Genomic DNA, 57,671 nt, shown 5'->3' with positions numbered 1-57,671 from the left:
TAGCATGCCCCGAATGACGGCCGCCGGGAAGTACAACGCAATGATGCCGGCCCGGCCCAGCCCCATGATAATTTGCATAACCCCGGCAACCGCCGTGGCGGCCAGCATGGCCGGAAACGACCCCAGGGTGGCGATGCCCGAGAGCACAATGGTGGTGAGGCCCGCCGCCGGACCGCTCACGCTCACGGCCGAGCCGCTCAGCCAGCTCACCAGCACCCCGCCCACGATGCCCGCCACCACGCCCGAAAGCAGCGGCGCACCCGATGCCAGGGAAATACCCAGGCACAAAGGCAGCGCAACCAGAAAAACAACAAGGCCCGCCGGCGCATCCTGCCCAATGGTTGCAAATACCGACTTACTCGGCGGCAAAGGCGATGGGAAAGCGGCCTTGATAGGAGCCCCCGTGCGCGAGGGTGATGAAGTAATCTCTGGCATATGGCTTAGTAGATAGTCTTGCGTACGAATGAAGTTCCAACAAGTCGGAATTGTTCAATTCAGCGTTCAAAAGTACGAGCGCCCTATTAATACCGAATTAAAGGTGAATTAAAAGGAAATTAAAACCCTGAGGTGGTTAAATAACTGGCTTTTTAGGCCATTCCAGCCGTACTTGGGCCCCGCGTCCTACTTCGCTTTCCACGCGCACCGTTCCTCCGTGCAGCGCCATTATCCGGGCAGTGAGGGGCAGGCCAATGCCGTGGCCGGGCACCATGCGTACCGAAGCAGCCCGGAAAAACGGCACGAACACGTGCTGCAAATCTTCCTGGCTCAGGCCCGGCCCCTCGTCTGAGACCAGCAGGGTGATGCGCGGCCCGACGAGAGCCAGCGTGGCCGTGACGGTCCCATTGTTGCAGGCCGAAAACTTGCAGGCATTGTCCAGCACGTTGAGCATCGCCGACAAGATAAGGGCTTCGTTGCCCCGCACGGCAAAGGCCGTCGCGTCGTCTACTTCGCCAAAATCCAAGTCGACGCGGCAGGTAGAATGGCGCCGCAGGATTTGCTCGTGGGCCTGCAGCAGCAGCTCATCCAGGCGCACCGGGGCCATGGGCACCTGCGAAGGGTCGTCGGAAGCCCGCGCTATTTGCAGCAGCCCGTTGGTGAGGTTGTTGAGCTGCCGGGCCGAGTCCAGGGTGCTTTGCAGCACGCGGCGGTACTCGGTGGGCGGGCGCTCGGCCTGCAGCAGAGACACTTCCAACTCGCCGATGAGGGCCGTGAGCGGCGTGCGCAGCTCGTGCGAGGCATCGCGCACGAAAGTGCGCTGGCCCACAAAGCTGGTTTCGAGGCGGTCGAGTAGGCGGTTGAAGCGCTGCGCCAGCCGACCGATTTCGTCGTTGGAGCCTTCGGCCTGGGTGAGGCGCTGGCTCAGGTCCGTGGCCGTAATGCCGTCTACCTCGTGCACCATGCGGCGGAGTGGGCTCAGCGCCTGTCCGGCAAAAATCCAATTCCCAATGGCCATCACCACCAGTGCAGCAAGCAAGCCAATGGCCAGCAGCTCCCGCAGCTGGGCTAGTTGCTGGCGGCTGTCTTCGTCTACCGAAGAGGCCACTACTACCAGCGGCCCCAGGCGGGCGTCTTGGTAGAGCAGGCCCACGGTTTCGTGGTAATTGGTTTCGGTCTCCAGCACGGCTTTGCCCGAACGGCGCACCTCTTCCAGCCACGCGAGCGGCACGGCCTTGGCCGAGCCCTGCCCTTCCCGGAACACCAGCCGATTGCGGGCATCGTACACGCGGCCTTCCTCGTCGGGCAGGGTGCGGTAGAGTTGCCGCAGGTAGCGCCGGTACGAGGCCTGCTGGTCGGCGGTGGCCCCGGTGTCCTGACCGTCGGCGTAGGCGTGGCCCACCACCAGCGTCCGCTTAAACAGCGTTTGGGTAAACAGGGAGCGGCGCGACTGCATTGTGGCCACGTAAATGGCCAGGGCGAACAACAGCAGCGTAACCGCAAGTATAAACCCGAACTGCAGGGCAAGGCGGAGGCGAATGGACATCGTGAAACTAGTCAGGCGGGAAGGAGCCAGTGCAACAGCCCTCTCCCCTCAATGGATAACATGCCCCGCCGCCACCGTCAGGCGCTCCGCAACTTGCGCCAGCTAGGCTTCGGTTTTCATCACGTAGCCCATGCCCACCAGCGTGTGAATGAGCTTGGGCTCGAAGCCTTTATCAATTTTCTTGCGCAAAAAATTGATGTATACATCTATAACATTGGAACCCGTATCGAAGCTCAAGTCCCAGACGTGCTCCAGCAAATCGGCCCGGGACGCCACGCGCCCCTGATTGCGCAATAGGTACTCGAGCAGCGAAAATTCCCGCGCCGTGAGCTGCACCAGCTGGCCCGCCCGCTCCACACGCTTGGCGGCGGGGTCCAGGGTCAGGTCGGCGAGGTGCAGAATGGCTTTGGGCGCGGGCGCTTCGGTGCGGCGCCGCACCAGGGCCCGCAGCCGGGCCAGCAGCTCCTCGAAGGCGAAAGGCTTGACGAGGTAGTCGTCGGCTCCGGCGTCGAGGCCGCGGATTTTGTCATCGGTTTCGCCCAGGGCCGTGAGCATCAGGATGGGCACGCCCGGGTCGTGGGCCCGCACCTGGCGGCACACTTCCAGGCCGCTCAGGCCGGGCAGCATTTGGTCCAGAATCAGGCAGTCGTACTGGGTAGATTGGGCGCGGCGCAGGCCCAGCAGGCCATCGGCGGCCAGGTCCACAGTGTAGTCCTGCTCGGTGAGGCCCTGGTGGAGAAACGCCGCAACGGAAGGTTCGTCTTCGACTAAAAGAATTTTCATGGCGCCGGAAGGTAATGCGAGCGGCTCGAAAAAGGCGCCGGCCCTCCCCAATAGACCGCGCTACGAGAGGGGCCAGCCAAGCGGCAGCAATGCGGGGAGCAACCCGCTGGTTTAGCGCGATGCAACGGCGGCGACTACGCTACCGGGCTGAACAACAGGCGCTGCGCTGGGCGGTGCATTATGGGCAGCACCTGCATTGCTGCCCAGCGGCGCGGTCTGCAATCGAACCCCTACCGCCAGCAAAATTGAAAGGAAAGCCGCCAGGTAGTAGCGGAAGTGCCGTTGAATAGCGGTATGCATAAGGCAGAAACCCTAAGAATAAGTAGCCCTGGAATGGCTGAGTATTTTCTGAATTCGAATTTATTCCCAAGCGCCCTGGGCAGAAACTTTTTTTAGCTCAACACTCCATTGTACACGCTGAATGCTAGCAGCTTCACGTTGAATTGCGGCGCTTACATTCAACGCAAATATGCATCCTCCCCAGTGGCTGCCATGCTCGCGCGCCTGACCAACGGCCCGATGGACTGGCAACTTCTCACCGACGAATGGAGTGCAAGGCAACGCCAAGCCGGTTTGGGCACGTATAGAAAAAGAGCTTACGAGCTCTGCGCGCCTCCACGGTTGTGCGCCACCACCGCGCTTCGGCACATTCACTCCTTCCTCCCGTACCCATGACCCACGTTACCCAAGCGCCGCTGGGAATGTCCCCTGCCACTCTGGTCCCCACGCAGCCCGTTACGCTGCACATCAACGGCCAGGACCGCACCCTGCACATTGCCCCCTGGACCACCCTGCTCGACGCCCTGCGCGAATACCTGGACCTGACCGGCACCAAAAAGGGCTGCGACCACGGCCAGTGCGGGGCCTGCACGGTACTAGTTGATGGCAAGCACATTAACAGCTGTCTGAGCCTGGCCGTGATGCAGGAAGGCAGCGAGATTCAAACCATCGAAGGCCTGGGCACCGAGGAAAGCCTGAGTCCGCTCCAGCAGGCGTTCATCGACCACGACGCCTTCCAGTGCGGCTACTGCACGCCGGGCCAGATTTGCTCGGCCCAGGGCCTTATCAATGAAGGCAAGGCCCGCACCGAAGCCGAAGTGCGCGAGCTGATGAGCGGCAACCTCTGCCGCTGCGGCGCTTACAGCAACATTCTGAGCGCCGTAATGGAAGTAATTGAAGGTCAGAAACCGGGGGCGGAGGGCAAGATTGTGATGCCGGAAAAAGAATGGTCGGCGGGCGCGGCGCACCAGCAGATGCCACCGGTAGCACCGCCCAAAAAATAACCTTCCCGCCCTTCTATTTTCCAGCCACTATGAACAGTTTCACTTTTACACAAGCTGCCGCCGTGGATGCGGCCGTGCGCGAAAAAGCCAGCCACGAAGGGGCCGCCTACATCGGCGGGGGCACCAACCTGGTCGATTTGATGAAGGAAAACGTGGCCCGCCCCACGCACCTCATCGGCCTCAAAAAGCTGGGCCTCGACACCATTGAGAATACGCCCGATGGCGGCCTGCGCCTCGGGGCCCTCGCCACCAATGCCGACACCGCCTATCATCCCGAAGTAATCAGCCGCTACCCGCTGCTGAACCAGGCCATTCTGGCCGGGGCCAGCCCGCAGCTGCGTAACATGGCCACCGACGGCGGCAACCTCATGCAGCGCACCCGCTGCTACTATTTCTACGACCTGGCCACGCCCTGCAACAAGCGCGAGCCGGGCACGGGCTGCTCGGCCATTGGCGGCTACAACCGCGTGTGCGGCATTCTGGGCACCAGCGACTCCTGCATCGCCACTCACCCGAGTGACATGTGCGTGGCCCTGGCCGCCCTCGACACCACCGTGCGCGTGAGCGGCCCCAACGGCGAGCGTACCATCAAATTCGAGGATTTCCACCGCCTGCCCGGCGACCACCCCGAGCGCGATAACACCCTGGAGCCGGGCGAGCTCATCACCGGCCTTGACCTGCCCGCCAAAGGCTTCGCCCAGCACTTCAGCTACCTGAAGCTGCGCGACCGCACCAGCTACGCCTTCGCGCTGGTGAGCGTGGCGGCGGCGCTGGAGCTGGACGGCAACACCATTAAGGATGCCCGCCTGGCGCTGGGCGGCGTGGCCCACAAGGCCTGGCGCGATAAGGCGGCCGAGGCCCTGCTCGTGGGGCAGCCCGCCACCGCCGACACCTTCCGCCGCGTGGCGGCCAAGGTGCTCGAAAACGCCAAAGGCTACGGGGAAAACACGTTCAAAATTGAGCTGGCTAAGCGTGCCATCGTGCGGGCTCTCAAGCAGGCCACCGAGATGAAAGCGACAGTTGATACCAACGCCTATTTCCAGCCGTCAGCTTTCAACTCATAGCCATTGGTTTTTTTGTTCATTACTCATCAAGCTAACAGCTAATAGCTAGCGGCCAACAGCTTTACCTATGAATACTGACTATATCGGCAAGCCCACCAGCCGCGTGGATGGCCCGGCCAAAGTGACCGGCACCGCCAAGTACGCCGCCGAATACAACGTGCCGAACATGCTGTACGGCTACGTGGTGAGCAGCCCCATCGCCAAGGGCAAAATCACGAAAATAGACGCCGCGCCGGTGCTGGCGCTGGCGGGCGTGCAGCAGGTTTTCTCGCACGAGAACGTGCCGCATTTCGCCATTTTCGACCGCAGCTACCAAGACGAAATCGCGCCCGGCGGCTCGCCGTTTCGCCCGCTGTACGATGCCGAAATCAAGTTCAGCCTGCAGCCGGTGGCGCTGGTGGTGGCCGACACCTTTGAGCTGGCTCGCTACGCCGCGTCCGTGCTGCACATCGAGTACGAGGAGGTCGCCCACGAAACCAAGTTGAGCCAGCATATCGACGATGCCTACGAGCCGGGCAAAGGCAAAATCGGCTTCCAGCCGCCGAAGTCGCGCGGCAACTTTGGCAAGGGCTGGAAGGAAGGCGTGGCCCACGTGGAGGCGCAGTTCTCGCACCACGCCCAGCACCACAACCCCATGGAAAACTTTGCCACCACCGTGGAGTGGCTGGGCGATAAGCACCTGAATATCTACGACAAGACGCAGGGCGCCTTCAACAGCCAGCTGCTCGTGACCAAGATTTTCGGGCTGAGCAAAGACCGGGCGCGGGTAATTTCGAAGTACACCGGCGGCGGCTTTGGCTCCGGCCTGCGGCCCCAGTACCAACTGTTGCTGGCCGTGATGGCCTCGCTGGAGCTGGAGCGCTCGGTGCGCGTATCGCTCACCCGCGAGCAGATGTTCAGCTTTGGCCACCGGCCCGAAACCCTGCAGCACGTAGCCCTGGCCACCGCCGCCGACGGCTCGCTCACCGGCATCAACCACTTTGCCGTGGCCGAGACCTCGCAGTTTGAGGATTTTACCGAAAACGTGGTGGGCTGGAGCGGCATGCTCTACGACTGCAAAAATGTGGCGCTGGGCTACCGCCTGGCCAAACTCGACGTGTACACGCCGCTCGACATGCGCGCACCCGGCGCAGCCTCGGGCTCCATCGCCCTGGAAATTGCGATGGACGAGATGGCCTATGCCGCCGGCCTCGACCCGCTCGAATTCCGCATGCGCAACTACTCCGACCACGACCAGGCCCAGGACCTCCCCTATTCCAGCAAGGCGCTGCGCAAGTGCTACCACGAAGGCGCCGCCAAATTTGGCTGGAAGCAGCGCACGGCCGCGCCCGGCTCCATGCGCGACGGCAACCTGCTGGTGGGCTGGGGCATGGGCGGCGGCGTGTGGGACGCCACCAAGCTGCCCGCCTCCGTACGCGCCAGCCTCGACGCCGACGGCCACCTCACGGTGAGCAGCGGCACCAACGAAATCGGCACCGGCACCTACACCATTATGACGCAGATTGCGGCCGAAAGCATGGGCCTACCCATTGAGGCCGTCACCTTCGTGCTGGGCGATACCGAGCTTCCCGAGTCGCCGCTGCAAGGCGGCTCCTGGACGGCCGCCTCGGTGGGCAACTCCGTGGTGGAAGCCTGCACCAAGCTGGGCGAGGCCCTGCTGAAACAAACCCAGAAAATGGACAGCCCGGCGTTCAAAGGCGTCAAAATCGACGATGTGCAGTTTGCCAACGGCCAGATGCGTCTGCGCTCCGACAGTACTCAAGCCATGGTGCTGCGCGATGTGGTGCAGGCCAGCGGCGAGCCCAGAATTGAAGCCGAAAACTCCACGCTACTCGCCAAGCTGGCGATGCTGAAGCCGCCAAAATACTCCATGCACGCCCACAACGCGGTGTTTGTGGAAGTGAAAGTGGACCCCGACCTGATGACCGTGCACGTTACCCGCGTGGTAAATGCCGTGGCCGCCGGACGCATCCTCAACCCCAAAACGGCCCGCAGTCAAGTGCTCGGCTCCGTGGTCTGGGGCCTCGGCATGGCCCTGATGGAAGAATCGGTGATGGACCACCGCTTCGGCCGCTACATGAACCACTCCCTGGCCGAATACCACGTCCCGGTGAACGCCGACATTCACGCCATCGACGTCGTTTTCGTGAACGAGGAAGACGATAAAGTGAACCCCCTCGGCATCAAGGGCCTGGGCGAAGTGGGCATGCTGGGCGTAGCCGCCGCCGTGGCCAACGCCATTTACCACGCCACCGGCAAGCGCGTGCGCGATATGCCCATTACTATCGATAAGCTGCTGTAGAAACTGCGGCGCTGGCAGGTGCTGGGGGTAGCTATTCTTCGCGTAAAAATACCCCGTAAAGAACTCGTTGCGGGGCGGTTGGTTTTAACGTCGCCGTTTGCTACCGTCCCAAAACCTCGCTTCCCGGCAAGCAGTTTACATAACCTCCCCCTGCCGCCCGGCGTGCTGCTAGACCTACTTGACATCCCGAATGACTGAACTCCAACGCCTGCTCCTTGCCTACGACCAGCACCGCGCCAGCGCCCGGCCCTGCGCCCTGGCCACGGTGGTGGAAGTGCTGGGCTCTGCGTATCGCCGGCCTGGCGCCCGTATGCTCGTCACCGACGATGGCCAGCTAACCGGGGCCATCAGCGGCGGCTGCCTGGAGGGCGATGCGCGGCAGCGTGCCCGGCAGGCCATTTTCCGGGGCGAGCCGGGCTTGGTTACCTATGACACCCGCGACGAGGACGACCCGCGCCACGGCTTGGGCCCCGGCTGCCAGGGCGTGGTTCGCATCCTACTGGAGCCGCTGGACTTTGCCGCGCCCGACAATGCGATGGAGCTGCTGCGCGGCTTCGCCGGATACCCGGAGCCGGCCGTGCTGGCCACCGTTTTCAGCACCGATGAGGGCACGGGACTGCGGGCAGGCGTGGGCCAGCGCGTGCTGCTCACGGCGGCGGGCACGGTGCGGGGCACCCCCGCCCTGGCCGCCCCACTGGCCGAAGCTGCCCGCGCAACATTAGCCGAAGGCACCACGCAGGTGCTGGACATAGACACCGACGCCGGCCCCGTGCGTGCTTTGGTCGAACTCCTCACTCCGCCCTTGCGCCTCATTGTGTACGGGGCGGGCAACGATGCCCAGCCGCTGGTGCACCTCGCTGCCTCGCTGGGCTGGCACATCACCGTGTTCGACGGCCGGCCCAACCTGGCCACCCGCTCCCGCTTCCCAGAAGCCGCCGAGGTGCGGGTGGTGCCGGTAGCCGCCATCGCGCAGGAAACGCCCGGTGATGCTTACGCCGTGCTGCTCAGCCACAATTACGCGTATGACTTGGCCGCTTTGGCCCTGCACATTCCCGGCCCCACACCCTACATTGGTCTGCTGGGCCCACGCAACAAGGCAGCCCGCCTGTTGGCCGAAGCCGAGCTGGATTTGTCGGAACAGGATGCCCGGAATCTGCTGCACAGCCGACTGCACAGCCCGATTGGGCTGGACTTGGGCAGCGAAACCCCGGAGGAAATTGCGCTGGCCATTGTGGCCGAAATTCAAGCCAAGCACCACCAGCGCAACAGCCGGCCACTGCGTGATCGAGCCGACGGTGTTCACGAGCCAATATCCGTGTTAAATTAACTGACCAGCAAGGCTAGCGCACGTCAAATTCCTGACTAAAGGATTGAGCAGGAAGAACTGTCTCGGGTCCCGTCGGCTTTAGAATAGTAAAAGCCGCAGCAAAGGAGCTTTTGTAGCGCCCGGGTTGCAGATAACTGTTGGCCGCATGGCTGCAAAAAATCGCTGAGTTGGAATAATTGGCCACTTCTACCCAAGAAATATTCAGCGTTATGGTACTTCGCGCCGGAATATTAAAACCTCCTCGGTAGTCGCAAAAGATATGATTGTATGGCTTACCAAGTAACACGTTAGAGGTTGAACTGGAGAGCTGGTACAATTCTAAGAACTGCTGCGCGTCGAATAAAGGGTTTTTAAGAAAAACAGCTTCGCTGGTAGTGTTTTTTACTTCAAAGCGAAAAATCACATTTTGCCCTTTTGCAAAACTTGTCATTACCTTGCCCTGCTCGTTCACTATATCAAACCGCCCTTCTATTGGGCCAATAGGCGTTACTTCTTTATCCTTGCAGGCGGACAAGAATAAAACAGATACAAAAGAGGTATATAGAGCAAAAGTTTTCATACAGGGTAGATGATTGTTTAGGGGGAAAGACACTTCGTTCTTGTTGGGAATACTTACTACTCCTCGCTATTGACAAACTTATTTCTACTGCGAGCTAATAAACCAAACTGTAGGATGTAGCAAAAGCGCCACGAGTAATCAGCGCAATTGATTATAGGCCTAAGTCCCCAGCATAAACCCGGGCTTTGCCTGGAAGCGTCTTGTGGCGCTCCTTGCCCAGGGCGGCGCTGGGCTCGGGCACCCAGTGGTGCCGGCCACCGGCGCGCTCGTCGTTGAACTCGGTGGGCGCGGTGCCGGCGGCCACCCGCTCTTTCCAGGTGATGTGCTCGGTGCCGGAGTCGGTGCGGTCCATAGTGATGCAGTCCTCTACGGGGCACACCAGCGAGCACAAATTGCAGCCCACGCAGTTTTCCTCGATGATTTCCGGGACGCGGGTGCCCGCATTCAACCGGATTGCTTGGTGGGCGCCGTCTTCGCAGGCGGTGTAGCAGAGCTGGCAGCCGATGCACTTCTCGGCGTGGATGTTAGCCATCACCTTATACTTCATGTTGAGCTGCTCCCAGGGCAGCACGTTGGGCAGGGCCTTGCCCACAAAGTCGTAGATGGTGCTGAAGCCTTTGTCCACCATGTACTGCTCCAGGCCCGAAGTCATTTCGCGAATGATGCCGAAACCAAAGTGCATGGCCGCCGTGCACACCTGCACACTGCTGGCCCCCAGCAGAATATGTTCCACCGCATCGCGCCAGTTCTCGATGCCGCCAATGCCCGAAATAGGCAGCTTGATGTCGGGGTGCTGGGCGCAGTTTTTCACCATGTTCAGGGCAATTGGCTTCACGGCCGGGCCGCAGTAGCCGCCGTTGCTGCCCTTGCCGTCTACGATGGGGTACGGGGCAAATTGGTCGATATCAACGCCCACAATGCTTTGGATGGTGTTGATGAGCGAAATGGCATCGGCCCCGCCGCGGCGGGCGGCCAGAGCGGGCTCGGTGATGTCAGAAATGTTGGGCGTGAGCTTCACGATGACCGGCTTGGTGGCCACTTCCATCACCCACTCCACTATCATCTGCAAAATTTTGGGCTCCTGCCCCACCGCCGAGCCCATGCCGCGCTCGCACATGCCGTGCGGGCAGCCAAAATTCAGCTCGAAGCCATCGGCGCCCGCGTCCTGGCTCTGCCGCACGATATCGTGCCACTCCTGCCGGCTCTGTACCATGAGCGAAGCGATGACGGCGTGGTTGGGAAAGCGCTTTTTCACTTCCTCAATCTCGCGCAGATTGTCGGCCAGCGGGCGGTCCGAAATCAGCTCAATGTTGTTGAAACCGACCAAGCGCTTGTCGCGGTAGTTCACACCGCCGTAGCGGCTCGACACGTTGACTACGGGCACGCCCAGCGTTTTCCACACCGCGCCGCCCCAGCCGGCGTCAAACGCCTTCATTATCTGGTAGCCGGAATTGGTGGGCGGGGCTGAAGCCAGCCAGAACGGGTTCGGCGATTTGATGCCGGCGAAATTGATTGAGAGGTCGGGCATAATATTCTCTGTCATCCTAAGCTTGCGAAGGACCTTACTGCGGCCGCAACAACTCAAACCGGAAGAAATAATTTACTGCAAAATGGGATGCTGTCTTTAGGTCTTTCGAAAACGGACGCCAGATGGGGATAGCAGTTCCGGGTGACGCTATTTACTCAGATAAGCGTGAATGCCGCGGGCCGTTAGTTTGGCTTCGGCCGCCGCGTTCACTACCTCAGCGCCGCCGTTCCAGGCATCGCCGGAGGCGAAGTACTTAGGGTTGGTGGTTTGGCCGGTGTGCGCATTGGCAACGATGCGGCCTTTACCGTCCACTTCTAGGCCGGGAATCAGGCGCAGGAATTCGGTTTGCTTGGCCTGGCCGGTGGCTTTTATCACCATGTCGCAGGGTTCCACAAATTCAGAACCGGCTATTTCCGACACCTTGCCATTAATCGTTTCGGTGCGAATGAACCGCACACCCGCCACGTAGTCATCGCCCACAATTTCCAGCGGCGCCACGTTGAACAAGCCACTTACGCCCACGCCTTTGGCCAGGTCGTACTCAAATTCATAAGCACCCATCTCTTCCTTACCGCGGCGATACGCCAAAGTCACCTGTTCCGCGCCCAGGCGCGCCGATTCTGAAGCCGCGTCCATAGCGGTATTGCCACCCCCCAGCACAATTACCTTGCGGCCCACTGCTATTTCGTGATGGTGCTGGCGCAATTCGGCAATGAACTCAACAGCGCCGGTACAATTGATTTTATTCTCGCCCGGCAAGCCCAGCGCATTCGTTTTGCCCAGGCCAATGCCCAGGAAAATAGCGTCGTATTTATTTTCCAATTTCATTAATTCTTCGCGAGAATTAATAGGCGAATTGAAATGGGTGTTGTAGCCAAATTGGGCTTGCAAATAGTCCATTTCAGCCAATGTTTCCTCGTTGGTGATTTTGTAGGGTGCCACTCCATAAACCGTGAGGCCCGAGGGTTGCGCTTTGGCCTCAAATACGTCCACTGCGTACCCCAGGGCGCGTAGCTCGCAGGCGGCAGAAATGCCGGCGGGGCCAGCCCCAATTACGGCCACACTTTTTCCGTTTGCCGCGCCGGGGCTAAACAATTTCTTCCCACTTTCAATCACCTTGGTAGTGGCGTAGCTCTGCAGCCGACCAATCTCAATCGGCTTCACATCCTGCAGGTTATATACGCAGGCGCCTTCACACAGCACCTCCGTGGGACACACCTTGCCGCAGGCATTGCCGAAGTAATTGGCTTCGTAAATGGTGCGTGCCGCACCGGTCTCGTTGCCCGAATTTATCTGCCGAATAAACTGCGGAATGTCAATCCCCGACGGGCAGGCCTTAATGCACGGTGCATCGAAGCAAAACAGGCAGCGCGAGCTTTCATACAACGCCTCCGTTCGGTTCATGAGCGGCTTGAGTTGCGCGAAGTTTGCCGCAAATTCCTGCTCGGTGGTGGGGGTAAAAAATTCGGCCACAATCTTAAAATTTTGAGAGTTGAAGGTTGAGTTTTAAATGGTCAAATGCGAGCTGTTGATTACCCCAAAAACATGGAACGGTTAACTCAAAACTCAGCCTTCAACCCTCAAAACTTCTACAGTTCCACCAGTTTCTCGTAGGTTTCGGGGCGACGGTCACGAAAGAACTGCCAGGTATTGCGCACTTCCTCAATCATATCGAGGTCAAAATCGGCAATGAGCAATTCGTCCTTGTACTCATCGGCTTGCGCGATAATCTGGCCGCGCGGGTCCACGAAATACGACGTGCCGTAGAAGCGGCCCAGGTTCCAAGGTTTTTCCTCGCCTACGCGGTTGATGCAGCCCATGAAATAGCCGTTGGCGGCGGCGTGCGCAGGCTGCTCCAGCTTCCAGAGGTACTGCGAAAGGCCGGCCACGGTGGCCGAGGGGTTGTACACGATTTCGGCGCCGTTGAGGCCCAGCACGCGGGCTCCGTCGGGAAAGTGGCGGTCGTAGCAGATGTACACGCCTATTTTGGCGTATTTGGTCTGGAACACCGGGTAGCCCAGGTTGCCGGGCTTAAAGAAGAACTTCTCCCAAAATCCGGTGGTGTGAGGAATATGGTTTTTGCGGTACTTACCGAGGTAGGTGCCGTCGGCATCAATCACAGCGGCCGTGTTGTAGAGGAAGCCGGCGGCCTCGCGCTCGTACACGGGCACAATCATCACCATGTTGTATTTCTTGGCGTACTCGGCCATGCGGTCGGTCGTCGGGCCGGGCACCGACTCAGCCGATGCATACCAGGATTTGTCCTGGCCGGGGCAGAAATACGGGGTGTTGAAAATTTCCTGCAGGCAGAGAATCTGCACGCCCTGGCGGCCGGCTTCTTCAATCAGCGGAATGTGCTTGGCTTCCATGGCCTGCATAATTTCGGCAATCGTGCCTTCGCCTTCGGTCATCGGCAGACTCATCTGAATGAGACCGGATTTAATCATTCTTGGCATTTGAGGGAGGGTTAAGTTTTGAGTTTTGAATTCGTGCAAAGTGCCGCGAAGTTTCAAAGTAAGTTTCGCAATATATTAATGCATTTGCTTCGCGAAACTTACTTTAAAACTTCGCGACACTTTGCGCTCAGATGTTTGTTTTGCCGCGCTTAATGAACTGGCCATAACCTTTTGAAACTTTCGTTTCGCCAGCATCAACGGCTACTTTTCCACGTAGCAAAACGGTTTCGATTTTGCCAGTCAACTCCCAGCCTTCGTAGCCGGAATAGTCGCAGTTCATGTGGTGGGTGCCGGCCGAAATAGTGTGTTTTTTCTGCGGGTCAAAAATCACCAAATCAGCATCGGCGCCAATGCTAATGGTGCCTTTGCGGGGAAACATGCCGAAGATTTTAGCCGCGTTGGTCGAAGTAACTTCCACGAATTTCTGCGGCGTGATTTTTCCCTTGTTCACGCCTTCCGAAAACAGCAATTCCATGCGGTGCTCAATGGCGGGGTGGCCGTTGGGAATCTTCGAAAAATCGTCCTTGCCCATCAGCTTCTGCTCCCACATGAAGGGGCAGTGGTCGGTGCCCACCACGTTCACCAGACCCTGATTTATGCCGGCCCACAGCGTGGCCTGGTCCTTCTTCTCGCGCAGCGGCGGTGACATTACCCACTTCGCGCCGTTGGCTTCGTCCTCGTACAAGGAAGCGTCGAGCAGCAAATACTGAATGCAGGTTTCCACCAGCACGCGCTGGTTGCGCTCGGTGGCGCGGCGCACCTGGTTGAGGGCGCCCTCGCAGGTGAGGTGTACGATGTAGGCATTCACGCCGGTGTAGTTGGCGATGTCGGCGAAGCGGCCTGACGCCTCGGCCTCCGTCACTTCGGGTTGCGACAGATAGTGGTAAAGCGGGGTGAGCTTGCCCTGCGCCCGGTGCTGGGCGATGAGCGTGTCAATCATGTCGCCATTGGTGGCGTGGGCAGTTACGAGGCCGCCGTGCTTTTTCACTTCCTGCATCAGGCCCACCATTTGCGCGTCGTCAATCATAAGCGCGCCCTTGTAGGCCATGAACGTTTTGAAAGACGTAATGCCTTCGGCAATCATGTCCTTGATTTCCTCTCTGGTACCGGGGTTGAAATCCGTGACGGCCATGTGGAAGCTGTAGTCGCCCACGGCGTTGCCGGTGGCGCGGCCGCTCCATTCCTCAAACGCCGAACGTAGCGAATTACCCTGCTTTTGCAGAATAAAATCGATGACGGTGGTGGTGCCGCCGTGCAGGGCGGCGCGGGTGCCGGTTTCGTACGTATCGGAGCTAAAGGTGCCCATGAAAGGCATTTCGAGATGCACATGCGGGTCGATGCCACCGGGCATAATCAGCTTGCCGGTGCAGTTAATCACCTCCGCGCCCTCGGCCGACAGGTTGCGGCCGATGGACACGATGGTTTCGCCTTCAATTAGGACATCGCAGACGGCGTCCGAATCGGCAGTGACGACGCGGCCGTTTTTGAGGAGGATGGGCATGTGGGTAATTAAAAATTATGAATTATGAATTAAAAACTGAGTTGGAATTTGATTACCCAATCACAGGCCAAAGCTGGCAGGGCATCTTCCTTTTTAATTTTTAATTCTGAATTTTTAATTAACATGCTTGTCCGCAATGCTGATTGCCTCCGAAATAATGGCCAAGCCTTCGTCAATTTCCTCCTTCGTAATAGTCAGCGGCGGGCAAATGAAAATGTAGCTCCAGCGCACGAAGGTGTACATGCCCAGCTCGCGGATTTTGGCGGCCACCTGGTTCATGATGGCCATTTGGTCGTTGTTGGCGTTCCAGGGGGCCATGGGCTCCTTGGTGGCGCGGTTCTTCACCAGTTCCAGGCAGCCGAAGAGGCCGGTGTTGCGCCAGTCCCCGATGCTGGGGTGGTGCCGCATGAGTTGGGCTACTTGCTGGTCCATGTACTCACCCATTTCCACCGTGTTTTCGAGTAGATTGTCCGACTCGTAAATGTCGAGCACGGCCACGGCGGCGGCACAGGACACGGGATGCGCTGAGTACGTGAGGCCCAGCGGCAGGGGCTTGTCGTCGAATGACTTGGCTATTTTTTCGTCCACCATCACCGCGCCCAGGGGCAGGTAGCCGGCGGTGATGCCCTTGGCCATGCACATCACGTCGACTTTCACACCGTGGTGGTCCGAGCCGAACCACTTGCCGGTGCGGCCAAAGCCCGACATCACCTCATCGGCAATGAGCAGGATGCCGTGCTTATCGCAGATTTCGCGCACCCGCGTCCAGTAGCCGGGCGGGTACTTGATGCAGCCCGACGTGCCCGACTCGCCTTCCATAATAATGGCGGCCACGCTGCCGGGGTTCTCATAGCCGATGATGCGCTCCATGGCATCGGCGGCGCGCTGGGCGCACTGCTCCGGCGAGTCGGAGTACCAGGGGCAGCGGTAGGAATACGGATTTTCGACGTGCACCACGCCCGGCATGGCCTGGCTGTCGACGGCAAATTTGCGGGGGTCGCCGCCGGCGCTCATGGCTCCGTAGCTGGCACCGTGAAACGACAGGTACAGCGTCACAATCTTGTGGCGGCCGGTGTACACCCGCGCCAGCTTGATGGCGTTTTCGATGGCCTCGGCCCCGCCCAGCGTGAAAAAGGCCTTGGTGAGGTTGGGGGCGGTGATTTCGGCCAGCCGCCGGCCCAGGTCGCCGCGGGCCTTGGTAATCATGCCGGGGTACACGTAGCTGAGCTCGCGCATCTGGGCCGCCACGGCTTCGGTCACGCGCTGGTCGCCGTGGCCGATGTTCACGTTCATCAGCTGCGAGCTGAAGTCGATGTAGCGCTTGCCGTCGCGGTCATATACGTACACGCCCTCGGCGCGCTCGGCGTTGATGGGGTTCAGGCCCGTTTGCTTCGACCACGAGAAGAGCGTGTGGTCGAGGTTGTCGTGCAGGATTTGGGTTGGGTCGGTGGCGTAGGCGGTTTCCATGTGGCGTTGCTTTTGTTAAAACGTCATGCCGAGCGCAGCCGAGGCATCTCGCGTGCAGCAGTGACCATAATCGTTCAACGATGCGAGCGAGATGCCTCGGCTCGCTCGGCATGACGTTCTTTCAGGTGTTCTAGCTCATCCAGTTCACCCGCGACTCCGGGTTCCACTTGGTGGTGGTCTTCTTCAGCTGCGTCCAGAATTCTATCGAACTCTTCCCGGTAATATCACAAGCTCCGAATTTCGAGTCACCCCAGCCACCAAAAGAGAACGGCTCGCGGGGCACGGGCACGCCGATGTTCACGCCTATCATGCCGGCGTTGGCGTGGTCCATGACGTAGCGGGCGCTGCTGCCGCTGCTGGTAAACACTGCGGCGGCGTTGCCGTAGGGGTTGGCGTTTTCGATGGCCAGGGCCTCGTCCAGGGTGTTGGTGCGCATGATGGCCAGCACCGGGCCGAATACTTCTTCCTGGGCGATGCGCATGTCGGGCGTCACGTAGTCGATGACGGTAGCGCCCACGTAGTAGCCGTCTTCGTGGCCGGTCACCACGGCGTTGCGGCCGTCGAGGAGGACTTTCGCGCCGGCGGCTTCGGCTTCAGCGATGTGCTGTTCGATGCGGTCTTTGGCAGCTTTGCTGATAACGGAGCCGAGGTTCTGGCCGACGACAATTTTCTTCGCTTCTTCCACGATTTTGGCCACGATACCATCGACCGCCCCCACTCCTACCATGGTGGAGCCCGCCATGCAACGCTGGCCCGCGCAGCCCGACATGCTGGCGGCCACGTTCGAGGCCGTCATTTCGGGGTGGGCGTCGGGCAGCACCATCAGGTGGTTTTTGGCGCCGCCGAGGGCTACGCAGCGCTTCAGGTTGCTGGTGGCGCGGACGTACACGACTTTGGCGATTTTGGTGGAGCCCACGAAGCTCACGGCCTGGATATCGGGGTGGTCGCAGATGGCTTCCACGATTTCCCGGTCGCCGTTCACGATGTTCAGCACGCCGTCGGGCAGGCCGGCTTCCTTCAGCAGCTCGGCAATTTTTACGGCGCTCAGGGGCACCAGCTCCGAGGGCTTCAGAATCATGGTGTTGCCCAGCACAATGGCGTTGGGGATGGTCCAGTGGGGCACCATGTTGGGGAAGTTGAACGGGGCGATGCTGGCCACTACGCCCAGCGGCTTGCGCTCGGCGCGGGCTTCCACGCCCTTGCTCACTTCCAGGAATTCGCCCTGAATGAGCTGGGGCATGGAGCAGGCGAACTCGGTCAGCTCGATGGCTTTTTCGACTTCGGCGCGGGCCTCGTCGTAGGTTTTGCCATTTTCCTCACGTACCAGGTCGGCTAGGGCCTTCATGTCGCGCTCCAGCAGGGTTTTGTAGCGATAGAAAATCTGAACCCGCTCCTTAATCGGCGTGGCCGACCAAGCGGGAAAAGCGGCTTTGGCGGCCACAACGGCGGCGTCAAGGGCGGCGGCGCTGCTCAGCGGGACGGTGGAAATCACCGCGCCCGTGATAGGGCTGAACACCTCCATGCTGGCCGCACCGGCTGCTTCGGCAGGACTACCGCCCACGTAATTGCGAATGGCCGGGTATTTCAATGTTTGAACTTCCATATTCCGGGGGGGTTAAGCGGGATGCAAGCTAAGGTTTTTGCCGGACATGCCTCAACGACCCGGTTTTTTCCGGAAAATAATTTTCCCAGCGCCCATCAGCCCACTGCAAGCGGAACAGCCTGCCCTGCTGAGAATCCACGCAAATACGGCTCTTCTACCGGCGTGCGTAAGGAGTAGTTGCTGTAGGGCCCGCGGGTGCAGGGCCAGGGCTACCGGGAAAAGCAATACTTTCGCCGGGCTTCCCGTTATATTTTTTATTGGGTTCCCGTATGCACGCTGAGCCTTTTCATTGGTTGATTGATACCCGTATGCGCCCTTTTCTCCTCACCCGTATTGCAGCCGTCGCCCTGCTGATTGGGGGCATCCACCCGGCTTCTGCCCAGGTAGTGCCGGTACCCGCTCCCGATACCACGCGCAAGTATGAAAATCCCGCCGGCATGTCCTCGCCCGAAAAAGCGAAGTGGTATAAGAGCAAGCTTTTCCGGGCTAGCGTTATTCCGGCGGCGCTTATTACCTACGGGGCCATCACGGCGCAAGGCAATGCGGGCATCAACCGCGAAGGCCGGGAGTTTGCCCTCAAGCAGTTCCGGCCGGTGAATAAAATGATTGACAACACCGTCATTTTCCTGCCCTACCTTGAGCTGGGCGCCGTGGCCCTGGCCGGCGTCGAATCGCGGGACGACCGCATCAATACCCTGCTCATCATTGCCAAAGGAGAAGCCATTATGCTGGCTTCGGTGTATGCAGTGAAGTACCTGAGCCGGGAACAGCGCCCCGACGGCTCCAACAATCAATCGTTCCCGTCGGGCCACACCGCGCAGGCGTTTCTGGCCGCCAGCATTGTGCACACCGAGTTTCGCGACAAAAGCCAGTGGTATGGCGTGGGCGCCTACACCATTGCCAGCAGCGTGGCGGCCCTGCGCATGATTAACGACAAGCACTGGCAGAGCGACGTGGTGGCTGGCGCGGGGTTTGGCATCCTCTCCGCTCACCTGGCGTACCTCAGCCACCGCAACCGCTGGGGCCGCAAGTCCATTGGGCGGGGCATTGGCCTGGCACCAGCCTACTTTGGCAGCGGCGCTTCGGGCATGACCATTACCTGGCGCGCCACCAGGTAAAAGCGGCGGCTCCGGCGCCGGCTTTTATGAGTGAAGCCGTGACTGTCCGGACAATAACGGGTTTGGTGGGTTTGCCATTGACTGGTGCACCGGTTGCGGCTGGCACCCCATAATTTTTTAGGCTCGGGCACAGCCCAGAAAGGGAATTTTGTTCAAACTTGACCTAAGTTTGAGCAGCGACGCAACGGCGGGCTATTTCGACTGTCTTATCAGTGAAGATTTAAGTCCCTTCTTTACGAACCTGCTTTTTCTTATAAACAGAACCTCTCTTCTCTTTTGAAACGCCGCGACTTTGTGGGACTTTCCGGCCTGGCGGCTGGTGCCCTGTTTCTCCCCGCCTTCCCGAGCCTGGGTAGCACCTCCGTTGATCCGTCCCGTTTGCTGGAAGGCATCGACCCGGCCGTGAACAAGCGCATGGCCGACGCCGCGCTCAACGCCGCTAAAACCGCGGGTGCCACCTACGCCGACGTGCGCATTGGCCGCTACCTCAACCAGAGCATCTTCACCCGCGAAAAGCAGGTGCAGAACATTGCCAGCGGCGAGAGCTTTGGGGCCGGCGTGCGGGTGCTGGCCAACGGCACCTGGGGCTTTGCTGCCACCAACTCCGTAACGGAAGCCGGCCTGGCCAAAGCCGCCCAGCTGGCCGTGGCCATTGCCAAAGCCAACGCCAAAGTGCAGAAGGAAAAGGTGCAGTTGGCCCCCGTGAAAGGCTTCGGCGAAGTGAGCTGGAAAACGCCCATTCAGCAGAACTCCTTTGAGGTGCCGGTGGCCCAGAAAGTGGAGCTGCTGCTGGCCGCCAACGCCAAAGCCACCGACAACGGCGCGTCGTTTGTCAACTCCTCGCTGTTCCAAATCAACGAGCAGAAGTACTTCGCCAGCACCGACGGCTCCTACATCGACCAGGACGTGCACCGCATCTGGCCCACATTCAGCGTCACGGGCATTGACCGCGCCACCGGTAAGTTCCGGACCCGCGATGCCCTGAGCGCCCCCATGGGCCTGGGCTACGAGTACCTCACGCCCAAGGCCACCGACAAAATTGCCGGCCCGGCCGGCACAGGCCTCATCGGCTACCGCGACAGCTACGACATGCTGGAAGATGCTGCCCTGGCCGGCAAGCAGGCGAAGCAAAAGCTGACCGCCAAATCGGTTACGCCGGGCAAGTACGACCTCGTGCTCGACCCCAACCATCTGGGCCTCACCATTCACGAGAGCGTGGGCCACCCCACCGAGCTGGACCGCGTGCTGGGCTACGAGGCCAATTATGCCGGCACCAGTTTCGCCACGCTGGAGTGGAAAGCCAAGAAAATCCCGTTTGGCTCAAAGCTGGTCAACATTGTGGCCGACAAGCTGCAGCCCGGCTCATTGGGGGCGGTGGGCTACGATGACGAGGGCGTGAAATCCAAGCGTTGGGACCTCATCAAGGAAGGCATGCTGGTGGACTACCAGAAAATCCGGGACCAGGCCCACATCGTGGGCCAGAACGAGTCGGACGGCTGCTGCTACGCCGATTCTTGGGACGCGGTGCAGTTCCAGCGCATGCCCAACGTGAGCCTGCAGCCCGGCACCGCCAAAATGAGCGTGGACGAGATGGTGAAAAACGTGGACAAAGGCATTTACATCGCCGGCCGCGGCTCCTATTCCATCGACCAGCAGCGCTACAACTTCCAGTTTGGCGGGCAAGTGTTTTATGCCATCGAGAAGGGAAAAATAACGGACATGATTGAGGACGTGGCCTACCAGGCCAACACCCAGGAATTCTGGAACTCCTGCTCAGCCATTTGCGACCAGAGCGACTACCGCCTGTTTGGGTCTTTCTTCGATGGCAAGGGCCAGCCCTCGCAGGTGTCGGCCGTGAGCCACGGCTCGGCCACCACGCGCTTCAACGGGGTGAACGTCATCAATACCGCCCGCAAAATTTAATTTTTGAGCTGTTAGCTATTGGCTGCTAGCTGTTGGTCTTTCTCAAGAGGCGCAGCTGAACAGCTAACAGCTAATAGCCACCAGCTAATAGCTAAGAAAACATGGCCATTCTCTCCCAAACCGAGGCGCAGGACATCCTGAAAAAAGTCCTCTCGTTTAGCACCGCCGACGAGTGCGAGGCGACCCTCAACGGCAGCATCAGCGGCAACGTCCGCTCGGCGCGCAACACCATCAGCACGGCCGGCACCGCCGACAACGTTTCGCTGGGCGTGCAGTCGCGCTTTGGCAAGCGCAGCGGTGTGGCTACCTGCAACGAGTTCGACGAGGCCAGCCTGCGCCGTTGCGTGCAGCGCGCCGAGGAAATTGCGAAGCTCGCGCCCGAAAGCCCGGAGTACGTGCCCTTCCTGGGCCCGCAGAAATACGTGGCGTCGCCGGCGGCCTTTGCCCAGCGCACGGCCGATATCACGCCCGACTACCGCGCCCAGCAGATTGGGGCGAGCATGGCGCTGTGCGAAGCCAGGAAGCTGTCGTCGGCGGCCTTTTTTAACGACTCGGCCGGCTTCGTGGCCAAGCGTAATTCCAAAGGACTAGAGGCCTATCAGCGCCTGACCAACCTGGACTTCACCATCACGGTGCGCACCGCCGACGGCCTGGGCTCCGGCTACGCCATTGCCAACTACACGGACCTGGCCAAATTTGATGCCGCCCGCCTCACCCGCGTGGCCGCCGACAAGGCCGCCTCGTCGGTGAAGGCCAAGGCCATTGAGCCCGGCAAGTACACCGTGATTCTGGAGCCGGCCGCGGCCGTGGAAATGCTGAGCAACATGATGCGCTCGATGGACGCCCGCAACGCCGACGAAGGCCGCAGCTTCCTCAGCAAGAAAGGCGGCGGCAACCGCAAAGGCGACAAGCTCTTCGACGAGCGGGTTACGATTTATTCGGACCCTACCAACGCCGAAGTACCCGACCTGACCTTCGCCGGCGACGGCCGCCCCCAACAGAAGACTACCTGGATTGATAAAGGCGTAGTGAAGAACCTCTACACCTCGCAGTTCTGGGCGCAGAAGGCCGGCATCCCCGACCTGCCCCCTCCCGGCGGCTGGATAATGGAAGGCGGCTCGCAAAGCACCGCCGACCTGATAAAGGGCACGGCCAAAGGCATTCTGGTCACGCGCCTGTGGTACATCCGGGCCGTGGACCCACAGACGCTGCTCTACACCGGCCTCACCCGCGATGGAACCTTCTATATTGAAAACGGCCAAATCAAGTTTCCGGTGAAGAACTTCCGCTTCAACGAAAGCCCGGTTATCATGCTCAACAACCTGGAGGCTGTGGGTAAGCCCGTGCGGTTAGGCGGCAACCTGGTGCCCCCGCTCAAAATCCGGGACTTCACCTTCACCAGCCTTTCCGACGCGGTGTAGCTTGTGTGCGGTAAGCTTTAGCTTGCCGTGACCGACAGCCTATCAATCTTTTACACTTCATTACGGCAAGCTAAAGCTTACCGCACATCTTATGAAAAGACGCGACTTTGTGGGACTCTCCGGCCTGGCGGCTGGCGCCCTGTTCATCCCTACCATTCCCGGTTTTGCCGGCAACCTCGTGGACCCGGCCCGCCTGTTGGAGCCCGGCGTCGACGTCGCCGTGAAGAAGCGCCTGGCTGATGCCGGCCTCAACGCGGCCAAAGCCGCGGGCGCCACTTACGCCGACGTGCGGATAGGTCGCTCCCTCAACCAGAATGTTTTTACCCGCGAAAAGCAGGTGCAGGGAATTCTGAGCACGGAGAGCTACGGCGCTGGCATCCGCGTGATTGCGAACGGCACCTGGGGCTTTGCGGCTACCAATTCCGTGACCGAAGCGGGCATTGCCAAAGCCGCGCAGCTGGCCGTGCAGATTGCCAAAGCCAACTCCAAGGTGCAGAAGGAAAAGGTGCAGCTAGCCCCAGTCAAAGGCCACGGCGAAGTGAGCTGGAAAACGCCCATTCAGCAAAATGCCTTTGATGTTCCGATTAAAGACAAAGTCGATTTATTGCTGAGCGTCAATGCGAAAGCTTTGGATATGGGCGCGTCCTTTATCAACTCCACCATTCAGCAGGTGAACGAGCAGAAGTACTTCGCCAGCACCGACGGCTCCTACATCGACCAGGATATTCACCGCATCTACCCTAGCTTCGGCGTTACGGCCATCGACCGCGCTTCGGGCAAGTTCCGGACGCGGCAGGCTTTGAGCTCGCCGATGGGACTGGGCTACGAGTACCTCACGCCCAAGGCTTCCGACAAGATTGCCGGCCCCGCGGGTTCGGACGTGGTGGGCTACAAAAGCAGCTACGACATGCTGGAAGACGTGGCCTCCGCTACCAAGCAGGTGAAGCAGAAGCTAACCGCTAAATCGGTCACGCCTGGCAAGTACGACCTCGTGCTCGACCCCCATCACTTGGGCCTGACCATTCACGAGAGCGTGGGCCACCCCCTGGAGCTGGACCGCGTGCTGGGCTACGAGGCCAACTACGCCGGCACCAGTTTTGCCACGCTAGAGTGGAAAGCGAAGAACATTCCCTACGGCTCGAAGCTGGTGAACATTGTGGCCGACAAGCTGCAGCCCGGCTCGCTGGGCGCGGTGGGCTACGACGACGAGGGCGTAAAAACCAAGCAGTGGGACCTCATCAAAGAGGGCACGCTGGTGGACTACCAGAAAATTCGGGACCAGGCGCACATGGTGGGCCAGAACGAGTCGGACGGCTGCTGCTACGCCCAGAACTGGGCCGACGTGCAGTTTCAGCGCATGCCCAACGTGAGCCTGCAGCCCGGCAAAACCAAGCTGAGCGTGGACGAAATGGTGAAAAACGTGGACAAAGGTATATACATCGCCGGCAACGGCTCGTTCTCCATCGACCAGCAGCGCTACAACTTCCAGTTTGGCGGGCAGGTATTCTACGCCATCGAGAAGGGCCAGATTACGGGCATGCTCGAAGACGTGGCCTACCAAGCCAACACCCAGGAATTCTGGAACAGTTGCTCAGCCGTTTGCGACCAGAGCGACTACCGCCTGTTTGGCGCGTTCAACGACGGCAAGGGCCAGCCCTCCCAGAGTTCGGCGGTGAGCCACGGCTCGGCCACCACCCGCTTCAACGGCGTGAACGTCATCAACACGGCTCGCAAAATCGGATAACGACTATTTTAGAAGAACGTCATGCTGAGCTTGCGAAGCATCTCTACTGCTTCGTTGAAAAAGCAGCATGCAAAGCGGTAGAGATGCTTCGGCAAGCTCAGCATGACGTGCTGCTTCAATCCAAAATCAGCTAATAAATCATGGCCATTCTTTCTAAAGACGACGCTCAGACCATTCTCAAAAAGGTGCTCAGCTTCAGCACCGCCGACGAATGCGAGGTAACCCTCAACGGCCAGATTGGCGGCAACGTGCGCTCGGCCCGCAACAGCATCAGCACGGCCGGCGCCGTAGACAACGTGTCGCTGGGCGTGGAAAGCCGTTTCGGCAAGCGCAGTGGCGTGGCCACCTGCAACGAGTTTGACGACGCCACGCTGCGCCGCTGCGTGCAGCGGGCCGAGGAAATAGCCCGGCTCGCCCCCGAAAGCCCCGAGTACATGCCCCTGCTGGGCCCGCAGGAATACGGGGCCAGTAGCAAGGCATTTGCCGCTTCCACGGCTGCCATCACCCCCGATTACCGCGCCCAGCAAATGGGGGCCAGCACCGGCCTCTGCGACCAGCGCAAGCTGAGCTCCGCCGCCTTCCTGGTAGATTCGGCCGGTTTTGTGGCCAAGCGCAATTCCAAAGGGCTGGAGGCCTACCAGCAGCTTACCAACGTAGAGTTTTCGGTGACGGTGCGCACGCCCGACGGCACGGGCTCCGGCTACGCCGCCGCCGACTACACCGACGCCGGCAAGTTCGACGCCGCCCGCCTTACCCGCGTGGCCGCCGACAAAGCGTCCTCCTCCATGAAAGCCCGGGCCCTGGAGCCCGGCAAGTACACAGTTATTCTGGAACCTAACGCCTTGGTTTCCAACGTCGACACGTCGTTGATGGCGGCCTTGATGGGCAGCTTCGATGCGCGCAACGCCGACGAAGGCCGCAGCTTCCTCAGCAAGAAAGGCGGCGGCAACCGCAAGGGTGAAAAGCTGTTCGACGAGCGGGTGACGATTTATTCTGACCCCATGAACGCTGAAATCCCTAACTTGCAGTTCTCCGGTGATGGCCGGCCGCAGAAACGCGTGACTTGGATTGAGAAGGGTGTGGTGAAGAACCTCTACTCCTCGCGTTTCTGGGCGCAAAAAGCCGGCATTCCCGACCTGCCCCGCCCCGGCGGCTGGATAATGGAAGGTGGCACCCAAACCACCACCGACCTGATAAAGGGCACGGCCAAGGGCATTCTGGTCACGCGCCTGTGGTACATCCGCCCGGTAGACCCGCAGACCTTGCTCTACACCGGCCTCACCCGCGACGGAACGTTCTACATTGAGAACGGCCAAATCAAGTTTCCGGTGAAGAACTTCCGCTTCAACGAGAGCCCCATCATTATGCTCAACAACCTGGAAGCCATTGGCAAGCCGGTGCGTTTGGGCGGCAATCTGGTGCCCCCGCTCAAAATCCGGGACTTCACGTTTACGAGTTTATCGGACGCGGTGTAGTTCTTTATTCTGCAAATCCCCCGACCCTTCCAGGCCGGGGGATTTTAGTATGCGTCGGTCCGGCAGGCAACCAAGCGGGCGGCCAGCGCATCTGCTGGTTTGGTTGCTGGCGCTCCGCGCTTATCTTGCGGCCTCTCCTACTTTCTGCAATGAAGTACTTTTTGCTAGCCACCTTATTGCTGGGGGCAGGCCTGCTGCCCGCCGCCGCGCAACAGCGCATCACCGGCAAAATCCTGGATGCCGTCACCGGCCAGCCAGTGCCCTACGCCAGCGTTTTGGTGCTGGGTACCACGACCGGCACCACCAGCAACGCCGAGGGTGAATTTGAATTAAAGGCAGCGGTTCCGGCGCGCTTGGTAGTGTCGGAGCTGGGCCACCAGCGCGACACGGTGGCCGTGACTGCGGCCACCGCCCCGCTGCTGGTGCGGCTGCAGCCCTCGTCGGTGCAGCTGCCCGAAGTGCGGGTGGGCAGCTACCTCAGCGAGCTCATTGCCCAGGCCTACCGCCAGCTGCGCGCCACCCACGACCAGAAGCAGTACGGCCAGGCATTCTACCGCCAGGTAACCCGGCTGGAAGGCGACGCCACCGAAGTGCAGGAAATGGTGTGGGAAGCCGCTACCAGCAGCGCCGGGGTAGAAGGCACGGCTCTGGCCCAGGCGCGTTTTGCCAAGAAAAAGGCCCTGCTTAGCTTCAACAATTTCTCGGCATACACCAAGCAATACGTAATCTTCAACCCACAGGACGACAGCACCCAAAAAAGCCTCATTGGCCTGCACACCGACCAATACCTGAGCCTGAAACTGCTGGGCGTGACCCAGAACGGCCCGCAGCAACTGGTCGAAATCGGCTTTGTGAGCAAGGAAGAAAGCACGAACCGGCGCGCTCGCGGCAGCATGGTTATTGATGAAACAACGCATCAGTTGCTGCGGCTGCGGCTGGAAACAACGGGAATGAAGACCAAATCGAACAACCCCACCTTCAAATTCAAGGACGAAGTCACGCAGCTGGAATGGGTATTTCAGCCCCGGCCAGGCGGCGCGGCCACGCTGGACTATTTAAAGGTGGACTACTCGGCCAACCTGGGCCGGATGATGAAGCCCGACCTGCCCATTCGCGTTGCCTCGTTCGCTTATTTTTATAATGGCCGCCCCACCCCCAATGCCAGCGTAACTTACGCTCCCGCCAAAAACGGCGAAATAGACCTGGCCGCAATCAAGAAAACGACTTATAACCCCGTGTTCTGGCAAAACAACGCCGTGGTGAAACGAACCCCGCTCGAAGACCAGGTGATGAAATCCTTCGAGCAAAAAGGCGCTTTCGGCACCATGCTCACCCCGTAATTTAGTTGTCGGTGCTAGTTGTCAGTTGTCAGTTCAATTCTTCAATTTCACCGACCCTGACGACTGGCTACTGACAACCAACAACGAGCAACTGATAATCAACCACACCTTTTTCCATCTGCAGCATATGAAAAGACGTGACTTTGTGGGACTTTCCGGCCTGGCCGCTGGCGCCCTCTTCCTGCCCAGCCTGCCGGGCTTTGGCCACACCCCGGTGGACCCCGGCCGCCTGTTAGAGCCTGGCGCCGATGTCATCCTCAAAAAGCGCCTGGCGGACGCGGCCCTGAACGCGGCCAAGGCTTCGGGAGCGAGCTACGCCGATGTGCGCATTGGCCGCTACCTCAACCAGTACATTTTTGCTCGCGAAAAACAGGTGCAGAACATCGTGAGCACCGAGAGCTATGGTGTGGGCATTCGGGTGCTGGTGAACGGCTGCTGGGGCTTTGCCTCCACCAGCGTGGTGACCGAGGCCAGCCTGGCCGCCACCGCCCGCGTGGCCACCGACATCGCCAAGGCCAACCGCCTGGTAATGAAGGAGCCTGTGCAGCTGGCTCCGCAGCAGGGCTACGGCGAAGTGAGTTGGAAAACGCCCATCGAACAGGGGGCTTTTGAGGTGCCCGTGAAGCAGAAAGTGGAGTTGCTGCTGGCCGCTAACGCCGCTGCCCTCGACAACGGCGCCAACTACATCAATTCGGGCCTGTTCCAGGTGAACGAGCAGAAGTACTTCGCCAGCACCGACGGCTCCTACATTGACCAGGACGTGCACCGGCTGTGGCCCACTTTCTCGGCAACGGCCGTGGACACCAAAACCGGCAAATTCCGGTCGCGGGAGGCGCTGAGCGCGCCCGTTGGGCTGGGCTATGAGTACCTCAGCCCCAGCGCCAGCCAGCAGATAGCCGGGCCCCAGGGCACCAACACCGTGGGCTACAAGCTGCGCTACGACATGCTGGCCGATGCCGCCATGGCCGGCAAGCAGGCCAAAGCAAAGCTGACCATGAAATCGGTAACGCCCGGCAAATACGACCTAGTGCTGGACCCCGGCCACTTGGGCCTCACCATCCACGAATCGGTGGGCCACCCCACGGAGCTGGACCGCGTGCTGGGCTACGAGGCCAACTTTGCCGGCACCAGCTTCGCCACACTGGAGTGGAAGGCCAAGAACCTCCCCTACGGCTCGAAAGTGGTGAATATTGTGGCCGACAAGCTGCAGCCCGGCTCGGTGGGGTCGGTGGGCTACGACGACGAGGGCGTGAAAACCCGCGAGTGGGACCTCATCAAGGAGGGCAAGCTGGTGAACTACCAGAAAATCCGGGACCAGGCGCACATCGTGAACCAGAAGGAATCGGACGGGTGCGCCTACGCGCAGTCGTGGGAAAACGTGCAGTTCCAGCGCATGCCCAACGTGAGCCTGCGCCCCAGCGCCACCGCCCTGAGCGTGGACGAGATGGTGAGCAAAGTTGACAAGGGCATTTACATTGCTGGCGCAGGCTCGTTTTCCATTGATCAGCAGCGGTTTAACTTTCAGTTTGGCGGGCAGCTGTTTTACGCCATCGAGAAGGGCAAAATCACCGAGCCGCTGGAAGACGTGGCGTATCAGTCGAACACCCAGGAATTTTGGGGTGCCTGCGCCGGCAGCTGCGACCAGCGCGACTACCGCCTGTTCGGCACCTTCTTCGACGGCAAGGGCCAGCCCTCGCAAAGCTCGGCGGTGAGCCACGGCTCGGCCACCACCCGCTTCAACGGGGTGAATGTGATTAACACCGCCCGGAAAGTATAAATCTCATGAGCTATTAGCCGCTAGCTTTTAGCTGTTAGCTTCATTCAGGAGGCACCGATACAGCAAGAGCTAACAGCTAATGGCCACCAGCTAAAAGCTCCCTAAAATGGCTATTCTTTCCAAAGACGAGGCCCAGGCCTTGCTCAAAAAGGTACTGAGCTACAGCACCGCCGACGAATGCGCGGTGTCGCTCAACGGGCTCAACACCGGCAACATTCGCTACGCCCGCAACAGCGTGAGCACCGCCGGCGCGGCCGACAGCGTGTCGCTGGCCGTGGAGTCGCGCTTCGGCAAACGCTCCGGTATTGCCACCTGCAACGAGTTCGACGACACCACGCTGAAGCGCTGCGTGCAGCGGGCCGAGGAAATTGCCCGGCTCGCCCCCGAAAGCCCGGAGTACATGCCGCTGCTGGGCCCCCAGAACTATCTGGCCCCGCCGTCGGCGGCCGCTACCCTGCTCACGGCCACCACGCGCGCCCAGGCCGCGGCCGACAGCATGGCCCTGTGCGCCGCCAAGAACCTCACGGCCGCGGGCTTCCTGGATGGCGGCACCCGTTTTCAGGCACTGCGCAATTCCAAGGGCCTCGAAGCCTACCAGCAATCCACCAACACCGACTTTTCGGTGACGGTGCGCACCGCCGACGGGCGCGGCTCCGGCTACGCCATTGGCGACGCCACGGACCCGGCCAAGCTCAACGCCAAGGCCTCACCCAGCGCGCCGCCGACAAAGCGCTGGGTTCGGCGAATGCCAAGGCCATCGAGCCCGGCAAATACACCGTGATTCTGGAGCCCGCCGCCCTTATGGATGGCGGCGACCTCTCGCTGCTGGGCGGGCTGCTGTACGGGATGGACGCCCGCTCGGCCGACGAAGGCCGCAGCTTCATGACCAAGAAAGGCGGCGGCAACCGCAAGGGCGAAAAGCTGTTCGACGAGCGGATTACCATTTACTCCGACCCGATGAATGCCGAGGTGCCCGGCAGCGCCTTCGACGGCGATGGGCTGCCCACCAAGCGCATGAGCTGGGTGGAAAAAGGCGTGGTAAAAAACCTCTTCTACTCACGCTTCTGGGCCGAGAAAAACAAGGTGGCCGCCACCGCTTTTCCAAGTGGCTTCATCATGGCCGGCGGCACGCAGAGCACGGCCGAGCTAATAAAGGGCACGGCCAAGGGCATTCTGGTGACGCGCCTCTGGTACATCCGCGAGGTGGACCCGCAGACGCTGCTCTACACCGGCCTGACCCGCGACGGCACGTTCTACATTGAGAACGGAGCCATCAAATTCCCCATCAAAAACCTGCGCTTCAACGAGAGCCCCATCATCATGCTCAACAACATTGAAGCCATCGGCCGGCCCCAGCGCCTGGCCGGCTGCCTGGTGCCGCCGCTGAAAATCCGCGACTTCACCTTCACCAGCTTGTCGGACGCTATTTAGGGTCTGTCATGTTGAGCATTCTGCGTATGAAGCAGAGACGAAGCATCCTATCACCGCAGAACGTGTCGTTCGCTCTTGATAGGGTGCTTCGCTGCGTTCAGCATGATGGTAACTATCTCTACATTTACGCCTCAATGCCCGCTACCCCTTTCACATTTGTGCGCCTGAAATACCAGTCCGGCGACTGGGACGCGGTGGATGAGCGCATGCCCGCCAACCTGCTTCACTCGCTGGTGCAGTACACCACCGTGCCCGTCGACACCAAGGAAAAAGTGGTGGCGCTGGACAGCGCCGAGCTGTTCAACTACCCGTTCTGCTATTTGTCGGGGCACCGGCTGGTGCAATTTTCGGCGGCGGAAAAACGGAATTTTACGCAGTATGTGCGCAACGGCGGCTTCGTGTTCGTCGACGACTGCAACCACGATATCGACGGCCTGTTTGCCCGCTCTTTTGAGGAGCAGATGCGCCAGTGCTTCGGCATCAGCGCCCTGAAGAAAATCCCCAAAACCCACCCGATTTACTCGCAGTTTTTCACCTTCAAAGACGGTCCGCCCAACACGGGCTTCGAGCTAAATGGCTGGGGCGACGACTTGGTGCACGACTACCTGAAAGCCGTGGAAATCAAGGGCCGCATCGGAGTATTGTACTCTAATAAAGATTACGGCTGCGAGTGGGATTATGACTTCCGCAACAAGCGTTTTCTGGCCGAGGACAACACCAAGTTTGGCGTAAACATTTTGCTCTATGCCCTCACCACGTAAGCCCAGCTCAGAAGCGAAAGCCCAGGCCCAACCGGCCATCAAAGTCGGTGGGGTGAGTATCGTAGTACGATTCCTGGCTCAGGCTGGGGTTGAGGGAAGTATTTCCTACCGCTTTGGCTTGGCTCAGCCGCTTCCAGCTCATGAGGCCCGCTGCCACATCAATAAACCATGGCGACCGGGGCTTCAGGCTGGCCTGAGCGCCCAGCAAGGCGCCAACCCCGGAGTAATGCTGCCTGATAGGTTTGTAGTAGCCGGAGAAGGACACGGTGCGAAATGCAACTACCGGGGCAACATACAACCCGGTAAGTGCTGCCTTGCTGCGGGAGAACCGGAAGTAGTAGCGGCCCTGCACCGACAGCCCGACCCTACGCGCCCAGCTGTTTCCACCATTAGCCAGGCCCTCTGCCACCAAACCACCCCTGGCGCCTACTTGGCGTTCATAAGAAGCCAGTATCGGGAACAACGTCCCGCTGTAACCAAATGCGTTGTTGACAATATTGTGGACCAAAACGCTGCCCACATCAAAGCGAATGGCATTGCGGGGCGACGCGGATTCCACGGCCGGCGTTTCGGCTACCACGGAGGACGTACTTTGGGCCAATACCGGACTCGCCAGCGCCAACACTGCGATAACCGTTGGAAGAAGTTTGCCGATTAGGGGGAGACTAAAGCGGTCCATGCGGTCGAGGCAAAAGAGATTGGCGAATGGTGGAAGCAATTACTGCAATACCCTTGGCTTAACCATATTAATATATTCCAAATACGGACTTTTAAAGGCTCATTTCCTTTAAACTAATTGCTCATTTACAACAGTTTGCATTGGCAATAACAAGACTTTACAGTAAACATTTTTTAGCCGTTTCACTGCATTTTTACCTTGACTGAAGAACAAATCCACCCGCTCCTGGCCAAGCTGCCAGTGCTCAAAGCCGAAATCGCCAAAGTCATCGTTGGCCAGGAAACCGTGCTGGAAGAAGTGCTGGTAGCGCTGCTGGCGGGCGGCCATGCCTTGCTGGAAGGCGTGCCCGGCCTGGCCAAAACCCTGCTCGTCCGCACCCTGGCATCGGCCACCGATTTGCCGTTTCGCCGCATTCAATTCACACCCGACCTGATGCCGACCGACATTCTGGGCACCGAAGTGCTGGAAGAAGACCACGGCACCGGCCACCGGTCCTTCAAGTTCAACCCCGGGCCCATTTTCGCCAGCCTCGTACTGGCAGATGAAATAAACCGGACGCCGCCCAAAACCCAGGCCGCCCTGCTCGAAGCCATGCAGGAAGGCCACGTAACCTACGCCGGCACCGAGCACGCGCTGCCCAAGCCGTTCTTCCTGCTGGCCACCCAAAACCCCATCGAGCAGAGCGGCACCTACCCCCTGCCCGAAGCCCAGCTCGACCGGTTTCTGCTGTACGTGCGCATCGGCTACCCCACGGCTGAGGAAGAGCTGGCCGTGCTGCGCGGGACCACCGGCGCGGCCGGGCAGCAGGTGCAGCCCGTGCTGGGCGGCGCCGACATCCGGCAGCTGCAGCAGCTGGTGCGCCAGGTAAGCCTGAGCCCGGAGCTGATGGATTTCGTAAACCGCCTGGTGCGGGCTACCCGCCCGGCTACGTCGGAAGTGCCGTTTATCAAGGACTACGGCCGCTGGGGCGCCGGGCCACGAGCAGGCCAGGCGCTTATTCTGTGTGCCAAGGCCCGGGCGCTGCTGCACGGCCGCTTTGCCGCCACGCTGGAAGATATTCGCACGCTGGCGCCGCCGGTGCTACGCCACCGGGTGCTGCTTAATTTCAATGCCGAAGCGGAAAATTTGACCGCTGATGACGCCGTGGTGGCGTTGTTGAAAGCGGTTCAAGTATAATTCGAACGTCATGCTGAGCGCAGCCGAAGCATCTCTACCGCGCAACTATTCAATTTTAATATTGCGGCAGAGATGCTTCGGCTGCGCTCAGCATGACGGGCAAGATTGCTAGCTTCTAACTGAAAAAATGCTTACTCCCGAACTTCTCCACGGCCTGCGCAACCTATCCCTAGCTGCCCGGCGGGCGGCGGAGGGCTTCATGAACGGCGCGCACGCCAGCCGGCGGCACGGCGCGGGCATGGAGTTCAGCCAGTACCGCCCCTACCAGCCCGGCGACGACCTGCGCCGCTTGGACTGGCGCTTGGCCGCGCGCTCGGACCGCTACTACCTGCGCGAATCGGAAGTGGACACCAGCCTGACCGTGCACCTGCTGCTCGACGCCAGCGCGAGCATGAACCACCGCGACGACAACGGCCTGACCAAGCTTGACTATGCGCGGTTGCTGCTGGCGTCGTTGGCCTATCTGGCCCAGCAGCAGGGCGATTCCGTGGGCCTGACCATTCTCAGCCCGGCAGGTTTGCGGCACCTCCCCGCCCGGGCCGATACCCGCCAGCTCCCCCGCATTTACCACGCGCTGGAAACCGCTGAGGCGGCCGGCACTTTTCCGGATGCCGCCACCCTGGCACCGCTCACGGCCCGGCGCCAGCGCGCGCTCACGGTGTGCGTGAGTGATTTATACGAGGAAGAATCGGAAATAAACGCCCTACTTACCCGGCTGCGGGCCGTGAGCGGCGACGTGCTGCTGCTGCATGTAATGGCGCATAATGAGCTGGCTTTCAGCTACCAAGGTGCGGTTACGTTCCGGGACCTGGAAAGTGGCCGCACCATGCAGCTCGACGCCGACCAGCAGCGCCCCGCCTACCAACAGCAGCTGCAGCAGTGGCTGCGTGACACGGCCCAGGCTTCTCGCAGCAAAGGATTTGACTACCACCAGCTCAGCACGGCCGAGCCGCTGGACCAGGCCATGCGGGAGTTTTTGCGCCGCCGCATCACGGCGGGGTAGTACGCTGTGGTGCCCCCGCAGGAACACAATGATGCCGCCTGCGCGGTTTTGGGCCGGGAATTGCTTGGCGATATGTAGCGTTCAATAGCCGAATGCCCGTATAGCTTTCTTTTAATCGACTTATGAAACGTATTCTTGCCCCCTTCGCGCTTATTGCGCTGCTGCTTTCGCTGGCCGCAGGACCGGCCCGCGCGCAGACCACCACCACCACGAAGACCACCCCTGCGGCCAAAGCGCCAGCCACCACTACCACTAAAACTGCGCCCGCTACTTTGGAACAGGACCTTCGCACGTTCAGCAACTGGGTTGACGAAAAACTTGAGCTCCCCATGGCCAACGTGCGCCTGGACTGGGCCACGTTGGAAAGCGACTACACCCGCATGACCAAGCGCCTCGACAGCGCCGCCGTGGGTCTTTCGGTGCAGTCGCGGCGCGAATACCTCGGCCAGAAGGCCCGCTACAAAGCGTGGGCCGCCGAAAACGGCCACCCGGTGCCCGAAACCATACTGGTGGGCGAGGCCCGCGACAACGTCGTGGACAACGTACAGCGCAAGCTGCTCAACACCTCGGCGCCCATCAACCGGGCAATGGCCGGCGACCTGCCCAACCTGTATGCCCAGCTGGTGGAATCGACCAACGCCCAGCACCGAACCTGGACCAAGACCAACTGGGACGAGGCCAACCTGGTGCTGGGCCGCCTCAACGCCCGCTACGACCAGGTGGGCAGCCAGCTGCCCCTTGAAGACCGGGTGCGCGTCCGTTCGCTGCAGGCCGAATTCCGCGCCCAGGAAAAAGCACGCGACTTGAAAAGCATTTTGAATGGCTTGTAGCAGAGAGGAAGCGTCCTGCATTCCGGGCCGATAGCGCGCGGAATGCGGAAGACAACAGCCTTAAAAAGCGCTGCGGTTGAGATTGGCGAGTGGTAAAAGGGAGGCAGCGCCTACTTTTACCACTTTCTTTTTGGCCTCCTTGCAATGGTGGCCCGCCATTGCACGTCTGTGTTCTGGTTTTATCCTGCTTCGCCTTTGTTTACACTGCTATCCCCGTCTGCGCTGTTGGCCTTGCTGGGGTTGTTGGTGCCGGTTGCTATTCACTTATGGAACCGCCGGCCCGGCCGCGAGGTGGCTGTGGGCAGCCTGCGCTGGCTGGCCGCCGGGGCCAACCGCCGCCTGCGCAACCTGAAGCCCGAGCAGCTGTGGCTGCTGCTGCTGCGTGCCGGCCTGCTGGCCGTGCTGGCGGTGGCGGTGGCCGGGCCGGTGTGGCAGCAGCTAGTGCCCCGCGGCCGGGGGCAGGTGCTGCTGAGCCCCCAGGTAATTGGCACGCCCGCTTTTGCGGCCCTGCGGCCCACGGTCGATTCGTTGCGCCGCCGCGGCTATGCCTTGCGGTGGCTGGCCCCAGGCTTCCCCAAAATGTCCCGGGCCACGCTGCGGGCCGACTCCCTGGGGCAGCCCGATAGTGCGCGCCTGCTTTCCGGAAATACTGCATTTACCACTGCTTTTTATGCGGAGCGGGTCCGGCAAGCGGCCGGTGCCTTTGGGGGGCAGCCTCTCTTTGTGGCCACGCCCGCCACCTTATGCGGTTTTCAAGGCCTATTGGCGCCGCTCCCGGCGGGGGTCACCTGGCAGACGCTGCCCGTGGGCACCGCCACCGCGTGGGTGCAGGCAGCGGCCTTGCAGGGCGATAGTCTGCGCCTATTGATGGGGACCAGCACTGAAATTCAGACTGCTTTTCGGTGGACGTCAGTTGCAAAGCCCCGCCCCAACGGAACAGTGCGTCCGGCGGGGGTGCCCGCTTACCGGCTGATAGCCGGAAGCCTGCAGCCGCTGGCTGGTGCCGGGGCAGATGGTGGCCAAGCGCTGCCCGCTGTCCCCGTTCGCACGCAGCCGTTGCGCGTCGTCATCTATTCAACACCGGAATACGCCTTGGATGCGCGCTACCTGCTAGCCGGTGTGCGCGCCGCGGCCACGGGCCTGCCTATACCGCTGGCGCTGAGCACTATCACGGCCCCTCCCCTGGCCACAACGCCCGCCGACTGGCTGTTTTGGCTGAGCAGCGCGCCCTTGCCCGCCGAGTGGCAGGCGGCAGTCCAAAAGAACGGCACTAAGGTGTGGCAGGAAGCCACGGGTGCCGGGATGGCTGACATCAGTCGGCTGGTGCCCGTGGCCGCAGACGAAGTGCCGGCCACAATAATGAAAAGACAGCAGCAGCAACAGTCCGATTCCCTGGCGGCGGGTGCTGCCGCCGCGCTGTGGGTAGACGGCCAGGGCCGGGCCGTGCTCTCGCGGCTGGCGCAGGGCCAGGGCGCTATCTACCAGTTGCACACGCGCCTGAACCCCAGCTGGAGCGACCTAGCAGATAGCCCCACGCTGCCCGCCCGACTACTGGCGCTGCTCCAACCCGAAACAACCGACGCGCTGCTCCCGACGCAGCTAAGCGGCCCCGACCAGGCCCTGGCCGCCCAGGACCAGCGGGCATTGGACCCGGCCCAGCTTTACGCCAGCACCGCAGCCCCGGCGCAGCAGGCCACCACGCCGCAAAAATCCGCGCCACTGGCCTCCCGGCAGACGGACCTGCGGCCGTGGTTTGTGCTGCTGGCCGCGCTATTGTTTGTCTGTGAACGTCTGCTCACCCGTCGCCGGGACGGGCAGCCTCAGCCCTCCCTTATATGAGCCAGCCGGTAGCCCCTTCTCAAACGCCGGATATTGCAACGGCCCGCCATCTGGTTGCCGCCACAAGCCGCAGCTACGCCTGGCGGCGCGCCGGTGCTGTTTTGCTACCGACTGCTGCCGGGGCGGGGCTGCTGCTGGCACTGGCACAACACTGGCCGGGTGCCCAGATGCCGTTGTTGGCCTTGGCAGCCCTTGGGATGCTGGCCGTGGCGTTGCTGCTCTGGCCGCTGCGCTTGGTTAGGCCTTCCATCATTGCCCCACGGCTTGACCGGCAGTTTGCGGCATTGGAGGACAGCGCAGGCTTGCTGCTTCAGCCCGGTGATACCCTGAATTTGCTGGAGCACCTGCAGCAGCAGCGCGTGGCCCAGCGGCTGCACACCCTGCGGGAAAATGGCCGTTTGACGCTCCCGGTTTCGTGGCGAACCTCGCTGGTGGTCACAGCACTACTGGGGCTGGCGGGGGTGGCGGTGTGGTGGTGGCCCGCCACTCAAAAGAGCGAGCTAGTGGCGGGGGTCCCGGTTCGGTTTTCTCCCGCGGCCGTGGCGGCACCGGGAAAAGTCCCGGCGCGCATTGTAGAGACGCAGGTGCGGGTGACTCCGCCCGCTTATACCCACCAGCCCGTGTTTGCGCCGGCTCAGGCTTCGTTTCAGGGGCCGGAAGGCGCGCGGGTGCGCTGGCAGGTGCGCGTGAGTGGCAGCCGCCGCGCGGTTCCGGAGGTGGAAATTGGTCGCCAGCGGCTGCGTATGCAGGCGGTAGCGGGACAAGCTGGGCTGTTCAGTGCTGAATACACGCTGCGCAACTCCGTGCTGTACCGGCTGCGCTTCGCGGGCACGGTATCCGACGATTACGCCATTGAAGTCCGCGCCGACCAGGCCCCCATTATTCGCATTCAAACCCCGAAGCCCTACACCTTGGTTGAATTTGGCGTGCGGCCCGAGCTGCCGGTGCGCGCCACCCTGCGCGACGACTACGGCCTGAGCCGCGCCGAGCTGGTGATTACCGTGGCGCAAGGGCAGGGCGAGGCCGTGAAATTCCGGGAAGTACGGCGCGATTTGAGTGCCGCCGTGGGAGGGCAGCCCGCCCAGGCCAACCTGCTTAGCCAGCTCAACCTGCCTCAGCTGGGCCTGACCTACGGCGACGAGCTGTACTTCTATGTTTCGGCCCGCGACAATGCCGGCCACTCCTCGCGCACCGATGCCTACCTCGTGCAGTGGCAGGACACGGCCGTGGCCGATAGCCCCTCCGATATGGGCATGGGCGTGAAAGTGGCGCCGGCCTACTTTCGGAGCCAGCGCCAAATCATCATCGATACCGAAAAGCTGATTGCCGAAAAGCCGAGGCTCGACGCGGCCACCGTGGCCAGCCGGGCCAACAACCTGGGCTTCGACCAGCAGTCGCTGCGCCTGCGCTACGGCAAGTTTATGGGCGAAGAAGTGGGCGGCAGCATTGGGCCCGGCGCGCCGCGTTCGCCCATTGCCGAGGATGAGGAGGACGGCCACGATGAAACCGCCGCCGAGCACGCGGCCGAAGGCGGTGACCACCACGACCACGACCACCCCACGCCACCCGCCACGTCGGCCATAGCGTCACTCACCGCTGAAACCGATGCGCTGATGGACCCCTACATTCACAAGCACGACGACTCGGAAACCGCCGATTTCCTGGAGCCCGCCGTGAAAGCCAAGCTCCGGGCCGTGCTCGACCAGATGTGGGCCGCGGAGCTGCGCCTGCGCACCGGGCAGCTCGCCGAAGCCCGGCCCTACGAAGACCGCGCCCTCAAGCTGCTGAAAGAAGTGCAGCAGCAGACGCGCGCCTACGTCAAGAAAGCCGGTTTTGTACCCCCGCCCATGCCCGAGGCCACGCTACGGCTCACCGGGGAGCTTGCCGGGGCCGCCGCTCCGCAGCGCCAGCAAACGCTGCCGGCTCCCGCGTTGCAGCCGGCCGTGCGGGCGGCGCTACGCTGGCTGGCCACTACCTCCGCCACGGCTAAGACCAACCCCGCCGATGCCCGCGTGCTCGAACAGGCGGGCACCGCGCTGGCCGGGGCCGCCCTGCAGCGGCCCGGCGTGTACCTGCCCGCGCTGCGGGCCCTGCGGGAGCTGGTGGCCGACGTGCGTGCCGGCCGCCCCGCGTGCGCCGAGTGCCGCCCGCCCGTGGAGCGCGCCCTCACCGACTTGCTGGCCGTGCCCGCCCCCGCGCCCGTTGCCGCACCCGCGCCCACCCGGCTGGCGCAGCATTATTTCCAAGAGTTAAGCCGCTAGTATTTTGTCTGTTTTTGCGCCTCATCCTGCTGTTTTTTTCGTCCTGCTGGCGGGTTGCCTGCTGCTGGGTGCAGGGCTGATGGCAATGGCCTGGCAACGCCCGCGCCAACGGCACCGCGGGCTGCGGATGCTGGCAGGCGGCGTAGCCGCCGGAGCGTTGTGGCTCACGGCTTTCCCCCCGGTACGTGAGCAAGCAACGGCGCGGGCCGAAGCCATTTTGCTCACCGACGGTTACCACCCCGACACCCTGCGGCAGCTGCAGCGCCGGCTTGGAGCCGCTACCCAGCTGTGGTACTACGGCAGCGGCGCTACGCCGGCCAAAGCGCAGCCGCTGAGCAGCCTGCTCACGCTGGGCGAGCAGCGGCCGCCGCTGCAGCGCCTGCACGTACTAGGCGCGGGCCTGCCCGCCGCGCAGTTGAGCGCGCTGGGTACCATTGTCGTTCAGCCGCACCCGCGTCCCGCCCCAGCAGGATTTCAAACGGCTTTGTGGGACCGGCAGGTCGCGCTGGGTCAGGCGTTTGTTGTGGAAGGAAAAGTGGCTTTGCCGCCGGCGGGCGAGCCGGCGTGGGTGTACCTGCGCGCCGCGGGCACGCTTCGCGATTCGGCCCGGCTTCCCAGGGGCGGAGGTGCTTTCCGGTTGCGCTACCAGCCCAAAGCTGCGGGGCGCGCACGCTACGACCTGTTACTGCGCCGGGCCGGGCAGGTACTTGCCACCGAGCCGCTGCCGGTGGAGGTGACCACCCCGGAACTGCCCGCCGTGCTCTTGCTGACAGCCACCCCTTCTTTCGAATTCAAATTCCTAAAAAACTACCTAGCCGAAGCGCACTACCCGGTAGCGCTGCGCACTACGGTCAGCCGGGGAATGGTGCAGACTGATTTTGTCAACCAGCCAGCCGTGCCGCTGGGCCGCCTCACACCGGCACTGCTTGCGCGCTTTGCTGTGCTGGTGGCCGATGCTCCTACCCTAGCCAGTTTGGCGCGGCCCGAGAGCCAGGCGCTGCAGGCCGCCATCAGCGGAGGCCGCCTGGGCCTGGTGGTAGTAGCTGATGCCGCTCCGCTCCCCCGCACTGTGCCCGCTGGAACTTCGTTTGCACTGCTGCCCCGTGCCGCCGCGCAAGCCGTGTCGCAGGCACTTACGTGGCCCGAAGCCCCCGCCGAAGCCAAGGCGGCCCTGCCTGCTCAGGTTCGGGCCACGTCCTTGCTACATGCGCTGATTACGGGGCCCAACAATGCCGTGGCCGCTGCCAGCCGCCGGGCGGGCCTGGGGTTTGTGGTGGTTTCCGTGGTCCCGGAAACGTTTCAGTGGGGCCTGCAAGGCAACACGGCCGTGTACGCTTCTTTTTGGAACCGCTTGCTGACGGCCGCGGCACCGCCGGCGCCCGCGGCGGCAACCTGGCGGGTAGTGGCGCAGTGGCCGCGGCCGCACCAGCCGCTCACGCTCCAACTGACCGGGGCGCTGCCCGCTGCCCAACCCACCGCCGGGCGGGTGGCCGGTGGGCCAGCGGTGCGGCTGGCCCTGCGCCAAGACCCGCGCCTGCCCGAGTGGAGCACCGCGCAGCTGTGGGCGACGGCCGCCGGCTGGCATCAGGTACGAGGGCCGGGCAAAACGACCCACAGCTTCTATGTTTTCCCAGATTCCGCGTGGCAGGGGCCGGAGTGGCAAGAGCGCCAACAGGCGCTGCGGCTGCGCTCGTCAGTTGCGCGGGCCACTACTGCGCTGCCTCCGGAAACCGTGCAGGTACCGTGGCCCGCGGCCTGGTTCTTTGGGCTGTTTTTGTTGGCTGCCGGGTATTTGTGGCTGGAGGAAAAGCTATAGTATTTCGGAGCACAGGAATCTGGGCGCCGTTGCGCGCACAGCAGGAAAGCAGAGCTGAATGCCTAGTTCTGCGGTGAGAGGATGCTTCGCAAGCTCAGCATGACAGAGGAGTGAGGCCAGAGCCTTTTGCTGAGGCTGCTTGCCGCATAGCCCCAAACAAAAAGGCCCCTGCCGTAGCGGGGGCCTTTTTGTTTCTTTGAACTTAACAGCCCGCCTGCCTTTCGGAGGGCGGGCTGCTTCACCCTAATTTTTCTGGATGCGGCGAATGGCCGTAACTGAATTCTGCTGTACTTCCAGCAGGTAGACACCGGCGGCCAGGCCGGCGGGCAGGAGTACTTCGCGGTTGGCAGCCAGGGCGGCGGGGGCCAGTACCAGGCGGCCGGTCAGGTCGCGTATTGCTATCGTGGCCGCACCGGCCTTGGGCAGCGCCACGGTGACGCGGTCGGTGGCGGGGTTCGGGAATACCGAGAGGCCGGGCAGGGCCTTGCTGGCCAAGGTGGCCGACACCAAGTTGAAGGTAGCAGCGCTGGTAGCCGTGCCGCCGGGCGTGGTCACGGTGAGCAGGCCGCTCACGCTGCCCGTACCGGCTGGTACAACCAGCGTAATGCTCGTGGCCGACACCACGGTGAAGTTGGTCACGGCAAAGCTGCCGATTTTCACCGCCGTAGCCCCCGTGAAATTCGTGCCTGTGATGGTAACAGCCGTACCAGGTCCGCCCGTGCTGGGCGTGAAGCTGGTGATGGTGGGCACCAGCACCGGGGCCGTGAAGTTGGTAATGGAAATATCATCGATGCTGATACGGGGGTTGAAGCCCGCTACGGTGTTGGTGCTGGAAATGCGCAAGCGCACGTTGCCAGCCTGGTTTACCGTAAAGGTGTAAGGCGTCAGCGTTGTGGTGAGGACTGCTGGCGCGCCCGAAACCGCCGTGTAGCTCGTGCCGCCGTTTGTTGAGATTTCCAGCAGGAACGAAGCAGGTGCATCGGTTCCGTACAGCGCAGCATTGATGGTGACAACGCCCGCGCCAGTAGGCTTGTCAAAACTCATGGCGATGAATCCACCGCCGCGGATTCGCGCCGATTTCAAGCCGTTGAACCTGTCGGCAAACGACGTACCGAGCAGCGCTTCGGAGAAGTTCCATACGCCGCTGTTCAGCGTTACCTCGCCGGCGGCGTAACTGCCTTTGGTGCCGGTTTCAAAGTTCTCGAAAGCACCCGCCGTGCTGGGGTTGCTCACCGTGAACGTGAAGGCGCTCGACGTTCCGGCCGTGTTGGTGACGGTGACGGGGAAGCTGCCGGCCGTGGCCAGGGCACTGGCCGGGATGGTGACAACCAACGAAGTAGCCGTGCTGCTGGTCTGGGTGTAGTTCACGCCGTTGAAATTCACCGTGGTAGTGGGCGTAAAACCGGTACCGGTGATGGTGAGGACAACATCGGGGCCGCCCGCAACTTGCGCGCTGGGCGTCAGGGCCGAAATAGTTGGCGGAACCGCCGCGGCGTCACGGTGAAGGTGGCCGTGCTGGTGGCCGTGCCGCCGGGCGTGGTTACAGAAATGGTGCCGCTGGCCGCCGTGGCCGGCACCACGAAGGTGATGGTGGTGGCATTGACCACCGTGAAGCCGGTGATGGCAAGCCCACTCAGCGTTACCGCCGAGGCGTTGGTGAAATTGGTGCCGGTGATGGTGACGGTAGCGCCAACCTGGGCGCTGGCGGGCGTGAAGCTGGTGATGGTAGGAGCAGGAATCGTGGCGGCGGTCACGGTACCGGTTACGGCTACGTTAACGGTGGTAGCGCCGGTGCTGGCCACGGTCACGTTGCCGGCGTAGGTACCAAGCGTGGCACCGGTCAGGCGCACGTACACCGGGGTAGCGGCAGCCGTACCCGCAGTCTGCGGCACGGTGACGGCAGCGGCGAAGCCGGAAGCCGCGCTCAGCGACACTTCGTAGCCGGCCGGAGCCGTAACTACTACGCCTGCCGTGAGGGTAGTACCGCCTACGCTAACCGTTTGCGTAGCCGAAGCCGTGCCAACGGCGGTGGTGAATGCGGTAAGGGTGGCGGGAGTAGCCGTAACGGTAGCCGAGGCCGGCCCCGCGCAGCCCGCGTTAAGAGGCGCGTCGGTGGCGGTCAGCATAACGGGAGTAGTACCGCCCATGGGGTTCACGGTATTTGCACCGGAGGGCCACACGCCGTCGGCGTCGCTGTTGCAGTTGAGGACAGCGCCAGTAGCCACCGAATACTCTACTACGCGCTGCACGCCTGCAGCATTGGCCCGGGGCACAATGCTGTTCCAGGTGCCGGCTGTGGTCGAGTAGAAAGGCACAACGGAGCCGAACGTTACCCCGATGTTTTCTACCACCGTTGCGGCAAGCGGCCGGCCGGTGCCCGCCACGTTGTCGTAGAGCGCGACGGCGTTGCCGGCCGTGGCGCTGGAAGCGCCCTGAATGCCCGTGCCAGTGGTGGCAAAGTCCAGGGTAATGATGCTCTGATTGAGAGCCAGCCGCTTCTCCACCGTGGCGGGCGCAGAATCTTTGGCCAGGGTAATGGCCGGGAATATCAGGTTGCCAGCGGTGTAGCGCGCATTGCCCGAATTCAGGAAGCCGAACCAGCCCGTGTAGGCGCCGGCCGCGTCCGTCGTGAAGGTCATGTAGCTCCCGTCCGTATTGGTGTTGCCCGTAGAGGCCGACGTGTAGGTAACGACGCCCGTGGTGCTGACATTAATAAACACCGGAATGCCGGCACCCGAACTCATGGCGCCGCCAAAGTCTACCGTGCCACCGCCCGTGGTGGCATTGGTAGCGCCCAGCACGAAGGCCCGGTAGAGGGTAGACGGGGTCAGGTTGCTCACCGTGGCCCGGAAGAGCACCGGCAAGCGGGTGGCAGTGCCACTGGCCATGTACTGCGGCACAATGAGTCCGGTAAAGTCGGCCTGGGTTAGCGCCTGCGCGCTGCTGCCCAGCGGCAATAGCAAAAGCAGCATTGCCAGGCAAGTCAGCAACCGCGTTGTGAAAAAGTGCTTCATAGTATTGAAAATGAGTGAAAAAAAGAGAAAAGTGGATGATGATGAACGAATGAATGCGAACAGCTTTGGACTACGGTTTCCCAAATATATGGGTGGTTGGAAGTACGACGGGCGGCGGCGTAGTGGCGTAGGCGCCGCCGCGGCTCACTCCCAGAGCGGGTAATGCTCCAGGTGTACTTCCTGCTCAAAGAAGATGCGCGTGCTCTCCTCAAACGAGCGGGTGAAGTCCGAAACGTAGAAATGATGCGCCGGCGGGGTGGCGGCGGCCGGGGCCAGCAGCCCATGCGCCGCCAGGTAGGCTTCGGCGTCGGCAGCTACCACATCGGAGGCATCGAGCACATCGACCCGGTCGTGGTAGTAGCGCACAATCTGGTCCTTGATGAGCGGGTAGTGGGTGCAGGCCAGCACCAGCGCGTCGATGTCGGCCAGGGCGGCATTGCCGAGGTAGGTGCCAATGATATCGTCGCTGATGGAATTGCTGAAAAAGCCTTCCTCTATCATGGGCACGAGCAGTGGCGTGGCCAGGGACTGCAGGTCCACGCCGGCGTCGAGCTCGTCTACCTTCTTTTTGTACACGTTGGAGTTCACCGTCTGCTTCGTGCCAATGAGGCCCACGCGGCGGCCGGCGTAGGCCCGGCCCAGATGCGCCACTATGGGGTCAATAACGTTGAGCACCCGCGCTTTAGAGCCCACGTACTCGCGCACCAGCTCATAAGCGGCGGCCGAAGCCGAGTTGCAGGCAATCATAATGAGCTTGCAGTGCTGGCGGAGTAGCAGGTCGCAAATCTTAACGGAATAAGCCTGAATGGCAGCGGCGCTTTTGTCGCCGTACGGCAGGTGGGCCGTATCGCCGAAGTACACTATTCGCTCGTGCGGCAGGCGCCGGGCCACGGCCCGGGCCACGGTGAGGCCGCCAATTCCGGAATCGAACATGCCGATGGGCCGGGAGTCTCGGGCCATGGCCGTGGGCAAACCAGCGGGCGAAGCAGCTGCAGTTGTCATGCGGCAAAGGTAGGCCGGGGCCCGACCTTGCCCGCGACGCGAAGCAGCTTTTCACGCCGCGCCGGCCCGATTCTTATAAATCTCCTATATTTCGTCCCCCTTCAGGACCATCATTCCCATGAGCACCATTCTGGCCGAAATAGACCACGTCCTGGCCGCCCACGACAACCGCCAGGGCCGGCCCGTGGCCATTTACCTCGGCGAGCGCAAGCTCACCCAGCTCACCCTGGATGCCGCCCGGACCACCCTTCCCAACCTAAGCACCGACTCAGGCCGCCCCCTCGCCTACCGCAACCTAGAGCTGCTGCGCGACGAAGTGGACGTGGACGGATTGCGGGTTATCTAATCTGATAAATCCGCGGTTCAGATAAGTGGCTGCAGCACTGCCCACACCGTGCGGGCTACCATGCGGTGCCCGGCGGGCGTTGGGTGGATACCATCTTGCTGGTTCAGGCGGCGCTCCCCGCCCACGCCTTCCAGCAGGAAGGGAATCAGGACCAGGCCCTTTTCTTTCGCAATTTCCTGGTAGAGTAATTTGAAATCAGCGGCGTAGGCTATCCCCAGATTGGGCGGAATCTGCATGCCGGCCAGTACAATTTGCGCGCCGGGGCTGCGGCGGCGCACCGTGTCGATGATGGCCAACAGGTTGCGGCGCGTGGCGGTGAGCGGCAGACCACGCAGGCCGTCGTTGCCGCCCAACTCCAATACGAATATGTCCACGGGCTGGCGCAGCACCCAGCCCACGCGGCTGCGGCCGCCGGCCGTGGTTTCGCCACTCAGGCCGGCGTTGATGACTTCGTACTTCAGCTTGAGCGAATCTAATTTTTCGCCGATTAGTGCCGGGAAGGCCTGGTCGGGCTCCACGCCGTAGCCGGCCGTGAGGCTGTTGCCGAAAAACAGCAGGCGCTTTTTTCCGGTGGCGGCCGTGGGTGGCGCGGCCGGCGTGCGGGCCGGGGCAGCTGCGGGCGCCGCCGCCGGGGCATCGGCAGTGGTATTGGAGTTGCAGGCGCCCAAGGCCAGGGCAAGCAGAGCGGCAACGCAGGAGCGAACAACAATCATGGGCAGCATTTGGGGACCGAAGCCGTAAAGGCAGAAAACATCGCCAGGGTTTTGGCGTCTTGCCTGTTCGTAACGAACGGCGGGCGGACCGGTTACGTCTTTACTGGTAATTAAAACGCCCGACGGAACTGCCGGCTGGGTCCTTTCGGCTCCCGTTCTCGCCGGGGGGCGGCTATTCATCCCCGATTTATTTTTTTGCATGAGCATTCTTCGCGTCGATAACCTTACCAAAACCTACGCCAGTGCGGGCCATGAGCTTACGGTGCTGCAAGCCGTCAGCTTCGAGCTGCAGCCCGCCGACACTTTTGCGATTGTGGGGCCTTCGGGCTCGGGCAAAACCACGCTGCTCGGCCTGTGCGCCGGCCTGGACCGGGCCACGTCCGGCAGCGTCTGGCTCAATGGCATCCAGCTCGACAGCCTGAGCGAAGACCAGCGGGCGGCCGTACGCAACCAGCACGTGGGCTTTATTTTCCAGAATTTCCAGCTGCTGCCTACCCTCACGGCCCTTGAAAACGTGCTGGTGCCGCTGGAGCTGCGCGGGCAGCGCGGCGCCGCTAAAACCGCCCTGGCCCTACTCGACCGCGTGGGCCTGGCCGACCGCGCCCAGCACTACCCCGCCCAGCTTTCGGGCGGGGAGCAGCAGCGCGTCTCGTTGGCCCGGGCCTTCGCTAACCGCCCGGCGGTGCTCTTTGCCGACGAGCCCACCGGCAACCTCGACCCCGATACCAGCGAACGGGTCGTCAGCCTGCTGTTCGACCTCAACCGCGAAGCCGGCACCACGCTGGTGCTCGTGACCCACGACCTGGACCTGGCGGCCCGCACCCAACGCACCATGCGCCTGCGCGGCGGGGCCGTGCTGGCCGACTATGCCAATGCCGCTCATGCCCAGCCCAGTGCATAGCCCGCCGCCGCCCGCCCGGCCCGCCGCGAGCTGGCTGTTTCGCATGGCCTGGCGCGACAGCCGCCGCAGCCGCGCCCGCCTCCTGCTCTTCATGGCCAGCATTGTGCTGGGCATTGCGGCGCTGGTAGGCATCAATTCCTTTGGCGACAACCTGGCGCGCAGCATCGACGACCAGGCGCGCGAGCTGCTGGGCGCCGATTTGGTATTATCGGCCAATCAGCCCTTTAGCCGCACCCTGGAGCCCCGGTTGCGCGGCCTTGGGGTGGCCCGCACCCGGGAGGTGGCTTTTGCTTCGCTGGTGGAGTTCCGGCCGGGCCGGGGCGTGCGGCTGGCCCAAGTGCGGGCCCGCAGCGGCGGCTTTTTCTACGGCGATTGGGAAACCGAGCCGCGCAGCGCGGCGCGGCAATTTGGCCGGGCGGGCGCCGCGCCGGGGGCCTTGGTCGATGACGTGCTGCTGACCCAGTTTGGGGCCAAAGTGGGTGACTCCGTGCAGGTGGGCCGCATTATTCTGCCCATCATTGGGCGGGTGCTGAAGACGCCGGGGCAGTCGGGCTTCGCCTCGGCGGTGGCGCCCACGGTGTTCATACCGGCGGCGCTTGTAATGGGCACGGGCCTGGTGCAGCGGGGCAGCCGCGTGCAATACCGACGCTCGTACCAGTTTGCGCCCGGCACCGACGTGGCGGCCGTGGTAAAAACCCTGCAAGTGCAGCTCGACCAGGCCGATATCGACGCGGATACCGTGGCGGGGCGTCAGCAGCAAGTGGGCCGCTCCTTCGCCGACCTCACCCGCTACCTGAGCTTGGTGGCTTTTGTGGCGCTGCTGCTGGGCTGCGTGGGCGTGGCCAGCGCCGTGAACCTGTACGTGCGCGAAAAGCTGGCCGCCGTGGCCGTGCTGCGCTGCCTGGGCGCCAGCGGGAAGCAGGCGCTGCTCATTTACCTCATTCAAACTGCCGGGCTGGGGCTGGTGGGGGCCGTGCTGGGCGCGGCCCTGGGAGCGGCCGTACAAAGCGTGCTGCCCCGCGTGCTAGGCGATTTTTTGCCGGTGGCGATTACGGTGAGCGTTTCGTGGCCGGCCGTGCTGATGGGGCTGGCCACGGGCTTGCTCATGGCCGTGCTGTTTGCGCTGCTGCCGCTGCTTAGCATCCGGCGGGTATCGCCGCTGCGGGTGCTGCGGGTGGCTTTCGAAGACGACACCAGCACCCCCGACCCCATTCGGGGCGTGGTGCTGGCCGTAATTGGCCTGTTCATTCTGGGCTTTGCCTACAACCAAACCCACAGCTGGAAGCTCACGCTGGGCTTTGGGGCGGGGCTGCTGGTGGCTTTTGCCGCACTGGCCGGCATGGGCCGCCTGCTGATGCTGCTGGTGCGGCGGTTTTTCCCGTCGGGCTGGGGCTACGTGTGGCGGCAGGGGCTGGCCAACTTATACCGCCCCCAGAACCAGACGCTTACACTGGTTACCTCCGTGGGGCTGGGCACCTTTCTGCTGGCCACGCTTTTCCTGACCCAGGCGCTGTTGCTGGGGCGCGTGCAGCTGGCTTCGCAGGGCTCGCAGGCCAATCTGGTGCTTTTTGATATTCAGTCGGAACAGCTGGCGGGCGTGAAAGACCTGCTCACCAGGCAGCAATTGCCGGTGCTCCTGCAGGTGCCCATCGTGACCATGCGCCTGACGGCCATCAACGGCCGCAGCACCACGGTGCTCAAAAAAGACACGACCACTGGCATTCCGCCCTGGGTGCTCACCCGCGAGTACCGCGTGACCTACCGCGACTCCCTCAACGCCTCGGAGAAGCTCCTAGCCGGCACCGCCCCCACCCGCGGACCCGATGGCACTCCGCTCATCTCGGTGGAATCCGGCTATCTGGAACGGGCCAAGCTCAAGCTGGGCGACACGCTGGATTTCAACGTGCAGGGCGCGCCGCTCCGCACCATTGTGGGCGGCACGCGCGAGCTTGACCGCAGCCGGGTAGAGCCGAGCTTTCTGGTGGTGTTTCCGGCGGGCGTGCTGGAGCAGGCGCCACAATTCCACGTGCTGCTCACGCGCACCAACACCACGGCCGCGCTGGCCACGGTGCAGCAGAACCTGGTGCAGCAGTTCCCCAACGTGTCGGCCATCGACCTGGGGCTGATATTGAGCACGGTGGAGGATATTCTGGGCAAAATTTCCTTTGTGGTTCGTTTCATGGCCGGCTTCAGCATTCTCACGGGGTTGCTGGTGCTGAGCAGCTCAGTGGTTATCAGCCGGTACCAACGGGTGCGCGAGAGTGTGTTGCTGCGCACGCTGGGCGCTAGTCGGCGGCAAATACTGCGCATTACGCTGGTCGAGTACGGCCTGCTGGGGCTACTGGCCTCGCTGGCGGGCATTGGGCTGGCCGTGTTGGCGGCCTGGGCGCTGGCGGTGTGGGTATTTGAAGTGGGCTTTGGGCCGGCGGTGCTGCCGCTGCTGGGCCTAGCTGCGTTGGTCACGGTGCTCACAGCAGGTATTGGCTTATTCAACAGCCGCGACGTGCTGCGCCGCTCCCCGCTGGAAGTGCTGCGGGCCGAGGGGTAACTTTTAGCCCGAACAAACAGAAAAGGGCCGATGCTAACTCGTAGCATCCGGCCCTTTTATATGTAGCACGGCCCTAGATTGGACCGCTCGGGATTATTTGGTACGCACCGCGATTTCTACGCGGCGGTTTTCCTGACGGCCGCTGGCCGTGGCATTCGTCGCTACTGGCTTGGCTTCGCCCATGGGCTCCACGCTCAGGCGGCCGGCATCAATTTTGCCGTTAGACACCAAGTAGTTTTTCACGGCTTCAGCCCGCTGCTCGCTGAGCTCTTTGTTGTAGCTCTTGTCGCCGCGCGAATCCGTGAATCCCATTACCCGCACCTGGCTTTGGCCGTAGCGTTTGCCAATAGAACCGGTAATCTGGTTCAGGGCAGCGGCGGCAGTGGGCTTAATGGTGGCCTTGTCGGTATCGAAAAGTACCGTCTCGTCCACGCTATACACGTTGTAATTTTCGTCACCGCGTACGGTCACGTCGGCCCCCGTGATTTCATCGTACTTCACATCGGCCAGCTTGGCCTTGGTCATGTCCCAGGCGTTGTCCACGGCCGCGGCGCCATCGGCGGCCATGCCACCAACGGTCTGGCCGTCGCGGGCCATTACGGCCGTGTCCTGACCGGCTTCGCTAAGCTGGTCTTTGGTTTCAGATTGTTTGGTTTCACAGCTGGCCAGCAGGGCTGCCGCAGCAAATAGGGAAAGAAGGTGCTTGTGCATGGTGAAAGAGGAAAGAAGAAATGAATGGTAGTCTTACGGCCCGGCCGCCGAGTGGTTATACCGGCGGCTCCAACTAATTCTTGCGCTCGAACCCAGGCAGCCCGCGCCTACTGCCGAAGAGCAGCTACCACTCTGGCCTGCTTCGTCTTAAAACCTATCCAAATAGCGCGTGTCATGCTGCGCGAAGCGAAGCATGTTATCATGTAAATACGACTCAATCAACGGTGCCAGCACGCCTCACTTTGCACAGCATGACAGCCGCTAGGATTACAGTTTATCAGGCCTTTACCTGCAGCAGGGGCGCCAGCGTGGCCCACACGGTGCGGGCCACCACACGGTACCCGGCCGCCGTTGGGTGAATGCCGTCCTGCTGGTTGAGCTCGGGCACGCCGCCCACGTCTTCCAACAGATATGGGATGAGGGCCGCTTTATTTTTAATGGCCAGCGCCCGAAACAGCGATTGGAATTCGGTGACGTAGCCGGGGCCGAAGTCACCAGGAATCTGCAGGCCCGCCACCACTATCTGGGCTTTGGGGTTCTTTTTGCGCACCGCATCAATAATGCCTTGCAGGTTGCGGCGAATTTCGGGCACCGGTACCAGTCGGAAAACGTCGTTGGCCCCCAGTTCCAGCACAAACACGTCGACGGGCTGGCGCAGCACGCTGCCCACCCGGGCCAGGCCGCCGGCAGTGGTTTCGCCGCTCACGCCGGCATTCACCACCTGGTAATTCAGACCCGCCGCCTCAATTTTCTGCGCAATCTGACTCGGCAGGTTGCTTTTGGGGGCCACGCCGTACCCGGCCGTGAGGCTATTGCCAAAGAAAACCACTCGCTTTTGGGGTGCGGATACTGAGGAACGGGCAGGCTGGGGCGACGGGGCCTGGGCCTCTGCACGCAGCCCGCAGACCGCCAGCACAATCATAAACCACGCGCTTGTTATTAATTGACACACTTTCATTCGGAACAACTTATTATTGATGAAACTACCTCCGACACGGCCCGCTGTGCTTCGGGGGCAGGCAGGGAGGCGCTGGGTAAACAAAGCCACTGCTGCCGGCCTCGGTTCCATACTTGGTACCTTTTGGGGCGCTGCGCAGGCAGCCGGGTTGCACAGGAATTTTGAAACCGCTGTGGCACTGACGGTGGAGCTAACTTCCTGCCTTGACAAGTGCAGGCGGCGCGGTGTGCTCGGGGCCAGCTCATCCCATAATTCTGCTTCCCTCCTATTCTTCCCCAGCTGTACATTTGGGCATAATCCCTGACTCCTATGACCAAGCTTCTATTCCTCTTTGCCTGTCTCGCTTGCCTACCGCCCGCTGTGGCGCAGCAAGGGCCCAAAAAACCGCTCGACCATTCGGTTTACGACAAATGGGAAAGCGTTGCGAACCAGAAAATCAGCAACAACGGAAAGTACGTGCTCTACCAGGTGAAGCCCCAACAGGGCGATGCCATGCTGTACATTAAAACGGCGGGCAACCGGACGCTACGGCAAATCAGCCGCGGCGACTCAGCCGTGTTTTCGGCCGATTCCAAGTATGCCGTTTTCCAGATAAAGCCGCTGTACAAGGACGTGCGGCAGGCCAAAATCAAGAAGAAAAAGCCCGAGGACATGCCCAAGGATTCGCTGGGTATTTATGCCCTGGAAACCGGCAAGCTCACCAAATATGCCAATGTGAAGTCGTTTCAGCTGGCTGAAAAAGCTTCGGTACTGGCCTTTCTGGCCACAAAGCCGCCGCTGAAAGACGACAAGACCAAAGCCCCGACCGATACGCTGAAGAAGCTCACCGACGACCTGCTCGACGCCAAAAAAGCCGGCGCCACGCTCACCGTTGTTAACCTGCAAACGGGCAAGGCGCGCGAGTTCGCTTCGGTCACGGACTACCAGCTCAGCAAGCTGGGCAACAAAACAGCCTTTGCGGTGGCAGCGCCCAAGAAAAGCAAGGACGTTAAATCGGGGCTGTTCGTGTTCGACCTGGCTGCCGGCAGCGTAAAGAAGATGAGCACGGGCAAGGGCACTTACAAAAGCCTAGCTTTTGATGAGGCGGGCAAGCAACTGGCGTTTGCCGCTGAGAAGCACCCCGAAAAAGCCCTAGTGAAGCCGTTCAGCCTGTACTATTCAGATTTCACAAAGGACTCGGCGGCTACCATTATGCGGCCCAGCGACAAGGCCCTGAAAACGGGCTGGTCGCCGAGCGGCTTTGGCAAAATCGTGTTCAGTGAAAACGGCGAGAAGCTGTTTTTCGGCACCGCGCCCGACCCCATTCCGCAGGACACCACGCTGGTGGAATTTGAGCACGCCAAGCTGGACATCTGGAACTACAAGGACGACTACCTGCAGCCCACGCAGCTAAAGAACCTGAAGAAGGACCTGCAGCGCAACTACCTGGCCGTCATCTATCCACGGCAGGCCAACAAATTTGTGCAGCTGGAAGACGAGTACCTGCGCGATTCCTATATGGCCGAAAACACCAACGCCGAATACGTGCTGGCCGTGACCGACACCGCCAAGCGCATTGCGGCACAGTGGGAGGGCGGCACCCGCAAGCAGGCCTACCTGGTTTCGACGCGCACCGGCCAGCGCATCGCCATCAACCCCACGGCGGCCAAAAGCCGCTTTCAGCTCTCGCCCCACGGCGACTACGCCCTGTGGTACGACGACGCGGCCAAAGCGTGGTTTTCCTTTGCCGCGGCCACCCGCAAAGTCACCAACCTGACCGGCAAGACCGGCGTGTCCTTCACTGACGAGGAAAACGACTCCCCCACCGACCCCGAAGCCTACGGCGTGGCCGCCTGGACCAAGGACGATGCCGCCGTGCTGCTGTTTGACCGCTACGACATCTGGAAGGTGAACCCCCAGACCGGCGCCGCCGTGAATTTCACCAACGGCCTGGGCCGCGCCAACAAGCTGATTTTCCGCTACCGCATGCCGGTCGAAAAACAGAAGTTCATCGAGCCCAAAGACGAGCTGCTCCTGCTGGCCCAAAACGACGTGACCAAGGAATGGGGCTACTACCAAAAGGCTCTCGGCAGCACCAAAGCGCCACAGCTCCTGACTATGGGAAAGTTCGGGTATTCGCAGCTGCTACGGGCCAAAAACGCCGATGTCCGGCTCTATACCAAGGCCAACGTGAGCATGTCGCCCGACGTGTACGTGAGCCGCGACTTCGGCAAAGAAACCAAGCTGAGCGCTATCAACGCCCAGCAGCAGGACTACAACTGGTTCACGGCCGAGCTCGTGCACTGGACCACGCCCAAGGGCTTCAAGGCCACCGGCGTGCTCTACAAGCCCGAGGGTTTTGACCCCGCCAAAAAGTACCCGATGGTTTCGTATTTCTATGAAAAGCTTTCGGATGGCCTGTACAAATACACGGCCCCGGCGCCCACGCCCTCGCGGCTCGACATTGCCATGTTCGCCAGCAACGGCTACCTCGTGTTCACGCCCGACATCAGCTACACCATTGGCGAGCCCGGCCCGTCGGCCGTGGAGTTCATTAACTCGGGAGTGGAAGAGCTGAAGAAAAACGCCTGGGTTGATGGCGCCCGCCTCGGCATTCAGGGCCAGAGCTGGGGCGGCTACCAAGTGGCCTACCTCATCACCCAAACCAACATGTACGCCGCCGCCTGGGCCGGCGCGCCGGTCGTGAACATGACCTCGGCCTATGGCGGCATCCGCTGGGAATCGGGCGTGAGCCGGCAGTTCCAGTACGAGCGCACCCAAAGCCGTATCGGCGGCACGCTGTGGGAAAAGCCGGACCTCTACATCCGCAACTCGCCGCTGTTCCAGCTGCCCAAGGTGCAGACGCCGGTGGTCATCATGTCGAACGATGCCGACGGTGCCGTGCCGTGGTACCAGGGCATCGAAATGTTTACCGACCTGCGCCGCCTGGGCAAGCCCGTGTGGCTGCTGCAATACAACGGCGAAGCCCACAACCTGGTGAAGCGCGAAAACCGCAAGGACATTTCCATCCGTGAGCTGCAGTTCTTCGACCACTACCTCAAAGGCGCGCCCGCACCCGAATGGCTCTCCACCGGCGTGCCCGCCGTGGAAAAAGGCCGGAACTGGGGCCTGGAGACGGTGAAGGGGAACGGGTTGTAGAGAAGTGTGGCAGCAGTACCGTAGCTAAAAGGCCGTCATGCTTCGACTACGCTCGGCATGACGGCCTTTTTTAATTTCAATTTACTGGTGCAACACTACCTAATGAGTTACTCTACCGCTCGGCATGCTCTGGAAAAGCGCGACTTCAGCCCGGGCCGCAGTGCTGGGGAGATAAATTACAAACTCCGTGAACCGGCCTTCTTCCGACGCCAGGGTGAGGGTGCCCCCGTGCGTCTGGGTGATAATGCCATAACTCAGCGACAAACCGAGTCCGGTGCCTTCTCCCGGCGGCTTGGTCGTGAAAAACGGCTGAAATACTTTGGACTGCACTTTCTTGGGAATGCCTGTCCCGTTGTCGCGCACGCATATTTCCACCCCCTGGCCCGAAGCCGAGCGGCGGGTGCTCACCACGACGGTGGGCTCGTAGCCCGCAGCACCGGGCCCCGCAGTGCGCAGCTCCTTCTGCTGGCGCTGGTGCACTGCGTACAGCGCGTTGGCGCACAGGTTGAGCAGCACCCGCTCCAGGTCCTGGGCCACCACCGGCACCGGGCCAAGGTCCGGGTCCAGGTTCGTGCGCAGAGTAGCCTGAAAAGCGTGGTCGGTGCCGCAGGTGTTTTGGTAGGCCAGCATCAACGATTCTTCGACCAGGGCGTTGAGGTTGGTGGGCAGCCGCGGCGCGGGGCCGCTACGTGAGTGCTCCAGCATGGTTTTCACAATGGCGGAGGCCCGCTGGGCGTGCTGCCGGATTTTTTCCTGGTTGAGCTGCACATCCGCCGCCAGGGCTTCCAGGGCAAGTCTGTCCAAATCTGGACGAGCCACTTCAGTGCGTAGTTCGGCGGTCAGCTCGCTGCTGACTCCGGCAAAATTGGTGACGAAGTTCAGAGGGTTTTGCAGCTCGTGGGCAATGCCCGCGGTGAGCTCGCCTAGAAAAGCCATTTTCTCGTGCCGGAGCAGCTGTTCCTGGGCCGTTTTCAGGTCGGCCAGGGCGGTTCGCAGCGCGTCGCGCTGGGCCGCAATCTGGGTGTTCCAGGTGTGCAGCTGCCGGTTGGCCTGCTGCTTCAGGCGGTTGTTGCGCCACAGCAGCAGCAGCAGGGGCACGGCCGCCAGCAGCGCCGCCACCAGGGCCAGCTGGCGGCGGCGGGCCTGGGCGAGCCGCTGCTGGTCGGCCAGCTCGTCTTCGCGCAGCCGCTCGCCCAGGCCCAGCGCCTCCACCTGGGCCATCTTGGCCCGCCCAAAAAGGCTTTCCCGGGTGGCACTGGCCAGGGTGAGGTACCGGAAAGCCGTGGCGCTGTCGCGCCGCGCCGCGTGGGCCGCGGCCAAAAACTGGCTGGCCTCCAGAATGCCTTTGGGGTATCGGCCCTGCTGCCCGGCCGCCAGGGCAAGTTTGGCCACGTAGAGGGCCGAGTCGGCGTGAGCCCCGCCCAGGCGCTCATATAGTCGGGCTTGGCCCAGGTAAGCCCGGCACAGGGCAAAGGTGATGTGCCCACCACGGGCCCGCCGGATGCTGCGGCGGTAATAAGCCTGCGCCATCCGGGGGTGGCCCAGCGCGGCGTGCACGTTGCCCAGCATGGCGGCGTCGCCCACTTCGCTGGTCAGGTCGTGCTCCTGCACGTCCAGCACATAGCCCCGCTGCAGGTAGTAGCGGGCCGAATCGAGCTGGTGCAGCTGCTGGTACACGTTGCCGATGTTGCCCATCACCCGCGTGAGCAGCTTGATGTTTTGGCTTTTTTCGGCCACGGCTTTGGCTCGAAAAAAGTACGCCAGCGCGGGGCGGCTGTTGCCCTGCTCCCAGTAGAGGTAGCCCAGCGCGTTGAGGGCCCGGCCCAGCAACCTGGAGTCACGCTCGGCCTCGGCCACCCGCAGCGCCTGCAGCCCTATTTGCAGCGCCGCCGGGTAGTTGCCGGCTTCCCGAAACCCGGACCCCAGCCGCACCAGCGCCCAGCCCTCGCCTCGCCGAAACCGCAGCTCCTGGGCAAGCTGCAGCGCCTGTTTGCCGTAGTTGATGGTGGCCAGCGGGTCGGTCTGGGTGAGCTCATACGCCAGCTGGGCCAGCAGCACCACGCGCGCCGTATCGGCCGGGGCCGTCTCCAATTCAAGTCGTAGGCTGCCTGTCCGGCCCGGCGGCAAGGCCAGGGCACCATAGGCGGGCACCACCCACCACAGAAAAAAGGCGCAAATGGTGGTCATTGCGAAAAGCAAAAGCACTCGGGTGAGAAACCGTCACCGTCGCCAAGAGCCCGGCAAAAACATCGGTGTTACACGCTTGGCCGCGCACACCGGCTATCCGTCACCATCCAGACAGGCCCCCACCCCGGAGCCGCCTGTAGAAGTACCTGTGCCGGCCAAATGCCAACATTTTCCTTAAATATACCTATTTTTTATTGAATAGTTTCCACACTGGCAAATTGGACTTCAATTTGCCAGTGCAACTACACCCGGCCCTGCTGGTACCTCATGGCCCGTAGCAGTAACTTGAGCCGCGCGGGCTGCCAGGTGTAGGCGGGGATTTGGAGTGCTGGAGAGGTGCAGGCCTACTCTCCGCAGGTTTTGCGGAGAAAACAGGGGTTATTCTCCGCAGCGGCCCTCCGCCACCGCCGCGACAGGTAGTGTCGGGAGCCGCTAGTGGATACATGGGTAAGAGGAAAATGAAAAAAATACCAAGCTTAAAGATTATTTAATTTCTGTCACAAAGTATCGTATGTCACATTGGTTTTCTATGAATTCCAATACCTCAACAGAACGTTTCAGGTATTCTTTTATTTGTACCAAAGTTATCTGGGAGCTTTTACCGTGGGCAATTAAATGCCTGTTTTTCATAATATTACCAATCGCCTCACTTCTACCTTTATCACTAATGAAAATTTCCAATTCTTGACCCCATTCTACTTTGAATGATTTAGCAACCTCGATAAACTTTGTTGATTTGGGATTTTGAATTTTAGACACATACTGCGAAATATGTCTATGAATAAATTCAGGCGCACACTGTTTGGCAAAATCTGAATAAACTTGTGCAATAGAATTCTCTAAAAAACCTGCAGTTAGTACACAGATATATTTTGCCCAATGGGATTGCAGCTCTAAACTTTCTTTCGTACTTTCATTTGTTGATGAAATAAGATTATTTATTCTGGTGAGTTGCTGAGAAATTGTCGCATTTTTCATTATTTAGAGAAAGCTTCAATTGCCAGATTAATTCTACCTTTAACACTAGCTTCATCAGCAGTCGCTTTTTCTGTAAATTTTACAAAGTCTTCATCTGTTATCAATTTAAGATAGATTTCCTTAAGGCGTTCGGGACTCATTGATTCAACATTATGTATATTTCTTGTTAGCCCAATCATTACAGCATCGAAATTAGCAGCGTTAATCGCTCTTTGCGGCTTAAAAGCTTTAGTTCCTAATGCCTCATATATAAATTTTATACTTTTTGAAAAATCATTACTTGCCTGTTGCAGGAATGGTTCACTAGGGTTGCTATGTACTTTCATGAATTTATTCAAAAATTCACCCATAGGTTTCTGATAAGCTTGAAAGTCCGTGTTCAAAGCCAAGTATCTCAAAATAAATTCTCTGTCCTTGAGTCTAGTATGAACTGCGCCGAAGATTGCGCGCCATTCAGTATTTTCATTTAGCCGTTCGATTTCTTCAATGAACCTACCCTCTTTGCCAAAACAAACTGCTGTTCTTATTTCTTGAGGCGATAATTTTTGGCGGTGGTCTAATCTAAGATGATATTTCGATTATAATTATCGATAACTATTTTAATTCGGGCCGTATGCATGGCCAATGGTTTGCTGAAGGAGCAGGACTTACGCACGAGCACGCCACAGCGCTGGCGCAAGGAGCAATTAATGGCTTCGACGATGTTGGTCTGTCCCTCGCCCTTTAG

Annotated in this window: 43 protein-coding genes and 2 pseudogenes (1 of these 45 running past the window's edge); 23 read left to right on the top strand and 22 right to left on the bottom strand. The window is 61.2% G+C overall.

Annotation, left to right across the window (positions count from 1 at the left end):
- The 4 genes from BEN47_RS00920 to BEN47_RS21230 all read right to left on the bottom strand — a co-directional run.
- Positions 1–435 carry the beginning of a SulP family inorganic anion transporter gene (locus tag BEN47_RS00920; protein ID WP_083321971.1) on the bottom strand. 1,197 nt of this gene lie to the left of the window's left edge, so only the first 435 of its 1,632 coding nucleotides appear in the window; the start codon lies at positions 433–435; the stop codon falls past the left edge of the window.
- A gap of 136 nt (positions 436–571) precedes the next feature.
- Entirely contained in the window at positions 572–1,981 is a 1,410-nt protein-coding gene (locus BEN47_RS00915) for a sensor histidine kinase (protein ID WP_070724322.1), read from the bottom strand.
- Positions 1,982–2,083: 102 nt separating this feature from the next.
- Positions 2,084–2,764, bottom strand: coding sequence for a response regulator transcription factor (locus BEN47_RS00910; RefSeq protein WP_070724321.1), 681 nt, complete (start codon positions 2,762–2,764; stop codon positions 2,084–2,086).
- 111 nt (positions 2,765–2,875) lie between these two features.
- Positions 2,876–3,064 carry a hypothetical protein gene (locus BEN47_RS21230; RefSeq protein ID WP_125921435.1) on the bottom strand — a complete coding sequence of 63 codons (189 nt, stop codon included), beginning with the start codon at positions 3,062–3,064 and terminating at the stop codon, positions 2,876–2,878.
- A gap of 371 nt (positions 3,065–3,435) precedes the next feature.
- Here BEN47_RS21230 and BEN47_RS00905 point away from each other — a divergent pair, with 371 nt between their 5' ends.
- The 4 genes from BEN47_RS00905 to BEN47_RS00890 all read left to right on the top strand — a co-directional run bounded on the left by BEN47_RS00905 (position 3,436) and on the right by BEN47_RS00890 (position 8,740).
- Positions 3,436–4,047, top strand: coding sequence for a (2Fe-2S)-binding protein (locus BEN47_RS00905; protein ID WP_083321970.1), 612 nt, complete (start codon positions 3,436–3,438; stop codon positions 4,045–4,047).
- Between the two features lie 29 nt (positions 4,048–4,076).
- Positions 4,077–5,111: an FAD binding domain-containing protein gene (locus tag BEN47_RS00900; protein WP_070724320.1), complete on the top strand. Its 1,035-nt coding sequence runs from the start codon at positions 4,077–4,079 to the stop codon at positions 5,109–5,111.
- Between the two features lie 67 nt (positions 5,112–5,178).
- Entirely contained in the window at positions 5,179–7,413 is a 2,235-nt protein-coding gene (locus tag BEN47_RS00895) for a xanthine dehydrogenase family protein molybdopterin-binding subunit (RefSeq protein WP_070724319.1), read from the top strand.
- 190 nt (positions 7,414–7,603) lie between these two features.
- A complete protein-coding gene (locus tag BEN47_RS00890) occupies positions 7,604–8,740 on the top strand; it encodes an XdhC family protein (RefSeq protein ID WP_070724318.1) in 1,137 nt (378 codons plus the stop codon).
- A 13-nt stretch (positions 8,741–8,753) separates the two neighbouring features.
- Here the strand turns inward: BEN47_RS00890 and BEN47_RS20700 are convergent, their stop codons facing one another.
- The 7 genes from BEN47_RS20700 to BEN47_RS00860 form a co-directional block, all read right to left on the bottom strand.
- A complete protein-coding gene (locus BEN47_RS20700) occupies positions 8,754–9,299 on the bottom strand; it encodes a hypothetical protein (protein ID WP_125921434.1) in 546 nt (181 codons plus the stop codon).
- 151 nt (positions 9,300–9,450) lie between these two features.
- Complete coding sequence (gene preA / locus BEN47_RS00885; protein WP_070724317.1) at positions 9,451–10,827, bottom strand: NAD-dependent dihydropyrimidine dehydrogenase subunit PreA; 1,377 nt, start codon at positions 10,825–10,827, stop codon at positions 9,451–9,453.
- A gap of 147 nt (positions 10,828–10,974) precedes the next feature.
- Positions 10,975–12,300, bottom strand: a complete 1,326-nt coding sequence (locus BEN47_RS00880) for an FAD-dependent oxidoreductase (RefSeq protein WP_083321969.1) — start codon at positions 12,298–12,300, stop codon at positions 10,975–10,977.
- 116 nt (positions 12,301–12,416) lie between these two features.
- Positions 12,417–13,274, bottom strand: coding sequence for a nitrilase-related carbon-nitrogen hydrolase (locus BEN47_RS00875; protein ID WP_239691454.1), 858 nt, complete (start codon positions 13,272–13,274; stop codon positions 12,417–12,419).
- 136 nt (positions 13,275–13,410) lie between these two features.
- Positions 13,411–14,784 (bottom strand): dihydropyrimidinase, encoded by a 1,374-nt coding sequence (hydA, locus tag BEN47_RS00870; RefSeq protein WP_070724316.1) that lies wholly within the window; start codon positions 14,782–14,784, stop codon positions 13,411–13,413.
- Between the two features lie 114 nt (positions 14,785–14,898).
- The gene (locus tag BEN47_RS00865; RefSeq protein WP_070724315.1) at positions 14,899–16,251 is read right to left on the bottom strand and encodes an aminotransferase class III-fold pyridoxal phosphate-dependent enzyme; all 1,353 of its coding nucleotides are present in this window, start codon (positions 16,249–16,251) and stop codon (positions 14,899–14,901) included.
- 130 nt (positions 16,252–16,381) lie between these two features.
- Positions 16,382–17,854 (bottom strand): CoA-acylating methylmalonate-semialdehyde dehydrogenase, encoded by a 1,473-nt coding sequence (locus BEN47_RS00860; RefSeq protein ID WP_094122986.1) that lies wholly within the window; start codon positions 17,852–17,854, stop codon positions 16,382–16,384.
- Positions 17,855–18,162: 308 nt separating this feature from the next.
- Here BEN47_RS00860 and BEN47_RS00855 point away from each other — a divergent pair, with 308 nt between their 5' ends.
- The 9 genes and pseudogenes from BEN47_RS00855 (at position 18,163) to BEN47_RS00815 (ending at position 30,844) form a co-directional block, all read left to right on the top strand.
- Complete coding sequence (locus tag BEN47_RS00855) at positions 18,163–18,972, top strand: phosphatase PAP2 family protein (RefSeq protein WP_070724314.1); 810 nt, start codon at positions 18,163–18,165, stop codon at positions 18,970–18,972.
- 276 nt (positions 18,973–19,248) lie between these two features.
- Entirely contained in the window at positions 19,249–20,895 is a 1,647-nt protein-coding gene (locus BEN47_RS00850; protein ID WP_070724313.1) for a TldD/PmbA family protein, read from the top strand.
- 101 nt (positions 20,896–20,996) lie between these two features.
- On the top strand, positions 20,997–22,316 hold the full coding sequence (locus tag BEN47_RS00845) for a TldD/PmbA family protein (protein ID WP_070724312.1): 1,320 nt from the start codon (positions 20,997–20,999) through the stop codon (positions 22,314–22,316).
- 91 nt (positions 22,317–22,407) lie between these two features.
- Positions 22,408–24,060 carry a TldD/PmbA family protein gene (locus tag BEN47_RS00840; RefSeq protein ID WP_070724311.1) on the top strand — a complete coding sequence of 551 codons (1,653 nt, stop codon included), beginning with the start codon at positions 22,408–22,410 and terminating at the stop codon, positions 24,058–24,060.
- A 140-nt stretch (positions 24,061–24,200) separates the two neighbouring features.
- Complete coding sequence (locus BEN47_RS00835) at positions 24,201–25,535, top strand: TldD/PmbA family protein (RefSeq protein WP_070724310.1); 1,335 nt, start codon at positions 24,201–24,203, stop codon at positions 25,533–25,535.
- A gap of 149 nt (positions 25,536–25,684) precedes the next feature.
- The gene (locus tag BEN47_RS00830) at positions 25,685–26,875 is read left to right on the top strand and encodes a carboxypeptidase-like regulatory domain-containing protein (protein WP_070724309.1); all 1,191 of its coding nucleotides are present in this window, start codon (positions 25,685–25,687) and stop codon (positions 26,873–26,875) included.
- A 127-nt stretch (positions 26,876–27,002) separates the two neighbouring features.
- Positions 27,003–28,652: a TldD/PmbA family protein gene (locus BEN47_RS00825; RefSeq protein WP_070724357.1), complete on the top strand. Its 1,650-nt coding sequence runs from the start codon at positions 27,003–27,005 to the stop codon at positions 28,650–28,652.
- Positions 28,653–28,758: 106 nt separating this feature from the next.
- Positions 28,759–30,083 (top strand): annotated as a pseudogene (locus BEN47_RS00820) (TldD/PmbA family protein).
- Positions 30,084–30,217: 134 nt separating this feature from the next.
- Positions 30,218–30,844 carry a DUF4159 domain-containing protein gene (locus tag BEN47_RS00815; RefSeq protein WP_070724308.1) on the top strand — a complete coding sequence of 209 codons (627 nt, stop codon included), beginning with the start codon at positions 30,218–30,220 and terminating at the stop codon, positions 30,842–30,844.
- A gap of 7 nt (positions 30,845–30,851) precedes the next feature.
- On the opposite strand, the gene BEN47_RS00810 is transcribed toward BEN47_RS00815, so the two are convergent.
- Positions 30,852–31,523, bottom strand: coding sequence for a hypothetical protein (locus BEN47_RS00810; RefSeq protein ID WP_070724307.1), 672 nt, complete (start codon positions 31,521–31,523; stop codon positions 30,852–30,854).
- Positions 31,524–31,721: 198 nt separating this feature from the next.
- On the opposite strand from BEN47_RS00810, the gene BEN47_RS00805 reads away from it, so the two are divergent.
- The 6 genes from BEN47_RS00805 (at position 31,722) to BEN47_RS00780 (ending at position 40,448) form a co-directional block, all read left to right on the top strand.
- Positions 31,722–32,699, top strand: coding sequence for an AAA family ATPase (locus BEN47_RS00805; RefSeq protein WP_070724306.1), 978 nt, complete (start codon positions 31,722–31,724; stop codon positions 32,697–32,699).
- 127 nt (positions 32,700–32,826) lie between these two features.
- The gene (locus BEN47_RS00800) at positions 32,827–33,702 is read left to right on the top strand and encodes a DUF58 domain-containing protein (RefSeq protein ID WP_070724305.1); all 876 of its coding nucleotides are present in this window, start codon (positions 32,827–32,829) and stop codon (positions 33,700–33,702) included.
- A gap of 122 nt (positions 33,703–33,824) precedes the next feature.
- On the top strand, positions 33,825–34,532 hold the full coding sequence (locus BEN47_RS00795) for a hypothetical protein (RefSeq protein WP_070724304.1): 708 nt from the start codon (positions 33,825–33,827) through the stop codon (positions 34,530–34,532).
- Between the two features lie 195 nt (positions 34,533–34,727).
- Positions 34,728–36,371 carry a BatA domain-containing protein gene (locus tag BEN47_RS00790; RefSeq protein WP_158010774.1) on the top strand — a complete coding sequence of 548 codons (1,644 nt, stop codon included), beginning with the start codon at positions 34,728–34,730 and terminating at the stop codon, positions 36,369–36,371.
- Positions 36,368–38,632, top strand: a complete 2,265-nt coding sequence (locus BEN47_RS00785; RefSeq protein ID WP_125921433.1) for a DUF4175 family protein — start codon at positions 36,368–36,370, stop codon at positions 38,630–38,632. The genes BEN47_RS00790 and BEN47_RS00785 overlap by 4 nt, the downstream gene beginning before the upstream one ends.
- Before the next feature lie 85 nt (positions 38,633–38,717).
- A complete protein-coding gene (locus BEN47_RS00780; protein WP_070724301.1) occupies positions 38,718–40,448 on the top strand; it encodes a hypothetical protein in 1,731 nt (576 codons plus the stop codon).
- A gap of 243 nt (positions 40,449–40,691) precedes the next feature.
- On the opposite strand, the gene BEN47_RS22965 is transcribed toward BEN47_RS00780, so the two are convergent.
- The 3 genes from BEN47_RS22965 to murI form a co-directional block, all read right to left on the bottom strand.
- On the bottom strand, positions 40,692–41,912 hold the full coding sequence (locus tag BEN47_RS22965; protein ID WP_239691459.1) for a choice-of-anchor Z repeating domain-containing protein: 1,221 nt from the start codon (positions 41,910–41,912) through the stop codon (positions 40,692–40,694).
- Positions 41,909–43,462: a choice-of-anchor Z repeating domain-containing protein gene (locus BEN47_RS00770; RefSeq protein WP_070724299.1), complete on the bottom strand. Its 1,554-nt coding sequence runs from the start codon at positions 43,460–43,462 to the stop codon at positions 41,909–41,911. The genes BEN47_RS22965 and BEN47_RS00770 overlap by 4 nt, the downstream gene beginning before the upstream one ends.
- A 144-nt stretch (positions 43,463–43,606) precedes the next feature.
- Positions 43,607–44,422 (bottom strand): glutamate racemase, encoded by an 816-nt coding sequence (murI, locus tag BEN47_RS00765; protein WP_070724356.1) that lies wholly within the window; start codon positions 44,420–44,422, stop codon positions 43,607–43,609.
- Positions 44,423–44,582: 160 nt separating this feature from the next.
- Here murI and BEN47_RS00760 point away from each other — a divergent pair, with 160 nt between their 5' ends.
- A complete protein-coding gene (locus tag BEN47_RS00760) occupies positions 44,583–44,810 on the top strand; it encodes a hypothetical protein (protein WP_070724298.1) in 228 nt (75 codons plus the stop codon).
- A 17-nt stretch (positions 44,811–44,827) separates the two neighbouring features.
- Here the strand turns inward: BEN47_RS00760 and BEN47_RS00755 are convergent, their stop codons facing one another.
- Entirely contained in the window at positions 44,828–45,523 is a 696-nt protein-coding gene (locus BEN47_RS00755) for an arylesterase (protein WP_094122987.1), read from the bottom strand.
- A gap of 199 nt (positions 45,524–45,722) precedes the next feature.
- On the opposite strand from BEN47_RS00755, the gene BEN47_RS00750 reads away from it, so the two are divergent.
- Together BEN47_RS00750 and BEN47_RS00745 are read left to right on the top strand one after the other, a co-directional pair.
- The gene (locus tag BEN47_RS00750) at positions 45,723–46,424 is read left to right on the top strand and encodes an ABC transporter ATP-binding protein (protein WP_070724296.1); all 702 of its coding nucleotides are present in this window, start codon (positions 45,723–45,725) and stop codon (positions 46,422–46,424) included.
- A gap of 43 nt (positions 46,425–46,467) precedes the next feature.
- On the top strand, positions 46,468–48,972 hold the full coding sequence (locus BEN47_RS00745; protein ID WP_070724295.1) for an ABC transporter permease: 2,505 nt from the start codon (positions 46,468–46,470) through the stop codon (positions 48,970–48,972).
- Positions 48,973–49,065: 93 nt separating this feature from the next.
- On the opposite strand, the gene BEN47_RS00740 is transcribed toward BEN47_RS00745, so the two are convergent.
- The gene (locus tag BEN47_RS00740) at positions 49,066–49,683 is read right to left on the bottom strand and encodes an OmpA family protein (protein ID WP_070724294.1); all 618 of its coding nucleotides are present in this window, start codon (positions 49,681–49,683) and stop codon (positions 49,066–49,068) included.
- A gap of 277 nt (positions 49,684–49,960) precedes the next feature.
- Positions 49,961–50,641 carry an arylesterase gene (locus tag BEN47_RS00735; protein WP_239691453.1) on the bottom strand — a complete coding sequence of 227 codons (681 nt, stop codon included), beginning with the start codon at positions 50,639–50,641 and terminating at the stop codon, positions 49,961–49,963.
- A 309-nt stretch (positions 50,642–50,950) separates the two neighbouring features.
- Between BEN47_RS00735 and BEN47_RS00730 the strand changes: the two genes are divergently transcribed.
- Complete coding sequence (locus BEN47_RS00730) at positions 50,951–53,779, top strand: alpha/beta hydrolase family protein (protein WP_070724292.1); 2,829 nt, start codon at positions 50,951–50,953, stop codon at positions 53,777–53,779.
- Positions 53,780–53,878: 99 nt separating this feature from the next.
- Here BEN47_RS00730 and BEN47_RS00725 read toward each other — a convergent pair whose 3' ends face one another.
- The 4 genes and pseudogenes from BEN47_RS00725 to BEN47_RS22960 form a co-directional block, all read right to left on the bottom strand.
- Positions 53,879–55,966: a tetratricopeptide repeat-containing sensor histidine kinase gene (locus BEN47_RS00725; protein ID WP_070724291.1), complete on the bottom strand. Its 2,088-nt coding sequence runs from the start codon at positions 55,964–55,966 to the stop codon at positions 53,879–53,881.
- 483 nt (positions 55,967–56,449) lie between these two features.
- Complete coding sequence (locus BEN47_RS19985; RefSeq protein WP_083321966.1) at positions 56,450–56,944, bottom strand: HEPN domain-containing protein; 495 nt, start codon at positions 56,942–56,944, stop codon at positions 56,450–56,452.
- Entirely contained in the window at positions 56,944–57,327 is a 384-nt protein-coding gene (locus BEN47_RS20695; protein WP_204378256.1) for a hypothetical protein, read from the bottom strand. Before BEN47_RS20695 ends, BEN47_RS19985 begins: the two co-directional genes overlap by 1 nt.
- A gap of 173 nt (positions 57,328–57,500) precedes the next feature.
- Positions 57,501–57,671, bottom strand: a pseudogene (locus tag BEN47_RS22960) (IS1 family transposase); the annotation flags it as partial.

The sequence above is a fragment of the Hymenobacter lapidarius genome (assembly GCF_001816145.1).
In the GTDB taxonomy this organism is placed as follows: Bacteria; Bacteroidota; Bacteroidia; order Cytophagales; family Hymenobacteraceae; genus Hymenobacter; species Hymenobacter lapidarius.
Note: the sequence above shows the minus strand (reverse complement) of the source record. Positions and strands in the feature narration are given on the sequence as shown.

Bases quoted from the DNA above. Each gene is read 5' to 3' on its own strand.
- BEN47_RS00915 (WP_070724322.1), bottom strand. From the start codon at position 1,981: ATGTCCATTCGCCTCCGCCTTGCCCTGCAGTTCGGGTTTATACTTGCG.
- BEN47_RS00910 (WP_070724321.1), bottom strand. From the start codon at position 2,764: ATGAAAATTCTTTTAGTCGAAGACGAACCTTCCGTTGCGGCGTTTCTC.
- BEN47_RS21230 (WP_125921435.1), bottom strand. From the start codon at position 3,064: ATGCATACCGCTATTCAACGGCACTTCCGCTACTACCTGGCGGCTTTC.
- BEN47_RS00905 (WP_083321970.1), top strand. From the start codon at position 3,436: ATGACCCACGTTACCCAAGCGCCGCTGGGAATGTCCCCTGCCACTCTG.
- BEN47_RS00900 (WP_070724320.1), top strand. From the start codon at position 4,077: ATGAACAGTTTCACTTTTACACAAGCTGCCGCCGTGGATGCGGCCGTG.
- BEN47_RS00895 (WP_070724319.1), top strand. From the start codon at position 5,179: ATGAATACTGACTATATCGGCAAGCCCACCAGCCGCGTGGATGGCCCG.
- BEN47_RS00890 (WP_070724318.1), top strand. From the start codon at position 7,604: ATGACTGAACTCCAACGCCTGCTCCTTGCCTACGACCAGCACCGCGCC.
- BEN47_RS20700 (WP_125921434.1), bottom strand. From the start codon at position 9,299: ATGAAAACTTTTGCTCTATATACCTCTTTTGTATCTGTTTTATTCTTG.
- preA (WP_070724317.1), bottom strand. From the start codon at position 10,827: ATGCCCGACCTCTCAATCAATTTCGCCGGCATCAAATCGCCGAACCCG.
- BEN47_RS00875 (WP_239691454.1), bottom strand. From the start codon at position 13,274: ATGATTAAATCCGGTCTCATTCAGATGAGTCTGCCGATGACCGAAGGC.
- hydA (WP_070724316.1), bottom strand. From the start codon at position 14,784: ATGCCCATCCTCCTCAAAAACGGCCGCGTCGTCACTGCCGATTCGGAC.
- BEN47_RS00865 (WP_070724315.1), bottom strand. From the start codon at position 16,251: ATGGAAACCGCCTACGCCACCGACCCAACCCAAATCCTGCACGACAAC.
- BEN47_RS00860 (WP_094122986.1), bottom strand. From the start codon at position 17,854: ATGGAAGTTCAAACATTGAAATACCCGGCCATTCGCAATTACGTGGGC.
- BEN47_RS00855 (WP_070724314.1), top strand. From the start codon at position 18,163: ATGCGCCCTTTTCTCCTCACCCGTATTGCAGCCGTCGCCCTGCTGATT.
- BEN47_RS00845 (WP_070724312.1), top strand. From the start codon at position 20,997: ATGGCCATTCTCTCCCAAACCGAGGCGCAGGACATCCTGAAAAAAGTC.
- BEN47_RS00840 (WP_070724311.1), top strand. From the start codon at position 22,408: ATGAAAAGACGCGACTTTGTGGGACTCTCCGGCCTGGCGGCTGGCGCC.
- BEN47_RS00835 (WP_070724310.1), top strand. From the start codon at position 24,201: ATGGCCATTCTTTCTAAAGACGACGCTCAGACCATTCTCAAAAAGGTG.
- BEN47_RS00830 (WP_070724309.1), top strand. From the start codon at position 25,685: ATGAAGTACTTTTTGCTAGCCACCTTATTGCTGGGGGCAGGCCTGCTG.
- BEN47_RS00825 (WP_070724357.1), top strand. From the start codon at position 27,003: ATGAAAAGACGTGACTTTGTGGGACTTTCCGGCCTGGCCGCTGGCGCC.
- BEN47_RS00815 (WP_070724308.1), top strand. From the start codon at position 30,218: ATGCCCGCTACCCCTTTCACATTTGTGCGCCTGAAATACCAGTCCGGC.
- BEN47_RS00810 (WP_070724307.1), bottom strand. From the start codon at position 31,523: ATGGACCGCTTTAGTCTCCCCCTAATCGGCAAACTTCTTCCAACGGTT.
- BEN47_RS00800 (WP_070724305.1), top strand. From the start codon at position 32,827: ATGCTTACTCCCGAACTTCTCCACGGCCTGCGCAACCTATCCCTAGCT.
- BEN47_RS00795 (WP_070724304.1), top strand. From the start codon at position 33,825: ATGAAACGTATTCTTGCCCCCTTCGCGCTTATTGCGCTGCTGCTTTCG.
- BEN47_RS00785 (WP_125921433.1), top strand. From the start codon at position 36,368: ATGAGCCAGCCGGTAGCCCCTTCTCAAACGCCGGATATTGCAACGGCC.
- BEN47_RS00780 (WP_070724301.1), top strand. From the start codon at position 38,718: ATGGCCTGGCAACGCCCGCGCCAACGGCACCGCGGGCTGCGGATGCTG.
- BEN47_RS00770 (WP_070724299.1), bottom strand. From the start codon at position 43,462: ATGAAGCACTTTTTCACAACGCGGTTGCTGACTTGCCTGGCAATGCTG.
- murI (WP_070724356.1), bottom strand. From the start codon at position 44,422: ATGGCCCGAGACTCCCGGCCCATCGGCATGTTCGATTCCGGAATTGGC.
- BEN47_RS00760 (WP_070724298.1), top strand. From the start codon at position 44,583: ATGAGCACCATTCTGGCCGAAATAGACCACGTCCTGGCCGCCCACGAC.
- BEN47_RS00755 (WP_094122987.1), bottom strand. From the start codon at position 45,523: ATGATTGTTGTTCGCTCCTGCGTTGCCGCTCTGCTTGCCCTGGCCTTG.
- BEN47_RS00750 (WP_070724296.1), top strand. From the start codon at position 45,723: ATGAGCATTCTTCGCGTCGATAACCTTACCAAAACCTACGCCAGTGCG.
- BEN47_RS00745 (WP_070724295.1), top strand. From the start codon at position 46,468: ATGGCCTGGCGCGACAGCCGCCGCAGCCGCGCCCGCCTCCTGCTCTTC.
- BEN47_RS00740 (WP_070724294.1), bottom strand. From the start codon at position 49,683: ATGCACAAGCACCTTCTTTCCCTATTTGCTGCGGCAGCCCTGCTGGCC.
- BEN47_RS00735 (WP_239691453.1), bottom strand. From the start codon at position 50,641: ATGAAAGTGTGTCAATTAATAACAAGCGCGTGGTTTATGATTGTGCTG.
- BEN47_RS00730 (WP_070724292.1), top strand. From the start codon at position 50,951: ATGACCAAGCTTCTATTCCTCTTTGCCTGTCTCGCTTGCCTACCGCCC.
- BEN47_RS00725 (WP_070724291.1), bottom strand. From the start codon at position 55,966: ATGACCACCATTTGCGCCTTTTTTCTGTGGTGGGTGGTGCCCGCCTAT.
- BEN47_RS19985 (WP_083321966.1), bottom strand. From the start codon at position 56,944: ATGAAAAATGCGACAATTTCTCAGCAACTCACCAGAATAAATAATCTT.